Source organism: Microbacterium wangyouchuni (assembly GCF_051546305.1).
Lineage (GTDB): Bacteria > Actinomycetota > Actinomycetes > Actinomycetales > Microbacteriaceae > Microbacterium.
On sequence record NZ_JBPTMA010000001.1, the window covers coordinates 167,039 to 222,964 of the forward strand.

The 55,926-nt window shown below is 66.1% G+C and carries 53 protein-coding genes (2 of these 53 only partly in view); 23 read left to right on the top strand and 30 right to left on the bottom strand.

What is annotated here, in order from left to right:
• The 3 genes in view from ACSS7Z_RS00860 to ACSS7Z_RS00870 are tightly spaced (each overlapping or abutting the next) and all read left to right on the top strand, a layout consistent with a single transcriptional unit that may run on beyond the window.
• Positions 1-776, top strand: the 3' portion of a protein-coding gene (locus ACSS7Z_RS00860; RefSeq protein WP_438252526.1) for a 1-phosphofructokinase family hexose kinase. Its footprint begins 157 nt before the window's first position; the window shows 776 of its 933 coding nt (coding positions 158-933); its start codon lies beyond the left edge, outside the window; its stop codon occupies positions 774-776.
• On the top strand, positions 773-1,615 hold the full coding sequence (locus tag ACSS7Z_RS00865) for a class II fructose-bisphosphate aldolase (protein WP_438252527.1): 843 nt from the start codon (positions 773-775) through the stop codon (positions 1,613-1,615). The genes ACSS7Z_RS00860 and ACSS7Z_RS00865 overlap by 4 nt, the downstream gene beginning before the upstream one ends.
• Complete coding sequence (locus tag ACSS7Z_RS00870; protein WP_438252528.1) at positions 1,612-2,364, top strand: DeoR/GlpR family DNA-binding transcription regulator; 753 nt, start codon at positions 1,612-1,614, stop codon at positions 2,362-2,364. Before ACSS7Z_RS00865 ends, ACSS7Z_RS00870 begins: the two co-directional genes overlap by 4 nt.
• 308 nt (positions 2,365-2,672) lie before the next feature.
• On the opposite strand, the gene ACSS7Z_RS00875 is transcribed toward ACSS7Z_RS00870, so the two are convergent.
• From ACSS7Z_RS00875 to ACSS7Z_RS00890, 4 genes are all read right to left on the bottom strand, one after another.
• Positions 2,673-5,096, bottom strand: a complete 2,424-nt coding sequence (locus tag ACSS7Z_RS00875) for a CHAT domain-containing protein (RefSeq protein WP_438252529.1) — start codon at positions 5,094-5,096, stop codon at positions 2,673-2,675.
• A 100-nt stretch (positions 5,097-5,196) separates the two neighbouring features.
• Complete coding sequence (locus ACSS7Z_RS00880) at positions 5,197-6,783, bottom strand: S8 family peptidase (RefSeq protein WP_438252530.1); 1,587 nt, start codon at positions 6,781-6,783, stop codon at positions 5,197-5,199.
• Positions 6,784-6,834: 51 nt separating this feature from the next.
• The gene (locus ACSS7Z_RS00885) at positions 6,835-7,281 is read right to left on the bottom strand and encodes a hypothetical protein (protein ID WP_438252531.1); all 447 of its coding nucleotides are present in this window, start codon (positions 7,279-7,281) and stop codon (positions 6,835-6,837) included.
• Positions 7,274-7,891: an RNA polymerase sigma factor gene (locus ACSS7Z_RS00890; RefSeq protein WP_438252532.1), complete on the bottom strand. Its 618-nt coding sequence runs from the start codon at positions 7,889-7,891 to the stop codon at positions 7,274-7,276. Before ACSS7Z_RS00890 ends, ACSS7Z_RS00885 begins: the two co-directional genes overlap by 8 nt.
• A gap of 81 nt (positions 7,892-7,972) precedes the next feature.
• On the opposite strand from ACSS7Z_RS00890, the gene ACSS7Z_RS00895 reads away from it, so the two are divergent.
• The gene (locus tag ACSS7Z_RS00895; protein ID WP_438252533.1) at positions 7,973-8,191 is read left to right on the top strand and encodes an SCO4848 family membrane protein; all 219 of its coding nucleotides are present in this window, start codon (positions 7,973-7,975) and stop codon (positions 8,189-8,191) included.
• A gap of 179 nt (positions 8,192-8,370) precedes the next feature.
• Here the strand turns inward: ACSS7Z_RS00895 and ACSS7Z_RS00900 are convergent, their stop codons facing one another.
• On the bottom strand, positions 8,371-9,669 hold the full coding sequence (locus ACSS7Z_RS00900; RefSeq protein WP_438252534.1) for an MFS transporter: 1,299 nt from the start codon (positions 9,667-9,669) through the stop codon (positions 8,371-8,373).
• Between the two features lie 74 nt (positions 9,670-9,743).
• On the opposite strand from ACSS7Z_RS00900, the gene ACSS7Z_RS00905 reads away from it, so the two are divergent.
• A complete protein-coding gene (locus ACSS7Z_RS00905; protein ID WP_438252535.1) occupies positions 9,744-10,334 on the top strand; it encodes a winged helix-turn-helix domain-containing protein in 591 nt (196 codons plus the stop codon).
• 154 nt (positions 10,335-10,488) lie between these two features.
• On the opposite strand, the gene ACSS7Z_RS00910 is transcribed toward ACSS7Z_RS00905, so the two are convergent.
• From ACSS7Z_RS00910 to ACSS7Z_RS00935, 6 genes are all read right to left on the bottom strand, one after another.
• On the bottom strand, positions 10,489-11,175 hold the full coding sequence (locus tag ACSS7Z_RS00910) for a hypothetical protein (protein WP_438252536.1): 687 nt from the start codon (positions 11,173-11,175) through the stop codon (positions 10,489-10,491).
• Positions 11,175-12,068: an ABC transporter ATP-binding protein gene (locus ACSS7Z_RS00915; protein WP_438252537.1), complete on the bottom strand. Its 894-nt coding sequence runs from the start codon at positions 12,066-12,068 to the stop codon at positions 11,175-11,177. Before ACSS7Z_RS00915 ends, ACSS7Z_RS00910 begins: the two co-directional genes overlap by 1 nt.
• A complete protein-coding gene (locus tag ACSS7Z_RS00920; RefSeq protein ID WP_438252538.1) occupies positions 12,065-12,460 on the bottom strand; it encodes a GntR family transcriptional regulator in 396 nt (131 codons plus the stop codon). The genes ACSS7Z_RS00915 and ACSS7Z_RS00920 overlap by 4 nt, the downstream gene beginning before the upstream one ends.
• A 193-nt stretch (positions 12,461-12,653) precedes the next feature.
• Entirely contained in the window at positions 12,654-13,454 is an 801-nt protein-coding gene (locus tag ACSS7Z_RS00925; protein WP_438252539.1) for an ABC transporter permease subunit, read from the bottom strand.
• Positions 13,447-14,409: an ABC transporter ATP-binding protein gene (locus tag ACSS7Z_RS00930; protein ID WP_438252540.1), complete on the bottom strand. Its 963-nt coding sequence runs from the start codon at positions 14,407-14,409 to the stop codon at positions 13,447-13,449. The genes ACSS7Z_RS00925 and ACSS7Z_RS00930 overlap by 8 nt, the downstream gene beginning before the upstream one ends.
• Entirely contained in the window at positions 14,406-15,059 is a 654-nt protein-coding gene (locus ACSS7Z_RS00935) for a TetR/AcrR family transcriptional regulator (RefSeq protein WP_438252541.1), read from the bottom strand. The genes ACSS7Z_RS00930 and ACSS7Z_RS00935 overlap by 4 nt, the downstream gene beginning before the upstream one ends.
• Positions 15,060-15,276: 217 nt before the next feature.
• Here ACSS7Z_RS00935 and ACSS7Z_RS00940 point away from each other — a divergent pair, with 217 nt between their 5' ends.
• The 5 genes from ACSS7Z_RS00940 (at position 15,277) to ACSS7Z_RS00960 (ending at position 21,705) form a co-directional block, all read left to right on the top strand.
• Entirely contained in the window at positions 15,277-16,503 is a 1,227-nt protein-coding gene (locus tag ACSS7Z_RS00940; RefSeq protein ID WP_438252542.1) for a class I SAM-dependent methyltransferase, read from the top strand.
• 335 nt (positions 16,504-16,838) lie between these two features.
• Positions 16,839-18,146, top strand: coding sequence for a quaternary amine ABC transporter ATP-binding protein (locus tag ACSS7Z_RS00945; protein WP_438252543.1), 1,308 nt, complete (start codon positions 16,839-16,841; stop codon positions 18,144-18,146).
• Positions 18,146-19,078 carry an ABC transporter permease gene (locus tag ACSS7Z_RS00950; protein ID WP_438252544.1) on the top strand — a complete coding sequence of 311 codons (933 nt, stop codon included), beginning with the start codon at positions 18,146-18,148 and terminating at the stop codon, positions 19,076-19,078. The genes ACSS7Z_RS00945 and ACSS7Z_RS00950 overlap by 1 nt, the downstream gene beginning before the upstream one ends.
• A gap of 103 nt (positions 19,079-19,181) precedes the next feature.
• Entirely contained in the window at positions 19,182-20,096 is a 915-nt protein-coding gene (locus ACSS7Z_RS00955; RefSeq protein WP_438252545.1) for a glycine betaine ABC transporter substrate-binding protein, read from the top strand.
• Between the two features lie 133 nt (positions 20,097-20,229).
• A complete protein-coding gene (locus ACSS7Z_RS00960; RefSeq protein ID WP_438252546.1) occupies positions 20,230-21,705 on the top strand; it encodes a lipase maturation factor family protein in 1,476 nt (491 codons plus the stop codon).
• Positions 21,706-21,721: 16 nt separating this feature from the next.
• Here the strand turns inward: ACSS7Z_RS00960 and ACSS7Z_RS00965 are convergent, their stop codons facing one another.
• Together ACSS7Z_RS00965 and ACSS7Z_RS00970 are read right to left on the bottom strand one after the other, a co-directional pair.
• The gene (locus ACSS7Z_RS00965) at positions 21,722-22,477 is read right to left on the bottom strand and encodes a hypothetical protein (RefSeq protein ID WP_438252547.1); all 756 of its coding nucleotides are present in this window, start codon (positions 22,475-22,477) and stop codon (positions 21,722-21,724) included.
• Positions 22,478-22,604: 127 nt separating this feature from the next.
• Positions 22,605-23,027, bottom strand: coding sequence for an META domain-containing protein (locus ACSS7Z_RS00970; RefSeq protein WP_438252548.1), 423 nt, complete (start codon positions 23,025-23,027; stop codon positions 22,605-22,607).
• A gap of 275 nt (positions 23,028-23,302) precedes the next feature.
• Here ACSS7Z_RS00970 and ACSS7Z_RS00975 point away from each other — a divergent pair, with 275 nt between their 5' ends.
• Entirely contained in the window at positions 23,303-25,408 is a 2,106-nt protein-coding gene (locus ACSS7Z_RS00975; RefSeq protein ID WP_438252549.1) for a chymotrypsin family serine protease, read from the top strand.
• Between the two features lie 138 nt (positions 25,409-25,546).
• Positions 25,547-26,602, top strand: a complete 1,056-nt coding sequence (gene gnd, locus ACSS7Z_RS00980; protein ID WP_438252550.1) for a phosphogluconate dehydrogenase (NAD(+)-dependent, decarboxylating) — start codon at positions 25,547-25,549, stop codon at positions 26,600-26,602.
• A gap of 18 nt (positions 26,603-26,620) precedes the next feature.
• On the opposite strand, the gene ACSS7Z_RS00985 is transcribed toward gnd, so the two are convergent.
• From ACSS7Z_RS00985 to ACSS7Z_RS01010, 6 genes are all read right to left on the bottom strand, one after another.
• Positions 26,621-26,974, bottom strand: coding sequence for a TraR/DksA family transcriptional regulator (locus ACSS7Z_RS00985; protein ID WP_438252551.1), 354 nt, complete (start codon positions 26,972-26,974; stop codon positions 26,621-26,623).
• A 47-nt stretch (positions 26,975-27,021) separates the two neighbouring features.
• Positions 27,022-27,726 (bottom strand): DUF2786 domain-containing protein, encoded by a 705-nt coding sequence (locus ACSS7Z_RS00990; protein WP_438252552.1) that lies wholly within the window; start codon positions 27,724-27,726, stop codon positions 27,022-27,024.
• Positions 27,727-27,888: 162 nt separating this feature from the next.
• Positions 27,889-28,044 (bottom strand): hypothetical protein, encoded by a 156-nt coding sequence (locus tag ACSS7Z_RS00995; protein ID WP_438252553.1) that lies wholly within the window; start codon positions 28,042-28,044, stop codon positions 27,889-27,891.
• Positions 28,041-30,401, bottom strand: a complete 2,361-nt coding sequence (gene purL, locus ACSS7Z_RS01000; RefSeq protein WP_438252554.1) for a phosphoribosylformylglycinamidine synthase subunit PurL — start codon at positions 30,399-30,401, stop codon at positions 28,041-28,043. Before purL ends, ACSS7Z_RS00995 begins: the two co-directional genes overlap by 4 nt.
• Positions 30,402-30,675: 274 nt before the next feature.
• Entirely contained in the window at positions 30,676-32,061 is a 1,386-nt protein-coding gene (locus ACSS7Z_RS01005; RefSeq protein WP_438252555.1) for a plasmid pRiA4b ORF-3 family protein, read from the bottom strand.
• Between the two features lie 245 nt (positions 32,062-32,306).
• On the bottom strand, positions 32,307-32,888 hold the full coding sequence (locus ACSS7Z_RS01010) for a biotin transporter BioY (RefSeq protein WP_438252556.1): 582 nt from the start codon (positions 32,886-32,888) through the stop codon (positions 32,307-32,309).
• A gap of 62 nt (positions 32,889-32,950) precedes the next feature.
• On the opposite strand from ACSS7Z_RS01010, the gene ACSS7Z_RS01015 reads away from it, so the two are divergent.
• Positions 32,951-33,628 carry a TetR/AcrR family transcriptional regulator gene (locus tag ACSS7Z_RS01015; RefSeq protein WP_438252557.1) on the top strand — a complete coding sequence of 226 codons (678 nt, stop codon included), beginning with the start codon at positions 32,951-32,953 and terminating at the stop codon, positions 33,626-33,628.
• A 61-nt stretch (positions 33,629-33,689) separates the two neighbouring features.
• On the opposite strand, the gene ACSS7Z_RS01020 is transcribed toward ACSS7Z_RS01015, so the two are convergent.
• A complete protein-coding gene (locus ACSS7Z_RS01020) occupies positions 33,690-35,459 on the bottom strand; it encodes an oleate hydratase (protein ID WP_438252558.1) in 1,770 nt (589 codons plus the stop codon).
• 162 nt (positions 35,460-35,621) lie between these two features.
• Positions 35,622-36,197, bottom strand: coding sequence for a large exoprotein (locus ACSS7Z_RS01025; RefSeq protein WP_438252559.1), 576 nt, complete (start codon positions 36,195-36,197; stop codon positions 35,622-35,624).
• A 243-nt stretch (positions 36,198-36,440) separates the two neighbouring features.
• Here ACSS7Z_RS01025 and ACSS7Z_RS01030 point away from each other — a divergent pair, with 243 nt between their 5' ends.
• Positions 36,441-36,932 carry a hypothetical protein gene (locus tag ACSS7Z_RS01030; protein WP_438252560.1) on the top strand — a complete coding sequence of 164 codons (492 nt, stop codon included), beginning with the start codon at positions 36,441-36,443 and terminating at the stop codon, positions 36,930-36,932.
• Here ACSS7Z_RS01030 and ACSS7Z_RS01035 read toward each other — a convergent pair.
• The 3 genes from ACSS7Z_RS01035 to ACSS7Z_RS01045 form a co-directional block, all read right to left on the bottom strand.
• Positions 36,853-40,092 (bottom strand): BTAD domain-containing putative transcriptional regulator, encoded by a 3,240-nt coding sequence (locus ACSS7Z_RS01035; RefSeq protein WP_438252561.1) that lies wholly within the window; start codon positions 40,090-40,092, stop codon positions 36,853-36,855. The genes ACSS7Z_RS01030 and ACSS7Z_RS01035 overlap by 80 nt on opposite strands.
• 124 nt (positions 40,093-40,216) lie before the next feature.
• On the bottom strand, positions 40,217-41,014 hold the full coding sequence (locus tag ACSS7Z_RS01040; RefSeq protein ID WP_438252562.1) for an ABC transporter permease: 798 nt from the start codon (positions 41,012-41,014) through the stop codon (positions 40,217-40,219).
• The gene (locus ACSS7Z_RS01045) at positions 41,007-42,011 is read right to left on the bottom strand and encodes an ABC transporter ATP-binding protein (RefSeq protein WP_438252563.1); all 1,005 of its coding nucleotides are present in this window, start codon (positions 42,009-42,011) and stop codon (positions 41,007-41,009) included. Before ACSS7Z_RS01045 ends, ACSS7Z_RS01040 begins: the two co-directional genes overlap by 8 nt.
• A 92-nt stretch (positions 42,012-42,103) precedes the next feature.
• Here ACSS7Z_RS01045 and ACSS7Z_RS01050 point away from each other — a divergent pair, with 92 nt between their 5' ends.
• Positions 42,104-42,817, top strand: coding sequence for a TetR/AcrR family transcriptional regulator (locus tag ACSS7Z_RS01050; RefSeq protein ID WP_438252564.1), 714 nt, complete (start codon positions 42,104-42,106; stop codon positions 42,815-42,817).
• A gap of 102 nt (positions 42,818-42,919) precedes the next feature.
• Here ACSS7Z_RS01050 and ACSS7Z_RS01055 read toward each other — a convergent pair whose 3' ends face one another.
• The 3 genes from ACSS7Z_RS01055 to ACSS7Z_RS01065 all read right to left on the bottom strand — a co-directional run bounded on the left by ACSS7Z_RS01055 (position 42,920) and on the right by ACSS7Z_RS01065 (position 46,224).
• Positions 42,920-44,002 (bottom strand): LacI family DNA-binding transcriptional regulator, encoded by a 1,083-nt coding sequence (locus ACSS7Z_RS01055; RefSeq protein WP_438252565.1) that lies wholly within the window; start codon positions 44,000-44,002, stop codon positions 42,920-42,922.
• Between the two features lie 89 nt (positions 44,003-44,091).
• The gene (locus tag ACSS7Z_RS01060) at positions 44,092-44,823 is read right to left on the bottom strand and encodes a glycerophosphodiester phosphodiesterase (RefSeq protein WP_438252566.1); all 732 of its coding nucleotides are present in this window, start codon (positions 44,821-44,823) and stop codon (positions 44,092-44,094) included.
• Positions 44,824-46,224 (bottom strand): FAD-dependent oxidoreductase, encoded by a 1,401-nt coding sequence (locus ACSS7Z_RS01065; RefSeq protein WP_438252567.1) that lies wholly within the window; start codon positions 46,222-46,224, stop codon positions 44,824-44,826.
• A 144-nt stretch (positions 46,225-46,368) separates the two neighbouring features.
• Between ACSS7Z_RS01065 and ACSS7Z_RS01070 the strand changes: the two genes are divergently transcribed.
• Entirely contained in the window at positions 46,369-47,316 is a 948-nt protein-coding gene (locus ACSS7Z_RS01070; RefSeq protein ID WP_438252568.1) for a sugar-binding transcriptional regulator, read from the top strand.
• A gap of 15 nt (positions 47,317-47,331) precedes the next feature.
• Here ACSS7Z_RS01070 and ACSS7Z_RS01075 read toward each other — a convergent pair whose 3' ends face one another.
• The 3 genes from ACSS7Z_RS01075 to ACSS7Z_RS01085 are packed head-to-tail and all read right to left on the bottom strand — an operon-like array spanning position 47,332 to position 49,710.
• Positions 47,332-48,387, bottom strand: a complete 1,056-nt coding sequence (locus ACSS7Z_RS01075) for a LacI family DNA-binding transcriptional regulator (protein ID WP_438252569.1) — start codon at positions 48,385-48,387, stop codon at positions 47,332-47,334.
• A 13-nt stretch (positions 48,388-48,400) separates the two neighbouring features.
• The gene (locus tag ACSS7Z_RS01080; RefSeq protein WP_438252570.1) at positions 48,401-48,736 is read right to left on the bottom strand and encodes a hypothetical protein; all 336 of its coding nucleotides are present in this window, start codon (positions 48,734-48,736) and stop codon (positions 48,401-48,403) included.
• Positions 48,737-48,744: 8 nt separating this feature from the next.
• Positions 48,745-49,710 (bottom strand): DUF6772 family protein, encoded by a 966-nt coding sequence (locus ACSS7Z_RS01085; protein WP_438252571.1) that lies wholly within the window; start codon positions 49,708-49,710, stop codon positions 48,745-48,747.
• A gap of 269 nt (positions 49,711-49,979) precedes the next feature.
• Between ACSS7Z_RS01085 and ACSS7Z_RS01090 the strand changes: the two genes are divergently transcribed.
• The 7 genes in view from ACSS7Z_RS01090 to ACSS7Z_RS01120 are tightly spaced (at most 39 nt apart) and all read left to right on the top strand, a layout consistent with a single transcriptional unit that may run on beyond the window.
• The gene (locus tag ACSS7Z_RS01090) at positions 49,980-50,903 is read left to right on the top strand and encodes an ABC transporter permease (protein ID WP_438252572.1); all 924 of its coding nucleotides are present in this window, start codon (positions 49,980-49,982) and stop codon (positions 50,901-50,903) included.
• Positions 50,900-51,790, top strand: coding sequence for an ABC transporter permease (locus tag ACSS7Z_RS01095; protein ID WP_438252573.1), 891 nt, complete (start codon positions 50,900-50,902; stop codon positions 51,788-51,790). Before ACSS7Z_RS01090 ends, ACSS7Z_RS01095 begins: the two co-directional genes overlap by 4 nt.
• Entirely contained in the window at positions 51,790-52,830 is a 1,041-nt protein-coding gene (locus tag ACSS7Z_RS01100) for an ABC transporter ATP-binding protein (protein WP_438252575.1), read from the top strand. Before ACSS7Z_RS01095 ends, ACSS7Z_RS01100 begins: the two co-directional genes overlap by 1 nt.
• Positions 52,823-53,647 (top strand): ABC transporter ATP-binding protein, encoded by an 825-nt coding sequence (locus ACSS7Z_RS01105; RefSeq protein WP_438252576.1) that lies wholly within the window; start codon positions 52,823-52,825, stop codon positions 53,645-53,647. The genes ACSS7Z_RS01100 and ACSS7Z_RS01105 overlap by 8 nt, the downstream gene beginning before the upstream one ends.
• Positions 53,644-54,306 (top strand): histidine phosphatase family protein, encoded by a 663-nt coding sequence (locus ACSS7Z_RS01110; protein WP_438252577.1) that lies wholly within the window; start codon positions 53,644-53,646, stop codon positions 54,304-54,306. Before ACSS7Z_RS01105 ends, ACSS7Z_RS01110 begins: the two co-directional genes overlap by 4 nt.
• Positions 54,303-55,094 (top strand): endonuclease/exonuclease/phosphatase family protein, encoded by a 792-nt coding sequence (locus ACSS7Z_RS01115; protein ID WP_438252578.1) that lies wholly within the window; start codon positions 54,303-54,305, stop codon positions 55,092-55,094. The genes ACSS7Z_RS01110 and ACSS7Z_RS01115 overlap by 4 nt, the downstream gene beginning before the upstream one ends.
• Positions 55,095-55,133: 39 nt before the next feature.
• Positions 55,134-55,926, top strand: the 5' portion of a protein-coding gene (locus ACSS7Z_RS01120; protein ID WP_438252579.1) for an ABC transporter substrate-binding protein. 791 nt of this gene lie beyond the right edge of the window; the window shows 793 of its 1,584 coding nt (coding positions 1-793); it begins with the start codon at positions 55,134-55,136; its stop codon lies beyond the right edge, outside the window.

Sequence of the window (55,926 nt, forward strand, 5' to 3'; positions counted from 1 at the left end):
TGCGCGCCCTCACCACCGCGGGCGGTGCGACCGGCGCCGAGCTGCAGAGCGATCTCGAGGCTAGCGGCGTGCCGCACGTACTCGTGCCGGTTGCCGCCGACACGCGCCGCAGCATCGCCTGGGTCGATCGCGCCCTCGGCGATACGACGATCGTGAACGAGCGCGGCCTGAACCCGACCGCCGAGGAATGGGCGCGCTTCATCGCTGCCGTCCGGGAAGAGGCGGCCGCCGCATCCGTGCTCGTGATCTCGGGCAGTTTTCCTCCCGGGGCGCCGGATTCGCTGCTCGCCGAACTGATCGCTGCGGCCGGTGACCGCGACGTGATCGTCGACACCTCCGGGCCCCTGCTGCTGGCTGCAGCAGATGCTGGCGTCGCCGTGCTCAAGCCGAATCGGGCCGAGCTCGCCGAGGCGACCGGCATCGACGACCCGCTCGACGGTGCGCGCGAGCTGGTGCGCCGCGGAGCAGGACTCGTGCTGCTGTCGCTCGGTGCGGAGGGGATGTTCGCCGTGGGTGCATCCGAGGCGCTCCTCCAGGCCCGCCTCCCCGCCCCCCTCGCCGGCAACCCCACCGGTGCGGGCGATGCTGCTGTCGCCGCGGTGGCCACCCTTCTCGCCGACGGCATCCGCGACACCGAGACCATCCTGCGGCGTGCAACTGCGTGGTCGGCCGCCGCCGTGCTCATGCCGCTCGCGGGCGAGATCTCGCCGCAGCATCCGCAACTCGCCGCTGACCTCGTCGTCGCGACCATCAACACCTCGAAGGATTCCGAATGACCCTCGCTTCTGCCGCCGATCTGATCCGCGCTGCCGCCGACTCCGGACGCGGAATCGGTGCCTTCAACGTGATCCACCTCGAGACGGCCGAGGCGCTGGTGGCGGCATCCGCTCAGGCGCAACTGCCGGTGATCCTGCAGATCTCGCAGAACTGCGCGAAGTATCACGGGGGTCTTGAGCCGATCGCCCTGGCCACCCTGGCCGTCGCCCGTCGGGCCGAGACGCCGGTGGCCGTGCACCTCGATCATGCCGAGAACCCCGAGCTCGTCGACGAGGCGATCGCCCTCGGTTTTGGATCGGTCATGTTCGACGGCGGCGCGCTGCCGTACGACGAGAACGTCGCCCTCACCCGTGAGGTCGCGGCCCGCGCCCACGCTGCCGGGGTGTACATCGAGGGCGAGCTCGGCGAGGTCGGCGGCAAAGACGGAGCGCACGCTCCGGGAGTGCGCACCGACCCCGATGAGGCGCGCGCTTTCGTCGCCGAGACGGGAGTGGATGCCCTGGCTGTCGCCGTCGGATCCTCGCACGCCATGCTCGATCGCAGCGCCTCGCTCGACATCGAGCTGATCGGCCGGCTGCACGCGGCGCTGGACGTTCCGCTCGTGCTGCACGGGTCTTCGGGAGTGGCGGATGCCGTCATCGCCGACGCCGTGCGTGCCGGAATGACCAAGATCAATGTCTCCACGCACCTGAACGGCTTCTTCACCCGCGCAGTGCGCGACACTCTCGCACAGGACGAGCGACTCGTCGACTCCCGCAAGTACGTGGCACCGGGCCGTGCGGCGGTCGCTGATGAGGCCGCGCGGCTGCTGCGACTGTTCGCCCTGGAATCGGTATGAAGCGCGCGGCTCGCCTGACCGAGATCCTCGACCTGCTCGCAGCACAGGGTGAGGTCTCCGTGGATGAACTGGTCGAGCGGCTCGAGGCATCCGCCGCAACTATCCGCCGCGATCTGGACAGCCTCGCCGAACAGCGGCTACTCACCCGCACGCACGGCGGCGCGGTCGCACAGTCAGTCGCCTACGAGCTGCCGGTGAAGTACAAGAGTCACCGTCGCACCCACGAGAAGGATGTCATCGCGCGGGCCGCATCCGCGCTGGTCACGACCGGATCCGTCGTCGGCCTCTCGGGAGGCACGACAACCACGGCGATCGCCGCGGCGCTGGCCGCACGCGATGACCTCGGAGAGTTCACCGTCGTCACGAACGCCGTGAACATCGCCTCGCAGCTGGCGACCCGCCCCGACATCAAAGTCGTCGTTACCGGCGGCGTCATCCACTCCCGTAGCTATGAGCTCGTGGGACCGTTCGTGGAGCAGCTGCTCAGCGGCATCCATCTCGACATCGCCTTCATCGGCGTCAACGCGCTGTCGGCTGAGTCCGGGGCGAGTACGCATGATGAGCGCGAGGCGGCCGTCAACCGAATGATGGCCTCACGCGCGCGCCGCGCGATCGTCGTGGCGGATTCCAGCAAGATCGGGGAGAACGCCTTCGCGCACATCGGTGGCCCCGAACTGTTCCGCACTGTCATCACGGATGCCCCGGCGCCCGAACTGGTCGAAGCAGGCTACGAGGTCGTCGTCGCCTGACGCCCGTCCGCTTGCCCCACCGCAGCACACTTGCAGGGCCGAGGCACACCCGCAGGGCGATCCGGCGGCGTGTCCCCAGACATCCGTACGATCGCCCTGCAAGTGGGCCAGGTGAACCCTGACGGAGGGTGTGCGCGGCGTCCGCACACACCCTCCTGAATAGTCGGTGTCTGTCGCTGCGTCCCCACGCGCATCCCCAGAACGACCGCGGCTCCCTCGTGCTCCGACCCTTCTGGAGCACCGCGCGACACCTTCCGTAGATCAAGAGCACCCACCCGCCGCTCTGATACATCGAATGGAGAAACTCTTCAGAATCCGCTTCCGTGGCACTGGAACGGGGTCCGATGCCCGGTCGTGACGGATGCCGCAGCCAGGGCCACCGCGGGCGCATCCCCGCGGCTGAGTCCCGTGTGCACAGTGCTGAGCAGCTCACTTGCGACGTCATCCGGTACGACGGCTCCGGCGGCGATCACACTGCGGGTTCCGGCATGCAGCCAGACGCGGGTCATCCCCAGTGCCTCCTCGCCCCAGCGGACGGAGGAGCGTCCGAGTTCGCACGCCGAGAGGATGACGGTGTCCGGCGCATGCGGGATCAGATCGACGTCGTAGCCGAACAGCGTCCCGTCGGCCAGATCGAACCCGGCGAACAGGGGGTTGTCGACAGCATGTTTGCCGTGCGCGGCGATGTGCAGCACGTCGACGCGGCCGGCCATGGCGGTGACGGCCTCGACGCGGGCCTCGTCACCGGTCAGCACGTGTGCGTCACGCCAGACGGATGCCGCAGCACGCACCTCCTCGACAGCGCGGGGCACGCGCGGCCCGGCGGCGAATCCCGCTGATACCGGCCGTGACCCGCTGCCGCGCTCCTGCACCCACCGCGACATCGAGGTCGCGAGCGTGAATGGCCGCGCAGCCATGGTGGGCAGCATTCCCCAGGGGATTCCGGACAGGATTCCTGGCACCGTCAACACGGTACGACGCTCACCGAGCACCGCACGCAGCGGGCCGAGCAGAGCGTCATCAAGGCGCAGCATCCGCTCGTCGAGGGCGCGCGCGATGACGGCTCCCATCGGGCCGGTGCGGATGGATGCTGACACGTCGAGGTCGGCGCGGAGCCCATCGGATGCGGCGTGCACGGCGGCGAGATCCAGCTCGACGATGCGCGTCTCCTCCGCCGTCGTGACGACGCAGAGCAACGCGGTGCCGGTGAACACATAGGTGAGGGCGACCGTTTCGGTGCCGAGCTCGGCGCGCAGCTCCTCGAGTGCGGTGCGGGGTCGGGTGTCGCCCGCCCCGGTCGCGGACCACTGCCGGTCGCGCACCCGGTCACTCAGCATCCGCACCTGGGGGTCGGCGGTCCACTCCTTGCCGGTGAGTTCGGAGCGCAGCATCCGCAGCTCAGCGAGGTCGGCGGCCAGCTGCGGATCATGCGGGGGGCGCACCGGCGCCACCTGCTGGCTGAGGTGACGCGCGCGCTCAGACCAGTCGAACAGGGCGGCCGGATCACCGCTGTCGGCCGCGGCGGACAGCCCGGCGAAGATCAGACCCGAACCGTGCATGGTGGACGAGGACTGCAGGTCGAGCGCGCCGAACGAGCGCTGCCACTGGGCCAGCAGGTCGAGGCCCGCGCTGGCGTGGCGGCGTGATTCGGCGTGCCGGCCCCGGGAGCGGGCGCGCACGGCGCGGAACTCGGCCGCGCGCAACCGCAACGGCGTGGGTGCATCCGCCGGAAGTCGCGGTGCGACGGCGTCACCGCGGCGGGCGGCGTCGAGAGCAGCACTGAGCTGCACCGATGCCGCTTCCATCGGGAAGCCGGCCGCGCGCAGCGCCCGGGCAGTCGCCGTGAACTGGGGTGCTGGAGTTCTCCGGCCTGCGGCTACTCGGGCGTCGAGGCGAACGGCGTCGCTGCGCGCCGCCCAGCTGTCGGAACCGAGCGCACGGAAGCGCCGCGCCGCGTCTCGGGCAACGCGCTCGCCGCGCTGGGGGTCATGTCGGACGAGCGAACGGGCGAGGTGATATTCGGCCTCGGCTCGCGCCTGACGCATCCGCGCTGTTCCGAAGGTGACGGCGACGTCTTCGAGAAGACGCTCCGCTTCGTCGGCCAGACCCGCCTCGCGCAGCACCTCGGCACGGTCGAGGTCGCTCATTGCCGCGCTGACGGGAGAGCTGTCGGCGATCACCGGACGCGACTGCGCCATCAACTCGAGCGCCATGATGAGGTCGCCGCGCAGCAGCGCCGCATACCCGAGATTGTGGCGGGCCTCGGCTGCAGCCGAGGCATCCCCTGCGGTCTCATACAGGGCGACGGCGCGCTCGAGGTCGGCGGTGCAGGCGTCGAAGGCGCGGCGCTGCATGTGTACGAGCGAGCGATTGAGTAGGCAGTTGGCCTGAGCGACGCCGTCGAGACCGTCGATTGCTTCGCTGAGCATGGCCTCGGCCTCATCCAGCCGCCCGGCGCGGGTGTACAGCACGCCGAGCTGGCCGGAGAGCACAGCGCGCGTCTGTGCGCTGACCCCTTCCTGGTCGAGTGCCTGCCGGCAGAGCTCCTCGGCGCGGGCGGGCTCGCCGGTCTGAGCGAGGGCATATGCCGTGGTTCCGGCGATTCGTGCGCGCAGATCCGGATCGTCGGTGCTCGAGGCCGCCCGGGCGAGCAGCCGTTTCCCCTCGGCGTACCGCTGCGCGTTGGTGGCGTCGCGTCCGCGTTCGTACAGTGCGCGCGCGGAAGTGGCCATCAGTCCAGGATGCCGTGAACTGCTGCTCACCGAAAGCCCGACGCCCCCGACGGGGCCTGTTACGAATGTCGGAGCCTGTTACGAACGCGGGAGGTTTTGGTCAAATGTCTCCGACAGATGTAACAACTTCCGACATCCGTAACACCGCATCCACGGCCTTCCGCGCCCCAGCCGGCTCCGCCGCCCCCTGCGGCGTCACGACTTCGGCCAGCAGCGCCGCGATCTTGCCCGCAACATACGGTGCCGCGAACGACGTGCCGCTCCACGCGGCGAAGCCGCCGCGGTAGTCATCGGGGTCGACGGTCTGCCGTTCGAGCTTGCCAATGTCCGAGCGGGTGGTCGCCTGCGCCCCGCCGACGAACGCCGGAGTGGTTGAAACGACCATCGCCCCGGGTGCATAGGCGCGCACCCACGGCCCGACGTTCGAGAACAGCGCCAGCGACTTCAGCGACGGGTTCAGTGCTCCGACCGAGATCAGCGGCAGCGCAGCATCCGGAGTCAATCCGTTGTCCGCACCCGGCCACGCCCACAGCGATGCTGGAAACGACGGACGATCGACCGCATCATTTCCTGCCGAGCACACCACGATGGTGCCGAGCTCCCGCGCGGCCCGCAACAGATCGTGCAGCACGAGGGAGAACTGTCCGTCCGACGGGGTCTCGTGGTAGTAACCGAGCGACAGATTCAGCACATCGATCGGATGCCCGCCATCCAGGCCGTGCACGAATCGACGCTGCAACTCCACCGTCGCCGCCAGAGCCTGCAGGAACGTGCTCTCATCGACCACACCCAGTGACCCGGCGACGCGGATCGAGAGGATGTCGGCATCCGGAGCCGTCTGGCGGATCAGCCCCGCGATGAACGTGCCGTGCCCGGCGACCGCGTCGATCTCACCGTCGAGCTGGCCGTACAGATCGGGGTAGCGTTCCGGATCGTCATCGCCGGTCAGCCCGATCGGGCTGCCGTCGAGCTCGATGCGCCGCGTCACGATGTCATCGGGCAGCCACTCGTGCTCGCCGCATCCGGTGTCCAGAACGGCGACCACCGCACGGCGCTGCTTTCTGGATCCCGCGCTGCGCACCGGAGCCGCCCCCACCCAGGCGATCGGTTGCCTGCCACCGCGGCCCGGTGCCAGATAATCGTCACTGCCCACCGCTCCTTCGCCGCGCAGCGGGTTCGTTCGGGTGAAGGGGTTGGTCCGGGTGAACGGGTTGGTCCTGGTGAACGGATTGAGGCCTACCGGATCAATCGCCAGAACATGTTCGAGACCGGCACGTGGCATCGGGTCGCCAACGATTCGGCGCGCCCGCTGCAGCACACGCCAGGCATCCGGCGCCACGGGCGACTCGCCCTCCTCGGGAACATCGGGGGTGGTCAGCAGGGCGCGATGCAACCCGGGGATGCCGGGCAGCATGTCGTCTCGCTGGCCGGCCCGCATCACGTCTCCGGGTTCGATCAGCAGCTGCCAGCCGAAGGCTCCGGCCGCCTGCGTGAGCGCGCGCACATCGCGGTTGTACGCGCCATTCTCATCGTCAGGGAGTTCGGCGATCAGCATCCGATCCGGCAGGTATGCCGTTGGATATGCGCGGATGCCGACCACGGCGTCGACGGTCGGATCGAGCGCCTTTCCGCGCGGGATCGAGCCCTCGGCGCGATCCCGCCAACTCCAACCCTTGGGCTGCTCCATTGATCTCCCTCTCTGTCGGCGTCACCGCCGCTGTGTCCCCCGAACGACCGCTCACACCTCGAACTGCGGGGTGCGCAGGTCTGTGGCTCCTTCGCCGGTGACGAGCAGCACCTGGCTGAGGCCCGCCGGAACATCGGTGAAGACGAAGCGGCCCTGCTCGCCGGGGATGGCGCTCCAGGACTGTGTCCCCTGAGTGAGACGCACCTCGACCGCGCCGGCATCCACCCAGCCGTCCACGCGGCGCTGTCCGCGCTCGCCGCGGCTGACGTGCAGCAGGATGCTGGTCGTCCCGTCGCTGAACTGCAGCGTCGTCGTCTCGCTTTCACCGCGCACGGGCGAATCGGCGTTCTCGATCAGGGTGAGCAGCGCGTACTCGTGCGAGAGGTCGGCCACCGCGACTGCGGTGATCATGCGGTCGACGAGGCCATCGGGCAGCGGATCGATCTCTTCTGCTGCCGTCCGCAGACGCATGAGCAGGACGTCGTCAGAGTCAGTCATCATCGCCCCCTTCCGGGGTCAGGCCCGCGTGCACCACGGCGGTGCGCAGCTTCGCCAGGCACCGTTTGCGGGTGGGTCCGATGCTGCCGATCGGCATCTCGAGATCGGCGGCGATCCGGGCGTAGTCCGGACGATCATCGAAGGCGACCACGCGCAGCAGCCGCTGGCAGCGGGCATCGAGAGTGCCGACGGCGCGCCACAGGCGATGAGACTCATCGGATGCCGCGACCTGAGACTCCGTCGACTCCTGCACAGGCAGCAGCGGTTCGAGGGTCTCGTCGGGGGTGGCATCCGTACGTCGATGGTTCTTCGAAACCCGCCAGGCCTCGCGTCGTGCGGTGATCGTCAGCCAACTCGACACCGCCCGAGAATCAGCGATCTTCTCGTGCCCGCGCACGAGGGAGAGCCAGGTGGATTGCACGACGTCCTCGGCGAGCATGCGCTCCAGTCCATAGGCGCGCACAACGTGCCAGAGCACGGGGGTCATCAGGCGCACCAGGTCGTCCATGGCGCGCGCGTTTCCGGAGCGCCAGTCGGCGAACAGATGCGCGGCGCGTTCCCAGCGCGGCGAATCCTCGCTGACGGCGCCCTCGGGCGAGGCGTCGGTCATGATGATCATTGTGCTCACACTTACTAGGAGCACGGCAAGTCGTCGGTGATACATCGTGACCCGCGCGGCTACTCTGGGAGGGTGATCGCCCTTGCTGTTTTGCTGTTCATCAACGCCGCTTTCAACGTCATCGTGTGGCCCCGGTTCTACAAGCGGGTTGTGGATGATCCGCGGGCTCGGGATGCTGACGGCAAGGCCACGACGTTCCTCAAAGTGCATGCGATCCTCATCGCGTTCGCGCTGGTGATCGCCCTCGTATCGGTGCTCGCCGGGGTGGCCGCTCTCGTCGGGGTGCTTTAGTCGGGGTCTCGGTTGTCGCCGAGGTCACTGCTGTTTTGCCGGGCGTGCATCGGGTGCGCCACAGGTACGCGTCACACTTGTAGGTCGATTGGCACGCCTGTCGGGCGGATTTGAGGATCTCGGCCTGCAGGCGTGATCTGGGCCGACAACTGTGCCGGGCACCGCCTGCCGGGGCCGGGTCAGGTCGTCTCGAACTGACGGGCGTGCGCCCTCCAACCGGACTCGACCGGGAGTGCGCGCAGGCCGCGGTTGGAAAGCGCGAGCAGCACCGATAAGGCGCACAGAGCGGATGCAGTGATGAGCGTGCCCTCGCGCCCGATCGACGCGAGTCCGAATCCGGCGATCAGTGGTGCGAGCGGCATGGCGCCCATTCCGAGCACGGCGCTGGCGCTGTTTGCGCGTCCGAGCAGTGCGGTCGGGGTCGCAACCATGAAGTAGCCCATCAGCGCGGAGTTCACCGCGGGGATAAAGAACACCGTGATGGCGAGGACGCCGGCCAGCGCCAGCGGCTCACGCGCCGGAATCATGCCGAAGACTGCACAAACCGAGACGCTGAGACCGCCGATGATGATGACGCTCGCCCGCACCCGCGACACCAGCGCCGGTGCGACGAGGGCACCGAGCAGCATGGCGACTCCGGCCGCGGTGCCGAGGAATCCGATGGTGATGGTGGAGTGTCCTGCCTGCTGCAGTGCATAGATGATCGTCGTCATCGCGGTGGCGAAGCCGAGGTTCACAATCGTCGCCACGAACAGCACGCCCCGCAGGTCGGGACGCGAGAACAGCCAGCGAAACCCCTCCCTCATCTCCCGTACCGCATTGGGCTTTCCCGCATCCGCTCCGGGCTTTCCGGCATCCGGATCGTCCGGATCTTGCACAGGCGAAGTGGATGCTGTTCGCTGCAGCATCCACGCCGTCACGGCCGCGATCACGTGGCACAGCGCCATGGCCGCGCCGATCAGCCAGGCGCCGGCTGCGAGCAGCACGCCACCGAGCGGCCCGCCGGCCAGTTCCAGCACGGCGCTGCGACCCTGGTTCGCGGCTTGAGCCCGGCCCATCGCGTCATCCGGGACGATCTCCTTCAACGCACTCTCGCCAGCGACGTCGAAGAGGCCGGTCCGCGCGGCGAGGAGCACATCGATGACCAGCAACGTCGTGAACGTGAGGGCGTCGCCGAGGGCGAGCATCACGAATGCGCCAGACAGCACCACTCCGATGAGCGAGCCGAGCACCATCATGACGATGCGGCGGTGGCGGTCGGCCAGCACGCCGCCGTACAGAGTGGTGATGGTTCGGGTTGCCATGCCGACCGCGCCGATGATGCCGGCCTGGGCCGGGTCATTCGTGACGAAGAGCACGATCAGCGGGATCGCGAAGCCGAACAGTGCACTGGCCAGACCCTTGGCTGTGTCGCTGATCAGCCAGGTGATGTAGCGGCCATTACGCGTGAGCCGATGCGGTGGGGTCGTGGTGGTCATGGGTCGATACTAGATGCGCACGCTCTATTGCGCAATTGTTCTTGCGCAATTTCTGGTGCGGATAGGATCGAGGCATGGCGGATGAATCTCCGAAGCCCGTGCATCCCGACGCGAGAAATGCGACGTCGGCGATGCTCAAGGCGTACGCGCATCCGCTCCGACGCCGGATCGCGAAGGCCGTCGGTGCACGGGGACACGCTCGTGCTGCCGACATCGCCGCTGATCTCGGCGTTCCAGCGAACAGCGTGAGCTTTCACCTGCGCGTCCTCGCGGATGCCGACCTCATCGAAGAGGCGCCCGAGCATGCCCGCGACAAGCGTGATCGGGTGTGGAAGGCCGTGGAGGCGGCGTGGAATGTCGGGTCCCCCGAACATCCGGTCGAGGACGAGGTGCTGGGAAATGCACTCATGGCGTCACTTGTCGATGAGCATTTCGACATGGTGCGGCGGGTGATGAGGTGGGCGCCCGATTATGTTGCGGGTCGAAACCCGGCCGTGCACGGTACCTTCTCGCAGCGCAATCTGCGGCTGACAGAGGCAGAGTTTCGTGAGATCGAGCACCGCATCAACGACGTAATCCACGAGATCGCAGACGCCCACGACCCTGATGATCCCGACGGCCGCGTCTGGACTCTCGACATCATCGGGGCCGACGACACGATTTGACGGGCGTCTCCGCGCCGCTGCCGCTGCCGCGCCTGCCGCGCGTGCACAACTCCTGAAAAACAGAAGAATCGGCCCGATCAGGGGCTGTACGCACCCGATCGAGCCGATTCTTCAGGAGTTATGAACGGCTGAGCCGTCGCCAAGCCCCTGACCCCTACGGCGTCGCCCGCCGGAATGCCAGGAACGAGACCGCGGACAGCACCACAATGGCAACGAGTCCCCACAGCGCGAGCCCGACGGCTCCGAGGTCGAGGATTCCGATCCAGACCCGCTCCCACAGTTCGAGCCGCGTCACGAGGAAGGCGATGCCGACCAGGACGAGTGCCAGTGCGACGCTCGCGATCGTCAGCACCATGGGTCCCCAGCTCTTGTAGATCGTCGCGCCGGTGAATCCGACGACGAAGAAGAACAGCGCGAGGGTGAAGTAGACGATGAGGGCCCCGAGCGGTCCGGCCTCCCACACCCACGGCAGGTGGAACACATAGCCGTTGACGCCGTAGCCGTTCGTGAGCAGCTCGATACCGCCGCCGATGAGGAAGATCAGCCCCATCAGGCCACTCGCGAGGATCGCCGTCAGCATCGTTCCGAGGAAGAATTCCCGCCGGGTAATGCTCATCGCCTGGGAGAACGGGAAGGTCAGTGTCATCGCCGACATGCCGACGGCGAAGAACACCCAGAGCGGAGCCTGCCCGCCGCCACCGTACTTCGGGGTGTCGATGGGGATCATCGCGTAGATGAGAACGGAGATGAGCACGGCGCCGCCCAGAACAATCAGCGGCACCCAGATGAAGGTCTGCTTGTTGATGAACTGCAGACGGATGACATTCAGTGTGCGGGACATCAGCGAACCTCCTGAGTTTCTGCGCCGGCCTTCTGGGTCAAGCGGACGATGAGCTGTTGCAGTGAGACGGGTGCGAGGTCGAGCCCGGATGCCGAGACCTCTGCCCTTTCGGCGTCGGACAGATGCCCGAGCACGGTGACGGATGCCACGCGTCCGAGCGCTTCGCGATGCAGAATGTCTCGGCCGGTGGCCCAGGCATCGACCTTCGCCGCATCGCCGACGACGGTGACGGCGCGATCACGCAGCGTGTCAGTGTCTTCATCGAGCAGGATCGTGCCGCTGTCGATCACGATGACCTTCTCGATGAGATTCGAGACCTCATCGATGAGGTGCGACGAAAGGATGATCGTTCGAGGATGCTCGGCGTAGTCCTCGAGTAGGTGGTCGTAGAAGATCTGCCGGGCTACGGCGTCGAGGCCGAGGTAGGGCTCGTCGAAGAAGGTGATCTCGGCACGCGAGGCGAGGCCGATGATGACGCCGACAGCCGAGAGTTGCCCGCGCGAGAGTTTCTTGATCGTCTGCTTCATCGGCAGCTGGAAGTCGCGGATCAGCTGATCGGCCAGACCCTGATCCCAGTTCGTGAAGAAGAGGCGAGCGGCGCGGAACGCGTGGCCCGGAGTCGCATCATCCGGATATTTCTGACTCTCGCGGACGAAGCAGACCCGACTGAGCACGCGGGCGTTCTCGTACGGGTGCTCGCCGAACACCTTCACGTCGCCGGACGTGGCGAAGTTCTGAGCGGTGAGGATCGACATGAGTGTCGTCTTGCCGGCGCCGTTGCGGCCGAGCAGCCCGTAGATGGAGCCACCCTCGATCGAGAGCGACACGTTGTCGAGCGCGTTCGTCTGCTTGTAGTGCTTGGTGAGGTTCTTCACCTCGATGACGGCGGTCATGCGGGCGTCCCTTCGGTAGTGGTTTCGGATGCACCTGCTGCAGCGCGTTCGCGCAACAGGGCTGCCAGATCTTCGGCGCCGAGCCCGAGCGTGCGGGCTTCGGCGAGCAGTGGGTCGATGTAACGGTCGGCGAAGGCCGCACGGCGCTCGCCGAGCAGCAGTTCGCGGGCGCCGGAGGCGACGAACATGCCGATGCCTCGTTGCTTGTACAGCACTCCCTTGTCGGTGAGCATTGCGACTCCCTTCGCGGCGGTGGCGGGGTTGATGCGGTAGAAGGAGGCGAGCTCGTTCGTCGAGGGCGCCTGGGATTCCTCTTCCAGTGAGCCGTCGAGGATCGAGTCCTCGATCTGCTCGGCGATCTGGAGGAAGAGGGGCTTTCCTTCTTCAATCACGCATTCCTCCTGCAGTTGGTCGGTTACTTACTCGACTAACTAACCATCTAACCCGAGTGTGTGTCAAGTCCTCGAGCAAACCGCGCCCTGCACAACTCCTGAGACCTGCCGACTGTTGACGTAGCCACGGTCTGATCGGGCCCGCCCGGCTCAATTTCTCAGGAGTTATGCACCGGCGACCGGGCCGCGGTCGTCAGCCGCGGAGGTCGCGAGCGCGCAGCGCCAGGGCGGATGCCGCGGCAAGAGCCAGCGCGCCCCCCCAGGTGAGCGCGAGCCCAGCGGCATCCACACCCTCAGCAAGAGGGGACTGGCGGAACACCCACGCGTACGGCGACAGCGCGTTCAGCCATTCCAGGTCACTCGACTGCTTCGCCAGTGCCTGCAGAATGTAACCGAGCACGGCGATGCCGGCACCGACGCCGGTCGCCCAGATCTTGCGCCCGGTCGCCGCTCCCGCGAAGAGAGCTGCGGCAGCGGTGAGGAAGGCGAGCCCGGTCAGCGCGGCGCTGGCGCCGACAAGGCGCACGGGGTCGAGCTCGAGTTCGCTCGGTCCGTTCAGCGCCCACACGACGAGGCCCGAGAACGCGCCGAGCCACAGCAGCCGCACCAGCACGGCGAGCCCGGATTCCCAGGCGTACTGCATGCGTCCGATGCCGTGGGCGAGGTCGAGTTCGGCGCGTCCGGACTCCTCGGCGCCGGCGAGCGCGGCCGATCCCCAGATGACGCTTGCGATAGTCAGCAGTAGGAAGCCCATCAGCCCGTAGAACGTGGCCTCGGTGTAGCCGGCTCCGGTGGCGATTTGGCTGTACCCGAGCGTGTCGACCAACTGTTTCGGGAGCGAGTCGATCAGCTCCGTCATCTGATCGCTGGCCCCGAACGTGGGGTAGATCGGCAAGTAGAGGAAAAGGACGGCGGCGATGCCGATCGACCAGCCGAGAAGGCTGCGCCATGATTCGTGGATGCTGCGCCGAAATACCGGCAGGATGCTACGCATGGTCAGCCTCTTCGCCGCCGGGGGTCGAGGAAGAAGCATCCCCGTACAGTCGCAGCACGGACTCCTCGAGATCAGGCTCCTCGACGGTCAGCTCGCGCACGTCGTATTGCGCCAGTAGCTTCACGAGGGGGTCGATCGCCCCTTCGATGGTCGCTGACACCTGCACGTCTGCGGCGGTGGCGGTGGCCTCCAGCGCGTCGATTCCCGGCACTCTTTCGAGCGCGGCGCGGGCCGCCGCAGCATCCGTGCCCTCGACGATGACGCGCACCCGGCGTACCGATCCGAGGCGAAGCGCGGCGACCGGGCCGTCGGCGACGATGCGTCCCGCGCTGAGGACGGCGACCTCGTCGGCGGTCTGTTGGATCTCGCTGAGCACGTGCGAGCTGAGCAGCACGCTCTGGCCGGCAGCACGCGCTTCGCGCACGAGCTGCAGGAACTCGCGCTGCATGAGTGGGTCGAGTCCGCTGGTCGGCTCGTCGAGGATGAGGAGCTCGGGGCGGTGCATGAACGCCTGGATGAGTCCGATCTTCTGCTTGTTGCCCTTCGAAAGCGTGCGCACAGGACGGTTCAGATCGACGCCGAGCCGGTCGGCGAGATCGTGCGCTGTTCGCAGAGTGGATGCTGCATCGCCCGGCCGTCCGGACACCTCGGCGTAGAACGACAGCAGTCGGTGGCCGCTCGCGCGCCCCTCGAGGTGCAGTTCGCCGGGGACGTAGCCGATGCGCCGTCGAAGGGCCGCGCCTCCCTGTCGCGGGTCCTCGCCGAGCACCCGTACGGTGCCGGAAGACGGCCGAATCGTGTCGATAAGCGTTCGCATCGTGGTCGTTTTACCAGCGCCATTCGGCCCGATCAGGCCGAACACGCTCCCCTCCTGCACGCGCAGGTCGAGTTCGTGCAGGGCGACGCGCTGGCCATACGTTTTATGTAGAGCTCGGGTTTCTACGGCGGCGGTCATGGTCGTTCCTCCTCGGGAACGGGAGAGGCGCCCAACGCTGTGCGCGTTGCATCCAGGAACGCGGCGGAGGCGTAAAGGCCGTGGGTGAGCAGTTCCATGGTCGGAAGCGTCGAGCGCAGGAGACCTGTGGGGCTGAGGTAGTCGGCGCCTAATGCGCGGGAGATCTGTGTGCGCATCACGACGGGTGCGAGCCCCATGAGTGCCAGGATGAGGGTGGTCATCTCTGGGTCGCTCATCGGTTCGAGCAGGCCAGCGGCGTTCTGCTCGTCGAGCACCTTCCGGGTGCCGGAGAGGATGCTGTCGAACAGCCGATCTGCGGCGGGTGAACCGTCGACGAGCATGCGTCCGAGGTAGTCGATGTAGGGGCCGTAGCGGTCGAGGTCGTTCAGGGCGGCGCGGATGCGGTCGCTCGTCGGGGCATTAATCAGCTCATGCGACTCGTCAGTGAAGATGCCGGCGACGTACTCGTCGCAGATGCGACGCAGCGCCTGCTTGTCGCTGAAGTGATGCACGATCAGGGCTGGACTGACTTCGGCCTCGCGAGCGATGGATCGTAGGCTCGTCCCATCGAAACCGTCGCGAGCGAAGGCGACGATGGCTGTGTCGCGGATGCGAGCGCGAGCGGTGAGGTCATCAGGTACTGAACGCATGTACAGCAGACTAAACACCTGTTCAGCCTCTGTCAAGGGTATGCACTCTCTGCGCGGTGGGGTCATAACTCCTGAGAACTGTGCGGGATTCGGGCGAAAATGGAGTTTCAGCCCTCGCCGGCGCGAAAACCTCAGGAGTTGTGCACGCGTCGATGGCGGGGTTCGAGCCGGAGCACGAAGGCGCGTAGCGGCGGTCGCGGGCGCGTAGGTTGGGGAGGTGCCCGACTTTGCCTATGACCGCCTGCGCCGATTTCCCGATGTCGAGGCGAACAATCTGCAGGCCCACGACGCCACCGATCTGCTGTTGGTCGAGCGCGCTTTCGCGCTGGTCGAAGAAACTGGGCTGAGTGGTTCCGAGATCGCCGTAATCGGCGACGAGTACGGTGCAATCACGCTGGCGTTTACGGATGCTGGGTTCACGGGCATCCGCGTGCATCAGGATCTCGCCACCGGGCGTCGGGCGCTGGCCAACAACGCGCAAGCGCTCGAGCTGACGGGCTTCGCATCCCATGAACTCGACGCGTCGCTGCTCGATGGGGCGAAGCTCGTGCTGCTGCAGCTGCCCAAGTCCCTCGCCGAGTTGGAGGAGATCACGGATGCCGTCGCCCGCTGGGCTGCAGCCGATGTGACCCTGGTGGCCGGAGGGCGGGTCAAGCACATGACGCTCGCGCAGAATGAGGTGCTCGGCCGCAGTTTCGCCGAGGTGCAGCCCCAGCGTGCTGAGCGCAAGTCACGGCTCATCATTGCGCGGGGGCCGCGGCCCGTGCCGGATCAGCCGCCATATCCACAGCGCGCGGAGCATCCGGACCCGTCGACAGGTTCGGGGGCCGGGCTCACGCTCGTCGCCCACGGCGGCGCGTTCGCCGCCAACCGCATCGACATCGGAACCCGGGTGCTGCTGGAGGTGCTCTCCGACTCTGCCGGTTCACAACTCCTGAGAACTGCACCCATTCCGGCCGGAAATGCTGATGCACCCGCTTCCGAGGCGCAAAGTTCAGGAGTTATGCGCGGCGAGCACGTCGTCGACCTCGGCTGCGGCACCGGCGCCCTTGCCACGTACTACGCGCTGCGCCACCCCGAAGCTCGGATCACCGCGACTGATCGCTCGGCCGCGGCCGTGGCATCGGCTCGCGCCACCATGGTGGCCAACGGCATCCAGGGCCGCGTCACGGTCACGCATGATGACGCCGGTTCAGAGCTTGCCGACGCATCCGCCGATCTCATCCTGCTGAACCCGCCGTTCCACCTCGGTGCCAGCATCCACGCGGGGGCTGCCACGCGGCTGTTCGAGGCATCCGCTCGCCTGCTCCGCCCTGGTGGAGAACTGCTCACGGTCTACAACTCCGCACTCGGCTATCGGGCCGAACTCGGACGCATAATCGGACCCACGGAGCAGCTCCGGCGCACGCCGAAGTTCACCGTCACGCGAAGCATTCGGCGCTAATTTCGCATACGCGCAGATTGTCGACATTAGACAGAACTCCCGTTCACGCGACAAAAACAAGCGTCGTGACCGGATCGAGATTTGCCCCTGACCGGCCATTTTGTTACGTTGAAACGTAGGCCTTTTGGCCTGATGACCAGTCCGCGGTCACGTCCTTCATTCGATGAGCTGTGCTGCGAAGAGGCGTGGACGTACGGTCGATGTTCTTGCGGCGGAGCCGAATTCCGCCGTCAGTGCCGCGATGCAGCAATTTCGAACGGCCTTGTGAACTCGTCCCGGACGTAACCGAAGTGGGCTCCCGAAACCCGAAAAGTCGGTGAGCCGCCGGGGGAAACGTGACCGAAACCGCACTAGTTGCGCGCAATCTGTTCAAAGTGTTCGGGAAGAATCCGAACCAGGCCGTCCGTCGGCTGAAGGGCGGCGAAAGCCGCACCGATGTGATGGATGCCGGAACCGCCGCCGTCATCGACGCCAGCTTCGAAGTGAAGCGTGGCGAGATTTTCGTCATCATGGGCCTGTCCGGATCGGGCAAGTCCACCATCATCCGCATGCTCAACGGACTGCTCAACCCGACAGCCGGCGAGGTCACGATCCAGGGACGCAACGTCACGAAGGCCGGCCCGGCCGAACTGCGCGACATCCGCCGCTCTTCGGTCTCGATGGTCTTCCAGCACTTCGCCCTGCTGCCACACCGCACCGTCATCGACAACGCCGCTTACGCGCTGGAGATCCAGGGCGTCGGCAAGACAGAACGTCTTGCGCGCGCCAGCGAGATCATCGGAAAGGTCGGACTGGCCGAATGGGCCGACTCCTTCCCCGATGAGCTCTCCGGCGGAATGCGCCAGCGCGTCGGTCTTGCCCGCGCACTCACCGCAGGCAGTGACATCCTGCTCATGGATGAGGCGTTCAGTGCCCTTGACCCGCTGATCCGGCGCGAGATGCAGGAACAGCTCGTCGAGTTGCAGGAAGAGCTCGGCCGCACCATCATCTTCATCACGCACGACCTGAACGAGGCGATGTTCCTCGGCGACCGGATCGCGGTCATGCGCGACGGGCGCATCGTGCAGAACGGTACTCCGGAGGAGATCCTCACCGACCCGGCGAACGACTACGTCGCCCAGTTCGTGCAGGACGTCGACCGCACGCGCGTGCTCACCGCCAGCGCCGTCATGGAGCCGCCGCACCTCACAACTCCGATCAGTGCGGGAGTGCGCGGCGCGCTGCGGACGCTGCGTGAATACCAGGCGAGCGCGGTCTTCGCGGTCGAGAACAACCGTCTGGTCGGTGTGGTCACCGACCGCGCCGTCATCCGCGCGGTCAAGGCCGGTCAGACTGATGTGCGTCAGATCGTGGACGAGTCCGTGCTCACCGTGGGCCCTGACGACCTGCTCACCGACATCGTCGAGCGTGCGGTCGAGACGCCTGTCCCGCTCGCGGTCATCGATGACAAGCGCCGACTCATCGGAGTCATCCCGCGGGTGACCCTGCTCGCGGCGCTCGGCAACGTCGCACCCACCACCCGGGAGATGCCCATCATTCAGACTCCGATCGAGATGGTTGCTCAGTTCACCCCGCTGGTGGATGCCGCAGCTGAGGCTTCCGCCACCCCGGCCGGTGCCGGTATCGAAGGGGGCAACCGCTGATGAACATCATTGAATGGATCACTGACGGCGCTCGCATCCCGCTGGGTAAGTGGGTGAAGGAGCTCATCAACTTCCTGCAGGACTATCTCGGTTGGCTCTTCGACTTCATCGCGACGGTCTTCACCGGCGTGTACGAGGGTGCGACCTGGCTGTTCACTGCCCCTCCGGGCTGGCTGGTGATCATCCTGCTCGCCCTCATCGCCTACACGGCGAAGGGATGGAAGCTCGCGCTCGGCACGGTGATCGGACTCGTGCTGATCATGACGGTCGCGCAGTGGGAGAATGCCATGCTGACGCTGGCACTCACCGTTGTCGCCGTGCTCATCGCGACGATCATCGCGATTCCGTTGGGCATCTGGGCTGCGCGTTCGCAGACCGTTTCCAACATCGTGCGTCCGATTCTGGACTTCCTCCAGACGATGCCCGCGTTCGTCTATCTGCTTCCGGCGATCTTCCTGTTCAGCGTCGGGCCCGTTCCTGGCATCGTCGCGACGATCATGTTCTCCGTTGCTCCCGGCGTTCGGCTCACTGAGCTCGGCATCCGCGGGGTCGACCAGGAGGTCGTCGAGGCCGGTCACGCATTCGGCGCGACGCCCGGTCGCATCCTTCGACAGATCCAGCTCCCGCTGGCGATGCCGTCGATCATGGCCGGTGTCAACCAGGTGATCATGCTCTCGCTGTCGATGTCGGTCATCGCCAGCATGGTCGGTGCCCCCGGCCTCGGCCGCCCGATCGTGCAGGCGCTGAGTTCGGTGAACATTCCGCTCGGCTTCGAAGCGGGTATCGCTGTGGTGGTCATTGCGATGATCCTCGACCGCATCACCGGTGGCTTCGGTGGGCGTGGCCGCACGCGCAAGTCCAGCCGGGTTTCGACGAAACCGATGGCGGATGCTGCGGACGAAAAGGCAACGACGACCGCAGGCACCCCCTGAATTCCTCAAGACTGACGCACGCTCTGCGTGCTGACGACCCACGGCACCCCGTGGGCATATCCCCAACATCCGCGACACAGCACGCGGAAGGAAAGGAACGATCATGAAGAAGCGACACCTTCTCAGCGCCCTTGCACTGGGCTCGGCGGTAGCTCTCGCACTGACCGGCTGCGCCAGCGGTTCGGATGCCGGAGACAACAACGACGACGCGGGCGAGGCTCCTGCGTCGAAGGACATCACCATTGGCGTGTTCAACGGCTGGCCCGAGGGCGAGGCGGCTTCGTACGTCTGGAAGCTCGTGCTCGAGGAGCAGGGGTACAACGTCGAGCTCGCATACGCCGACGCAGGCCCGGTCTTCGCCGGCGTCGCGGACGGTACCTATGACCTCGCGCTGGATGGCTGGCTGCCGTTCACCCACGCGGACTACTTCGAGCAGTTCGGCGACGACATCGTTGACCTCGGCTCGTGGAACAACGACGCACTGCTCACCATCGCAGTCAACGCCGATGCTCCGATCGATTCGCTCGAAGAGCTCGCGGAGAACGCCGATGCGTTCGACAACCGCCTGATCGGCATCGAGCCGGGCGCCGGCCTCACCGCCGCCACGCAGGACAACACCATCCCGACCTATGGTCTTGAGGGCATGGACTTCATCACCTCGTCGACCCCGGCGATGCTGGCCGAGCTTCAGACGAAGCTCGACGCCGGTGAGAACGTGGCCGTGACGCTGTGGCGTCCGCACTGGGCCTACGACGCCTTCGACATCAAGGACCTCGAGGACCCGGAGGAGACCCTGGGCGCCGCCGAGGAGATCCACACGATCGCCAAGAAGGACTTCGAGTCGGAGTTCCCCGAGGTCTTCGAGTGGATGAGCAACTTCACGATGGACTCGGACGTGCTGTTCTCGCTGGAGAACGCCATGTACAACTCCGGTGAAGAAGACGTCACTGACTACACCGAGATTGTCCAGACCTGGATGGACGAGAACCAGGAGTGGGTCGACGGCCTGACCTCCTGATTTTCTGATTTCCCCCGGGCGCAGCCTCGGGCGGAGTTCGCAGTGATGGGCGGAGCTTTCCGAGTGGAGGCTCCGCCCATCGCTGCTTTCTCCTCCCATGCGAGCGGCACCTGAGCGGCGTAGCCTGGCCGATATGGACGGTTTCGCCGCTGTCGACTTCGGATTTGCTCGCGAAGTGCTCCAACGGGGCATCGCGGCGCTCTACCTGGTCGCGTTCGTGTCGACGCTGAACCAGTTCCGACCGCTGCTGGGCGAGCGGGGACTACTGCCCGCCCCGGAACTGCTCGAGTGGGCATCGTCTTCGAACCCGAGAAGACGGATGCTGCGCCCGACCCTGTTCGGTCGCATCCGCTATACCGATCGGCGTCTCGCCGTCCTCTGCTGGGCGGGCATCGTCCTGGCAGTGGTCCTCGTCGTCGGCATCCCGCAGCTCGGCCCGCCCTGGGTGCCGATGGTGTGCTTCCTGGCGCTCTGGCTCGGATACATGTCGATCACCAGCATCGGCCAGAGCTTCTACGGCTTCGGGTGGGAGATGCTGCTGCTGGAGGCCGGGTTCCTCGTGGCGTTCCTCGGCTCTGGTGATCAGCCGCCGCCGACCGTGGTGATCGTGCTGCTGTGGTGGCTGCTGTTCCGCCTGGAGTTCGGTGCGGGAATGATCAAGATTCGTGGTGGGCGCGAGTGGCGCGATCTCACCGCCCTGACCTACCACCATGAGACGCAGCCGATGCCGGGGCCGCTGAGCCGGCAGGCGCATCTGCTGCCGCGCTGGTTTCACAAGGGTGAGGTGCTGGGCAATCACTTCGCGCAGCTGGTGGTGCCGTTCTTCCTGTTCGCACCGCTGCTCGGGCTGCTCCCGGGAGCTCCTCCGCAGCTGGTCGAAGGCTCCGCGATCGTCGGCGCGGTCGCCGGTGGCATTGTGCTTCTGACACAGCTCTGGCTCGTGGTGACGGGAAACTTCGCCTGGCTGAACTGGGCGACGGTGGTGCTCGCGTTCTCGGCGATCGGGCTGCCGGGATTCGGCGGGGGTGGCCCTTCTGAAGGCTCTCTCCCGCTCTACTGGGTCGTGATCACCTCGGCCGTCGGCATCCTCTATCTTGCGCTCAGCTGGCCCGCGCTTCGAAACCTGTTCGCCCGTCGTCAGCTGATGAATGCGAGCTTCAACCGCTGGCAGCTCGCGAACGCCTACGGCGCGTTCGGCACGGTGACGAAGGAGCGGATCGAGATCGTCGTCGAGGGGACGCTCGATGAGGATCCGGATGCCGCCCACTGGCGCGAGTACGAATTCACAGGCAAGCCGGGAGACGTGCGGCGCGTGCCGCGCCAGTTCGCTCCGTACCATCTGCGGCTCGACTGGCTGATGTGGTTCCTGCCGCTCGGGCACTCACTCGACGACTGGTTCACCCGGTTCCTGGCTCGTCTGCTCGAAGCGGATGCCCCGACGCTCGCGTTGCTGCGCCACGATCCGTTCGCGGGGGAGCGGCCGCAGTGGGTGCGCGCGGTGGCATACCGGTACCGCTTCGCCACGCGTGCGGAGCGGCGAGCCGACGGCGTCGTCTGGGTGCGCGATCGGCGGCGCATGGTGGTGCATCCGGCGCAGCTGCCGGGGTGAGGGGCAGTTGCCGGTCTCAACCCTCGGTAGGTGGCCGAGGCGCGGCGATCTCCCGCGCGACCTGCTTCTCGAGCACCTGCACGGCTTCATCGGACAGCACAATCAGGCCTTCGAGCTCGTCCCGCACCCGCTTATAGGCGAGGTTGCGTTCAGCCTGGGTGGCTGATTCGTCCACAGCGACTTTCAACAGCTTCTGTGCACGGTCGAGCTTCTTGCGCTCAGGCTCCGTGAAGGTCGAATCGCGCAGGCGCCGGGCATCCTTCTCAGCGATCTCGAATGCGACGGCGTAGTTGCCGACAGCATCCAGATATTCGGTGATCTGCTGCTCGCTCACCTTGGCATCAGCGGATGCCGGACGCAGAGCATCTGCGGTCTTCTTCGCCCGCAGGAACGCCGCGGTCAGTGGCTGGCGCCCATCGCTCATAGCGGGGAAGGCGATGAGCTTGGCGACGTCGAGTTCGTAGTCGAGCCAGCGTGCGGTGATCTCGTCGTGCTCGGCGAAGAGTCGCTCCAGGAGCTGATTCGACGGCAGCCGAGCGTCGGAGTCGATCTCTTTCGGTGCGTTCCTGACGGGGCCGCTGGAACCACGGGCAGCGATCTGAGCGGCCTTGAGCTCGCCCTTCATCCGCAGCGTTTCCATCCGGCGCTGATGCCGCCGCTTTGCGCTCTGCTCCCAGGCTTTTGCGGCACCGCCGCCCATCGCCATGATCGGGAAGATCAGCCACCAGTTATCGGTGGCGAAGCTCCACAGGCCTCGGAAGAACTCATCCATGATGCGCCCAGCCTACTGCGCCGCCCGTTTCCCCTCCGTCCCCGGCACCAGGTGCGAGTGGGTAGTTGTGGCTCAAGTTTCCGGAGAAATCGAGCCACGCGCGCCCACTCGCAAGCAGTGCGGAGCGTTACTCGGCGCGGGTGAGTTCGCCGAGCTTCTCGCCGGAGTCGTTGAAGGCCACGAGAACGTCGCCGTCGACCTCGACCGCACGAACGCCGCGCAGCCAGTCATCGACACCTTCACAAGCCTTCAGCGTGGAAGCGAACTGCGCGAGGTCGATCTGGTCGCCCTCGACAGTGAAGTTGGTGAAGATTCCGTTGCAGCCGTCGCTGCCCTTTACTTCGCCGTCGACGGTGAATTCCAGGTGCGGTTGCCCTGCGGCATCCTCACCCCAGGACCCGAGCAGTTCGGCGACGACGGGGTCATTCGGGTCTGCTGAGGATGTGGGTGCGGATCCCGGTGTCTGACCGGCAGCACAGCCGGTGATGAGCAGAGTGGCGGCACCGACCATCGCGGCCAGCGTGAGGATTCTGGGGGTTCGTGTGCGCATGGACGTCATCGTAGTCGGCCCCACCTGGAGACGAGCGGGAAGGTTGAGTGAACCGTTGTAACCGAGCCAAGAAGTGGGGAGAAGTCCCCATACATGTGACAGAACGGAGATCTACTGTTGGCTTCTGTGAGTTTGCTGGGTAGTCTTGCGGAGGTTTCTGTGTTCGCGCTGCGGGCATGGAGTCCGCGATTTTCTGAGGAACGACGAGCAGTTTGTCGCTTCGGGACCATTATTCGCTACAGATGAAGGACATCGACTTTATGAAGAACAGAGGGATGGTACGTCGCCCGCTGGCTTTGACAGCGGCTACGACGATTGCCCTAGGGGGGCTCTTCTTCGCGGCTCCTGCTTACGCTGCGGACGAGCCGAAGGCCGACGCAACTCTTAAGGCGCCGGGCGCGTCGGAAGACGCGCCGTCTGAAGCCGTCGACGATGCAGCCGCAGCAGCGGAGGTCGTTGCCTTCGGCGTGAACGCCGCTGGTGAAGATGTTGTCGTTGTCGCAGGCGACGAGGCTGCGACCGACGATGCAGCCGTCAAGGCCTTTACCGATGCAGCCGACATCACCGGTGCAAAGGTCGTCACGATCGTGGCAACCCCGAAGCTTTTCGCAGGCGATGACATCGTCGGTGGTCAGGGCTACCTGATCGACACTGGTGCCGGCCTCGGTGCCTGCTCGGTCGGTTTCTCGGCCTTCTCGCCGGAGGGTGTCCCTGCGCTTCTGAGCGCCGGCCACTGCTCGCTCGATTTCAACTCTGGTGACCTTTACGACCTGACCGCGCTTTCGGTTCCCTCGGAGGAGCCTGCCGTCGGCGGCCCCGGGTTCGAGGTTCCTAATGCAGTTACCGCGCTCGCTGCGTTCACCTTCGGTCAGTTCGGTGGACCGAACAACACGACCGGTGCACAGGGCGACGTCAACGCGACCGATATCGCTGTTATGACGCTCAACGAAGCCGGTGACTTTAACCCGCTTCCCGCTGTGACCAACTGGACCACGGCTGGCGAAGACCTCAGCTCGCTCGCTGAAGGCACTGTTGCAGTCAAGAGCGTCGGCGCACCGGTTCACGGTGATGTCAGCAAGAGTGGCCGTACCACCGGGTTCACCACTGGAACGATCGATGAAAACGACCTCCTCGACGGCTGGGCCAAGATCGAGGACCGCTGGGTTCGCGGCTTCTCCAGCGACACCGTCGCAGGCCCCGGCGACTCGGGTGGCGCTGTCATCCAGGGCACGACGGCTGTCGGTCTCATCAGCGGTGGCGTCGAAGCTTCGGCTGACCAGGAGCAGTGGACCTGGGCAACGTCCCTCGTCCACGGCCTTGAGCACACCAACGGCTACACCGTTGCTCTCGACGTGGATGCTCCCACGGTGACCGACCCGGCTAGCGGCTCGACCGCCATCGTCGGCTCGACCATCACGGGCAAGGCGCCCGGTGCCAAGACGGTTCGCGTCTCCGGTGTCGGCGATGCATTCAACGTCTCCGTTTCCAACGGCGAGTTCTCGTTCAAGGCTCCCGGCACACCCGGTGACTACGACTACAAGCTCGTCGCATCCAGCGGCTACAGCAAGTCGGAGACCACTTCCTACTCGCTGACCACGAAGTTCGCACCTACCGCGACTCCGGTCATCACCTCGCCTGCTGACGGTGCAAGCATCGACAGCACCGTTACGGCAGTCAGCGGAACCGGTCTTCCCGGTGCCGAGGTTGTTGCAACGGTCAACGGCACGGACTACACCACCACGGTCGACGGCTCGGGCAACTGGACCATCAAGGGCCTCGAGCTCAAGTACGGCAAGCACAGCGTCAGCGTTGTGCAGACCGCCAACGACGACACCTCGGATGCCGCAACTTCGGCCTTCTCGGTTGTCCCGGTGGCGCCTGCCGTGACCTCGATCACGAACGGCACCACGTTCGCGCACGACAACGGACCCTCCGCCCTCTCAGGCACGGGCATCGACGGTGCAACTGTTACCGTGAAGCTCAACGGCGCCGAGCCTGCAGCCCTGGCTGCTGAGAGCGGCTCCTACCCGGCTGAGGTCGTTGATGGCAAGTGGACCGTCAAGTTCGACGCTGCACTGCAGCCCGGCTCCTACACGGTCTCTGCAACGCAGAGCATCGAGGGCGTCGCATCCGCACCCGTGAGCCTCGCGTTCTTGGTTCTCGTCGAGCCGGCTCCGGCTCCCACCACGCCTCCGGCACCTGAGCCCACCACGCCTCCGGCACCCGGTGGCGAAGGCGGCAACGGCGGCGAGGACGACAACCTGGCCACGACCGGTACGGACATGATCGTGCCCCTGAGCGCCTCGGCTGGTGCCCTGGTTCTGCTCGCCGGTGGCATCACGCTTCTGACGATTCGTCGTCGCAAGCTGATCGAAGGCTGATAAGCACTGAGTAAAAGGCGGGCATCTCTTCGGAGATGCCCGCCTTTTGCGTTGGTGCTGGCATCCTCCTGGCGACGCGTGCCAAGATGACCACGACGCGGCTCACTCCGGGCTGGTCCCGAACGGGAGGAACTTCAGATGCAACTCGCCATGGTCGGACTCGGCAGGATGGGCGCCAACATCGTGCGGCGGTTGATGCTCGATGGGCACGATTGCGTCGTCTACGACGTGAATCCGGATGCTATCGCCGCACTCGTCGCGGAGGGAGCCACGGGCGCAGACAATGTGGCCGACCTCGCCGCCAAGCTCGAACCGACCCGCGTCGTGTGGATGATGGTTCCCGCCTCGCTCACCGGAGCCATCGCTGAAGAGGTCGCGGCGGTTCTCGATGCCGGCGACATCCTCATCGACGGCGGCAACTCAAACTATCGTGACGACGTGCGCCGTGCGGCCACACTGCGTGAACGCGGCATCGAGTATGTCGACATCGGCACCAGTGGCGGCGTTTTCGGGCTGGAGCGAGGCTACTGCCTGATGGTCGGTGGCACGGAAACGGCCGTCGATCACATCGAGCCGATCCTGCGCACGATCGCGCCCGGCCCGGGCGACATCGAGCGCACGCCCGGCCGCACCGGCGACCTCGCGCCCGAGGAGCAGGGATTCCTGCACTGCGGCCCCGCGGGCTCTGGCCACTTCGTGAAGATGGTGCACAACGGGATCGAGTACGGCATCATGGCCGCGATCGCCGAGGGCCTCAACCTGCTCAAGAACGCGGATGCTGGTGTGCGCGAGGCCGAGCACTCCGCAGAGATCGCCCCGCTGGAGGAGCCGGAGTTCTACCAGTTCCCGATTGAAACCGACAAGGTCACCGAGCTGTGGCGTCGCGGATCGGTCATTTCGTCCTGGCTGCTTGATCTCACGGCGGCCGCGCTGCAGGAGGATCCCACGCTGGATGGTCTGGCGGGTCGGGTCTCAGACTCGGGTGAGGGACGCTGGACAGTCAAGGCTGCGGTCGACGTGGGAGTGCCCGTGCCGGTGCTTGCCTCAGCGCTGTTCGGACGGTTCGCGTCGCGTGACGAGGACCAGTTCGCGAACCAGGTGCTGTCAGCGATGCGCCTGCAGTTCGGTGGGCACAAGGAGCTGCCAGCAGGCGATGTGCTCGAGGCTGGCGCGCGCAAGGCCGACGCCGGCTGAGGTTGTGGCAGCGTTCGGTCAGCGCCCGAGCTTCTCCGCGCACGGCACGCAGTACTCGGCGAACGGACGCACCCGCAGACGCGCGAGCGGGATGCGTTCGCCGCAGTTCGCACAGACGCCGTAGGCGCCGGCATCCATTCGCGCGAGCGCGTCATCGACCTGCTGCAGTTCTTCGCGAGCACCCTCGAGCACGCCGCTGAGGCGGGACCACTCAGCTGACAGCGGCACGCCCTCTGGATCATGTTCGTCATCGTCGCTCTGACTGCTGCGATCGTGGGTCAAAGCGGTGAGCGTGCTCGCAATCGCATCGGTGCGATCGCTTGCCTCACGGCGCAGCATCTCAAGCAGGGTGCGCAGCTCACTGTCGGTCATGCTCATACCCTAAGGCGCGTCATGCGTCCTCCGGTCATTCAACCCGCTCACACGGTGACCGATCGCCCTCCGGTGTTCGCCTGCCGACCAGAGTGACGACCCTGCACGTAGGCCGAAGCGTTTACGCCCTGGCGCGTGCGCGCCCTCTTCGAGGGGATGGCGTCGACGAAGGCATCCACCTGGTCTTTGCGGGAAGCGAGCACGAGCGCCGTGCCGGTGCCGGAGTCATCGATGATCACCGCGCGGCTCTCGGTGATGCGCTCGGCCGCGCCGATACCGAAGCCGCGGATGAACCCGCTGCGCGCTCGGCGCTTCGCACTCTCGGGATGCCGTAGGTAACGGTCACGCTCACGCTTCCACCAGGCCCGCATCGCGACCATCGCCTGCACCTCAAGGCTCGCGGTGAGGCGTTTGGCCTGCTCGACGTCGGAGGCGAAGCCGATGAGGTACAGAATCATCCCGGTCGCCGCCTCCGAGTACATCGGACGGATCGTACCGAGCGCGATTCCGATGCCAGCGCCGAGCTCACGGATGTCGCGCGCATACGACCCGGTGAACAGCATCCGCTCCTGAATGATCTCTTCCCGCGCCTGCCCATTCTTCGCGCGCTGCGCATCGAGCCGGGCCTGCTCGATTCCGTACTTCACCATCAGCCGCTCGGCATGCTCGGTGAGGGCTTCAGCCTCTTCCGGCGTCGTGCTTTCGGCCTTCGCCAACAGTTTGCTGATCAGGTCGATCTTGGCTTCGCTCATTTTCGTCTCCTCCGTCTACGATGCCGACCAGTATCCAGCGGGGGTCAGACGTTGCGAGCTCACCACTTGCGAGTGGGCGGTTGTGGCTCAATTTCCGCGCAAAACAGCGCAAAACAGCGCCACAACTGGACACTCGCAAGCTGTAGGGGAGGGACGCGGGAGTTAGCCGAAGAGGAGAGTTAGAACCGTCGAGCCGCCGCCGATGAGGATGAGCGAAGCGATCGTCACCCAGGCAATGATGCGCATACGCCTGTTGCGGGGCTCGCCGAGCGATCCGTAGTCCTCTTCGTTGTCCTTCACCTCGGCCAGCTCGCTCACGCGAGGCCCTCGACGCCGCTGGCAGCAACAGGCTCCGTGACGGTCGGGCCGAAGGCCGCCGGCAGCGTCGCCTGCGAAGTCGCACGCAGCTCATCCGCCGAAACAGTGAACAGCCCGGTCACCTCGAGGTCGGCAACGCTGTCGGTCACGCCGATGCGCAGCACCGGGTATCCGCGGCCCTCGCACAGGCCCTGGAACTTCACATCATCCTCACGCGGCACCGTCACGATGACGCGGCCGGTCGATTCCGAGAAGAGGGCGGATGCCGCATCCACCCCGTCGCGCTCCATCAGCTCGGTCAGCCACACGCGAGCACCGAGGCCGAAACGCATGACGCCCTCGGCAAGAGCCTGGCCGAGGCCGCCCTCCGAGAGGTCGTGCGCCGAGGAGATCAGCCACTCGTCGCGGGCTGCAGCAAGCAACCCCGCGAGGTTCTTCTCGCCGGTGAGATCCACCTTCGGAGGCAGGCCGCCGAGGTGCTGGTGCACGGTATCCGCCCACGCCGAACCGGAAAGCTCGGTCGAGGTCGTGCCGAGCAGGTAGATGTTCTGGCCCACGTCCTGCCAGCCCGAGGGGATGCGGCGCGAGACGTCGTCGATGATGCCGAGCACGCCGACCAACGGGGTCGGGTGGATCGGAGTGTCACCGGTCTGGTTGTAGAACGAGACGTTGCCGCCGGTGACCGGGGTGCCCAGTTCAAAGCATCCATCCGCCAGACCGTCGACGGTCTGTCCGAACTGCCACATGACCTCGGGGTTCTCGGGAGATCCGAAGTTCAGGCAATCGGTGATTGCGGTCGGGGTCGCACCCGTGACGGCGACGTTGCGGTACGCCTCAGCGAGAGCCAGCTGCGCACCCGCGTATGGGTCGAGCTGGCAGTAGCGGCCGTTGGCGTCGGTGGAGACCGCGAAGCCGAGGCCGGATTCCTCATCGACGCGGATCATGCCTGCGTCGTCGGGGAAGGCCAGAGCGGTGTTGCCCATCACGTAGTAGTCGTACTGGTTGGTGATCCAGCGGGTATCGGCGAGGTTGGGCGAGCCCACCAGCGCCAGGAACTGCTCACGCAGCACGTCTGCGTCGTCCGAGCGGGGCAGCAGCTCAGCAGCATCCGCCTGCAGTGCGTCGATCCACGTCGGGTAGGCAACCGGACGGTCGTAGACGGGGCCGTCGACGGCGACCGTCGACGGGTCAACATCGACGATGCGCTCGCCCTGCCAGTCGATGATGAGGCGGCCGTCGCCGGTGACCTCACCGAGCACGCTGGTCTCGACCTCCCACTTGGCGACGACCTCGAGGAAAGCATCCAGCTTCTCGGGCGCGACGATCGCCATCATGCGCTCCTGCGACTCCGACATGAGAATCTCTTCGGCAGTCAGCGAGGGGTCGCGCAGCAGCACGTTGTCGAGCGAGACGTGCATGCCGGAGTTTCCGTTGGCTGCCAGCTCGCTGGTCGCGCACGAGATGCCGGCAGCGCCGAGGTCCTGGATGGCCTCGACGAGCTCGGCCTTGTAGAGCTCGAGGCAGCACTCGATGAGCACCTTTTCGGCGAAGGGGTCGCCGACCTGCACCGCGGGGCGCTTGGTCGGGCCGCCGTCGTCGAAGGAATCGGATGCCAGGATGCTGGCGCCGCCGATTCCGTCGCCGCCGGTGCGGGCACCGAACAGGACGACCTTGTTGCCGACGCCGGTGGCGTTGGCGAGCTTGAGGTCTTCGTGGCGGAGCACGCCGACCGCGAGCGCGTTGACCAGCGGGTTCGCCTGGTAGACGGAGTCGAAGACCGTCTCGCCGCCGATGTTCGGCAGCCCCAGGCAGTTGCCGTAGAAGGAGATGCCACTGGTGACACCGTGCACGACGCGCGCGGTGTCAGGGTGGTCGATCGCGCCGAAGCGGAGAGCATCCATGACGGCGACCGGGCGTGCGCCCATCGAGATGATGTCGCGGACGATGCCGCCGACGCCGGTAGCCGCGCCCTGGAACGGTTCGATGAAGGAGGGGTGGTTGTGCGACTCGGCCTTGAAGGTGACAGCCCAGCCCTCGCCGACGTCGACGACGCCGGCGTTCTGGCCCATGCCGACCATGAGGCGTTCCTTCATCTCTTCGGAGACCTTCTCTCCGAAGCGGCGCAGGTAGTTCTTCGACGACTTGTAGGAGCAGTGCTCCGACCACATCACCGAGTACATCGCGAGCTCGCCTGAGGTGGGGCGGCGGCCGAGGATCTCTTTGATCTTCGCGTACTCGTCGGGCTTGAGTCCGAGCGCCGCGTACGGCTGCTCCTTCTCCGGTGTCGCGACCGCGTTCGAGACGGAGTCGGGGACGTGCTTCACAGTCGCGGGGGCAGCAGCAGCTTCGGGGGTCACGCGCACTCCAAGATCAGGGCCGGCGGGGCATCTCCAGTCTACTTGCGTGGCGGCGGGTGGTGAGCTGGGGGAGGAGGCCGGTCGCTGGGTGGCTGCCCGGGCTGCTCGGGCTGCTCGGTCTGCCCGGTCGATGCGGTCTGCCCGGTCACTGCCCGCGCATAACTCCTGAGAAACGGGCGGATTTGGGCGGATTTGCTGGGAATAGCCGCCGGACCTGCCCGAACTTCAGGAGTTATGAACGGAAATGAACGCGCAGCGCGCAGTGCCGCAGCGCTCAGTACCGCAAGGCCTCGCGGGCGAACATCGCGATGAGCGGATCTTCCTCGCCCCGGCGACGGCGGCGAGCAGACAGTTCACCGAGCTGATCGAGCACCTGTTGCGCCCGGAAGGTCGCGTGACCGATGTCCTGCCGTGTGAACCGCCATCCCGTAGCCGAACGCCAGCCGCACACCTCAAGCCCGAATGCGACGGTGCGCCAGCGCTCATCGTGGGGTGTGCCGTCTGCGATCGCCAGCAGATGCAAGACTGCCGCATCCGTCTCGGCGTCACTGAGCTTCCGCAACAGTCCGCCTGCGACGAGACGCAACTGACTTTGCGGGTCACCCAGCGCCTTCTTGGCCGCAGCGCTCAGCAGCAATCGTCCCTTCTGCACGCGCACGAGCCCGATGCGCTGGGCGGTCTCGCGCAGATTGGCCATCGGCGGTGTGAGGTCTTCACGGTTGCCCTTGCCGATCCAATCGTCGAGCCACCCGAGTTCGGTCATGCCGTCAAGGACAGTGGCCGGCGGCATCCACCCCGCCGTTGTCAGGGCGAGGCCATTCGCGCCGACGGTCTGCATCAGCCATCCGAATGGCCGGATAATGCGCGCCGCAGTCTCAGCGTCGATCTCATTCGGCTCGAGCACGCCGGTGCGATGAAGGTGTTGACGCAGCTCAGAGCGGATGGGTGGCGGCAGTACCGATGCGAACTCGGCGATCGGCGACGCCTCATGCACATCTCCGGGGCGCCGGTGCGCTTCGATCTTGACGATTCCCGACATGTCGTACGGTGCGATGCCGGACTCGCCGGGGTTGAACAGGAGATTCAGCTCGGTCTGCACGCCGATGAGGTCGAACATCCCGGGGTTATGAGGTGCCCATGGTCCGACTGTCGTGTGGATCCAGTCGGTGATGGATGCATGTTCCGGATGCTGCGGATCAGCAGCAATCGCGAGCTTCTCGGCGTAGCCGTGCGGGCCTCCGGAATCTTCGAACGGTCCGCGATTCGCGCCGTCAACGAGCACGACCGCCGTAAGCGCGGAGTCGGAAGGGAATTGGTCGATGACGTCGAGCCGATGTATCCAGCCGTCGCCGAAGTCGTACTCATACCAAAGCGGACCGCCGCCCTGCAGAACGTCGCCGGCCGTGAAGTCCTCCTCGGAGAGGGCACCTTCCGCGGTGTCTTCGAAGTCCGGGGATTCCCAGCGCCTCGCCTGGCCCGGCAGCGCAGGCGCAAACGGGTCGGCGTCAGTGAAGGCGTGTAGGTGCGATTCGCGCCACCCCATGATCGTCTGCAGCGCGAGGTGCAGCATCCGCAGCCGGGCGGTTCCTTCGATGTCGAATGTGCGCCAGATCTCGGGCTCGCTGCCGATGAGTGTCACGCGCAGGCGGTATCGGGTCATGTGTCGAGCGTAGAGGGGAGCTCCGACGTTGAGCGCCTTCGCCGGGTGGCTGCCCCGGTGGCTGCCCGATCGACCCGGGCTGCCCGGCCGATGCCCGCGCATAACTCCTGAGAAACAGGCGGGTATGGGCGGAAACGGGCGGATTTGCCGGGAATAGCCGCCGCACCCGCGCGAACTTCAGGAGTTATGAACGGGAATCAACGGGAATCAACGGGGACTACCGCCCCCGCCACCCCGCCCACCCCTCAACGCGACCGCCCAACGACCCGCCAGGTGAGCGGAACGATGCCGCCGAGCGCTGCGATCTTGATGGCGTCGCCGATCAGGAACGGCACCACGCCGAGTCCGATCGCCGTGATGATGTCGACACCGAGGAATGCTGCAAGCCACGGAACGCCGAACGCATAGATCGTCAGCGATCCGAGTGCCGCGAGCCCGAGCGTCGACAACACGGTGCGAGCGGAGCGGCGGCGTGCGAGGGCTCCGACGAGCAGCGCCGCGGCGACGTAGCCGGCGATGTACCCGAACGATGAGAATGCCCAGCCGGATGCTCCGTGCGCGAACAGCGGGACGCCGAAGAGTCCGAGCGCAAGGTAGATGCCCGCGCTCGCGGCGCCTCTGGAGGGCCCGAGCGCCACGCCGGTGAGCAGTACGGCGAAGGTGGCCAGCGAGATCGGAACGGGAGTGAACGGCAGCGGGATCACGATGTAGCCGGAGGCCGTGATGAACGCGGTGCCCAGCAGCGTCAGGGCGGCGCTGCGCGCGCGGGTGCCAGCGACGAGATCGGCCAGCACGAGGCCGCGGGTGCGGGTGGCGGATACGGACATGGTTCCTCCTGATTGACATCCTGAACACTGTTCACCTGAACGATGTTCAGTACACTAGCAGGATGAACGCCCCCCTCCGCTATGCGAAGCCCGATGTCGTCGCGGCAGCGATGCGCGTGCTCGCCGAGAACGGCCTGCCCGGTCTGTCGATGCGTCGCATCGCCGAAGAGCTCGAGGTGCAGGTCAGTGCGCTGTACTGGCACTTTCCGAACAAGCAGGCACTGCTCGCGGCCGTGAGCGCGCAGATCGTCGATACCCCGGAAAGAGCCCCAGAATCGGATGCCGCGGCAGGACTCGCCGCGATCGCGACAGCGCTGCGCGACCGGCTGCTCGCTCATCGCGACGGCGCGGAGATCGTGTCGAGCTCGCTCGCTCTCGGCCTTCTCGATCTGCCCAGCAGAACGGCCCTCATCCAAGCTGCGGGCGGCCTGGGACTCGACGACGCATCCGCGCCCATCGCCGCCGACACGCTCGTGCACTTCGTGATCGGCTACACGTTCCACGAGCAGCAGCGCCTCTACGCCGCCGTGGTCGGTGCGGTGGATGCTTCGGTTGACCTCGCCCCCGCGGGTGTGAACGAGCAGACGGATGCCTTCGGTGCCGGCCTCACGATGGTGGTCGCCGGCGTTCAGGCAAGCGCCGGCGTTCAGGCAAGCGCCGCCGTACAGGAAAACGCCGCCGCGCAGGCAAGCGCCGCCTTGCAGGTAAAAACCACCGCGTCCTCGCGTCCGCTCGAGTGAGCGGACGCGAGGACGATTTCGGGGCGGGGCTAGCTGCGGTCGTCGCGGGGATCGCGGCCGGTCAGTCCGTCAGCCCGTATTGCTGAAGAAGCTGCCCGACCACAGTGTTCTCGACGTGCTTGTGCACAACATGCTTCCCGATCTTGCCGCCGGGAATCTCGAGCTCCTTGCCGTCGCGCAAGCGTTCGACGGCCTTGAACAGCGCACGGACGTCGTACGTCGAGTTGAACACCTCGGGGACGCCGCGTTCGACGTCGAGCAGTGTGTACACGGCCTCCATCGAGGTGCGCACCGAGTACTCGGTGGTGAAGATGCAGTCGCGCTCCTGCGACTGGGCGAACTGACCGATGAAAGCGAAGTTGGTTGAACCGCCGGGGATGACGGCCGGACGGTCACTGTGTTTGCGAGGCATGAAGAATGCGGTCACATACGGCATCATCACCGGGACGGTCTTCGCTCCCGTTGCGGCGAGCTCGTCGATCTGATCCACGGGAACGCCCATGTGGTAGAGCCATTCCTGCGTGATCTCCTCGCCGGTGCAGTCTTGCATCGGCTTCTTCACGTAGTCGCCCTCGTTCTCGGGGAACAGGCCGTAGACCCATACGACGATCTGGTCCGCCGGCTGCTTCTTGAAGTGCGGCTGCCGGTTGACGGTCCACGACATGAGCCAGTTCGAATCCATGGCCGTGACGATTCCGCCGGTGACGACCTTGCCGCTAAAGGGATCGCGCTTCGAGATCTTCTGGATGTACTCGGGGATGCGCGCATCGAGGGTGGTCACGGTGGCGGATTCCCATTTGGTCTCCGGGATATGCGCGCCGAACACGTCGGGGTTGCCGAAGGACTCGTCCTTGGCAGCGATCCGGCGCCAGAGGTCCCAGGCGGGGGCAGGTCCCGTGTTCAGCGCCGCGGGGGTTTTGTGGTCTCCGTCGTTCGAGTTCTCGGTGAGCGAGCCGATCGTCATGAACAGCAGGTCGTCGGTTGTGAGATCAATCTGCTTTTTCTCACCATGCTCGACGAGGTGGATGCGCGTCGCCTGCTTGCGCACTTCGTCCTGCTCGATCGCGAAATCGACGTCGGTGATGACCGTGCTGTAACGGAAGACCACGCCCTGCTCTCGCAGCCAGGTGACGATGGGCATCACGAGGGATTCGAACTGGTTGTACTTGGTGAACTTCAGGGTGGAGAAGTCCGGCAGGCCCTTGATCTGGTGGATGAAGCGGTGAAGGTACAGCTTCAGCTCCAGCGCGGAGTGCCATTCCTCGAAGGCGAACATGGTGCGCCAGTACAGCCAGAAGTTGCTGTCGAGGAACTCCGAGGTGAAGATCTCGTTGATGCGTTTGTCCTCCATCTCTTCCGGCAGTGCCATGAAGAGGCTGGAGATCTCCTTCTGCGCCTTGTCGCTCAGGTTGAATTTGAAGTCTGTTCCGCCGTCTTCGCCCTGGTTCTTCGTGGTGCGTCGGAGCGTGGAGTTCGGGTCGTCTCTGTTAAGCCAGAAGAACTCGTCGAGAACGCTGGCACCCTCGATCTCGAGCGAGGGGATAGAACGGTACAGGTCCCAGAGGCATTCGAAGTTGCTCTCCATCTCGCGTCCGCCGCGGATAACAAAGCCCTTATCGGGAATGTCGAGGCCATCGAGGGCGCCGCCGGGAAGGGCCTGCTGCTCGAAGATGGTGATCTTCGAGCCGTCCATCTGAGCGTCACGGATGAGGAATGCTGCGCCGGCGAGCGCGGCGAGGCCGGACCCGACGAACCATGCACGCTTCTCATCCACGCCCGCGGGTTTGCGCGGTTTCGCGAAAGCTTCGTAGTTACCGCTTGTATAACGCATCAAATCTCCCCCTGAGGTCAACGGTGTGCTTACGCTCGTAAGCTATCGCGATGGGGGTGCAAGCGGTCGGCTCTGCCGTGATTTCATCCTTCTCATCACCCGGTCCTCAACCCGGGCGGCTGCCGCTTCACCCGGCCGGGATCGGAGGGCGGAGGCGGCCTATTATGCGTCGGCTCCTGCGGGGTTCTCGGGCGCAACCGGACGGCCGACGACTGGCCCACCTGCATGCGGCGGAACATCACCCGTTGCCGCCGCCTGCATAGGCACGCCATCCCACACCGTGCGATCAGCGAGGAACGCATTGCCTGCCCACTGCGCCGGGGCCACTGCGGAGTTCCACGGCTCCTTACCGAACGCGACGATGCCCAGCCACACCGGCGGAATCAGCCAGAAGGCGACGAAGCCGGTCTCCTTGCCGAGCTTCATGCCGATGCGGTACGCGGCCACGCCGCCGCCGACGAAGAGCGCCAGCGAGAAGATGAAGCCGATGCCGATCCAGCTGAGCAGGATCGCTCCTCCGAAGCAGTAGAGCACGAGCCACGGGCTGAGGTCGCCGAGCTTGAAGAACACCATGAAGTTGTAGACCGGGACCCAGGCCTTCCATGTGCCCTGCACGCCCGCTTTCGCGAAGACTTTCGACATGAAGAATGCCGTGACGACATAAACGAGTGCGCCGACGATGACCATGCCGACGAGTGCTGCCATGTATGCAGCGAGCATGCCAGAGTAGATGTCCATCTTTTCCCCTAACGAGACACGTGGAACAAGCTGTGTCCAGTCATGCAATCAGGAGGCGCTCACAGATCGCTCACGCGCACGCACAGCTCCTCACGCGCACGCACAGCTCCTCACGCGCACGCACAGCTCCTCACGCGCACGCATCGCGCCGGGCATCGCAGTGGTGTGAGCGTTCTGTGAGCGCACGGTGCTGAAGTGTGTTCAGAGGCTGGAATTTACGGGGGGAACATCATGGGGAGCACAATGACCCGCAGATCTGTACCGACGCGTATCGCTGGGGGCGCGCTCGCCGTCGTCACCGCTGCGATGCTGACAGGATGCTTCGCCAACCCGCTCGACGCGATCGTGGAGAATGCGACGCAACAATCGGCGCAGAATGCGGCGGAAGACATCATCAAGCAGGTGACCGGCGGTGAGGCTGGGATCGACATCGGCGAGTTGCCGGCCGACTTCCCCGAGGAGATCCCGCTGGTCTCCGACAACATCCTTCAGAGCATGACGTTGCCCGAGGGCACGATGGTGATTTTGGATGATTCGCGCGGCATAGACGAGGTCGCCGCACAGGTGAAGGCGGACTTCGCCGACTGGGAGGAGGTCGCCTTTGTCGACATGGACCAGATGGTCAGCGCCGCTTATAAGAAGGGGGAGATAAACGTCAACGTGGCCCTCCTGCAGGGTGCGGACGACGAGCCGACGAGGGTGAGCTATATCCTCCCGAATCCAGAGGCGGAGTAGCCACGGCCGACCACAGCGCCATCGACTGACCCGCCGGTGCAGAGTGGTCGGGCTGCCCCAGCGTCAGCCAAATATCGGATGCCGTAGACCGCATTCCGAGCGTCTCGGCCTCGTGCGCGATGGCGTCGAGTGCGATGAGATCGCCGGATGCTGTCGCCACAGCGTGGCGCATGATGAAGCCGAGCAGGCCGCCGTGGCCGATCGCACTGGCCTCGTCCAGCAGCGCGATCGCATCGCTGAGCACGTCACTGAGCGCGTGGGCATCGCCGGCGCCGCCCGGCGCCCGCACCGATCCCACCACTTTCGCTGCACAGTGCGCCAGCAGTCCGGCGAAGTAGGTGTGCTGGGCTGCCAGCAGCCAGCGCGCCGAATCCACGAGCATCCGTGCTGCGGCATCGCTACGCCCTGCCGCGTTCTCGCGCCATGCATCCGCCCATGCCCGCAGCATGACGACCTTCGGGTCGGTGTCGGCGGCGGAAGGGACGGCATGGAATCGGGCATCCGCTTCCTCGGCGTGACCGGCAGCAAGCGCTGTGGCGCCGGCGAGGGCAAGTGCCGCGGGCAGTAGCCCGGAGGTATCGCGCCACTTCACATGCACGGCAGCCGAGGCTGCCCCTTCGTACGCATCGTGCACATTGCCGCAGAGCAGGTCGATGAGAGCCAGCCCATACTCCCAACTGCCGAGGGCTTCGGGGGCGTGCACGTCGGTGTCGGCGATGGCCCTGTCGAAGCGGCGCCGGGCCGCTGTGATATCGCCGGTATTCGACAGTGCCATGATCGCGATGAGTTCGATGAGCGATGCGCCGCCGGGAACCAGCGCGATGACCTCGGCCGGGGCCTGGTGCAGCCGTTGCAGGGTCAGGGTGGCCTCTTCGAGGGGGCCGGTGACGACCGCGGCGTTCGCCGCGGTGATGAGACCGCGCACGGCCACGGCGTTGGTGGTGTCTCCCGGGGCGTCTGCGATTTCACGCGTCTGCCCGGCGATCACTGACCAGCGCAGCGCATCGCGTTGCAGGTGGGCGATCTGACCCGGGTCGTCGATCTCGCTGAGTGCCTGCTCGATGATGGCCAGTGCTGCGGGCGCGTCGTGGTGACGCAGTCCGACGTGCTGCGCGTGTGCGAGCGCCGCTGCGGTCTGGTCCTCCGGCGTCGTCGCCGTGCGAGCAGCAGTCGCGAAGTGTGCGGCCGCCGCATCAGAATCGCCCAGCATGGATGCGGCGATCCCGGCGATCCGGTGCGCGGCGGTGTTGTCGGGTTCGAGGTCGATGACCGCTGCCGCCGCGCGCAGGGCGAGGCGCTCGTCGAACGCCCCGAGTGCGTACTGCGCGAGCTCCAGGGTGGGGGCGACGTCGACAGGTTCACCGAGGTCGAGCGTGAGAATGTGCGCGTGGCGGCGGACTGCGGGGAATGCGGCGGCTTCGTCGCCGCGGAGCACAGCGAGCACCTCAAGTGAGAGTTCGTGCCAGAGAGCATCGCTGCAGCGGCCGCGGAGGAACTCGCCGTCGAGCGGATGCGAGAGTCGAAGCCACCCCGGGGCGGAATAGGCCACGACACCTGCCCGTGCCAGCATCCGTCGCTCGGTGTCTTCCAGTGCGGAGACCGGGTACTCTCCGGAGATCGCGATCTTCGCGGCCGTCTCGATGCTGGCCTGATCGAGGCCTTCGAAGCGCTCGCCAACCAACTGGGTGAGGCGCTTCGTCGAGGCGGGCTCGCCCTGCAGTTCCCACCCGTGGTCGGTGCGGACGAGGCGGTTCTCGTTCACCGATGCGGTGAGGATCTCGCGCAGGTGCAGCGGATTGCCCTGCGCGAGCGAGAAGATGCGGGGGCGACAGGCGGGGGTGAGCGCGCCGCCGATGGTGTGGAGGACGAGCTCATCGGCGTCGGCGGAGGTGAGCGGGGTGACGGTGATCTCGCCGATGTCGCCGCTGTCGTACAGGGCGCGGATGCCGTCGGGGGCGCCTTCGAGATCGGTGGCGGTGAGGAGCATCGGCATGCGCGAGTTGCGAATGAGCTGGCTGATGACGAAGAGGGATGCCTCGTCGAGCTGTTCCACGTTGTCAACCAGGAGCACGGTGGTCGAACGGTTGCGGGTGAAATGGTCAACGAGGGCGGCGGGAGTCATCCATTTCTCGGGGAGGATGCCGGCGAAGATGCCGAGCGGCACGGCATAGCTGAGCGGCGTCGCGATCAGCAGTGAGACCGTGCAGCGCTGCGCTTCGAACTGCGCACGGATGGCGCGCAGCAGGTGCGTCTTGCCGATGCCGTCCGGCCCGGTCAACAGCGACGTACGCCCACCCCGAACGATGCCCGCGAGAATATCGGGCTGATTCGAAGTGATGGAGTGCACCGGGGTATCGGCGATCTCGACGTCAACCGCGCCCGCGTGCGAGTGGGCGACCGTCGCGCTAGAAAGGCGCAGCAGCGACTCGGGAGGTTGATCTTGCAGCACCCCCAGGTGTAGTCGGCTGAGTTCGCTGCTCGGCTCGACTCCCAGCTGCTCGGCGAAGATCGTGCGTGCGCGGGAGAAGGCGTCGAGTGCCTCCTGGATGCGCCCGTCGCAGTACAGTGCCGCGATCAACTGGCTCCAGTGGCGCTCAGCCAGTGGGTTCGCCTCGAGCAGCGCATGGAGCTCGGAGATGACCGGAGCGCTGCGTCCGAGGGCGAGTTCGAGGTCGATGCGGTCTGCCATCGCGGCGGCCCAGAGCTTTTCGAGGCGCACGGATTCGGCGCGCAGGGCGGTGAGGTCGTGCAGGCCCGAAAATGCCGTTCCGTGCCAGAGGTCGAGTCCGTCGCCGATCAGGGTGGCGGCCTGTGAGAAGTTGCCCGCGGTCAGCGACATGCTCCCCTGCTGCACGAGCTGCTCGAAGCGCGCAGCATCCGTCTGGATGTCTGCCGGATCGATCCGGTATCCGCCATCCGCCCATTCGATCTCGATCGGCACCGCCGAGCGCAGCCGGGAGACCCGGGCCTGCAGTGCATGGATCGGGTCGCGGGGCGGAACGTCATCCCACAGCTCATCGATCAGCCGCTCTGCCGAGAGGGCGCGACCGCGAGAGACGACCAGGCGCGCGAGGAGTCCGCGTTGCTTTGCGCCGCCGAGCGGGTGCTCGCGGCCGCGAGTGCTGGCCTTCACGGCGCCGAGAACGGACACGTCAAGCACTGCTTCACTCCTCCCCCTTGAGCTTGGGGTCACCATAGCAGTGGGGTGGGTGGCGTGGAGGAGTGTGACGGGCGCGCGGATCAGGCGATGTCGAGCCAGACCAGTCCGACGATGACCGCGGGGGTCACCCCCGCCGAACCATCGCACGGACGCTGACGGCGAGTGCGAGCGCGCACCAGAGGAGGAGCACGATGAGGTCGCGCCCGTTCATCGGATAGGTGTCTGATAGCAGCCCCGCGCGGATGAGATCGGCGGCCGGTCGGAACGGGAGCATGTCGTGCACGGTCTGGAACCAGCCGGGGAGCCTGCTTGCCGGGAAGGTGACGGGTGAGAACAGCATCACGAAGAACACCAACACCTGCGTGACCAGTTGCGTGAGCAGCGGCGGCAGGACCACGGCGATCGCATAACCGATCGCAGAGGCGGTCAGTGCTGTCAAGACGGATGCCGTCAGAAGCAACGGCCAGTCGAAGGAGTAGCTGAATCCGTACCGCAGCTGCGCCACGATCACGGCGACCGCGACGCTCGGGAGCATCACGGCAAGCCAGACGGTCAGATCGGCCGCCAGGACCAGTGGTCGAGGCACCGGCAACGCGCGAAGGTAGGTGAACGTGCCGCTTGTGCGCGCCTGGGCCACGCCGGTGGCGACCATGACGAGCCCGACGATCATGAGGATCACGGTGGGGGCACCGGTGGACAGGAACCGGGCGGATGCCGTATCGATGTCGGGGATGAGCAGACCGAAGCCGATGATGATTCCGGCGGCGAGAACCGCCTGGACGACGATGACGAACGGGAGCATGGCACCGGTCTGCGCCATCGTCCAGCGCAGCAGGGCCACGTAGCCGACCCAGAGGCCGGTGCGCTGAGGTGCTGGTGCGGAGGAGGTCGTCGGCGTGGAGAGCGTCGTCTGTTCAATCATCAGCAGCATCCTTCGTAGATGTATCGGCGCTCGCCGTCGCCGCGAGGTAGGCGTCTTCGAGCGTGGCCGGTGCGAGTGCGTACCCCTCGATGCGCTCGGATGTGCGGAGAGTCGTTGCCCACGCGACGGCTGCGGCGGCATCCGTCGCGGCGAGAGTCAGCAGCACCCGGCGTCCGGCTCGGACTCGTCGAATGATCGGGATCGGAATCTCGGAAGGCGATTCGGACGGGTCGGTACCGCCTGAATGCGTGCGATCCGGGTGTGTGGCTTCCGGATGCAGGGACAGCTCGAGTTGCAGATCCTGATCACTGGAGCCTCGGAGCTGACTGGGTGAACCTGCGGCGACAACCTTGCCGCGATCGAGCACGACGAGCGAATCGACCACCCGCTCGGCTTCCACGACGTTGTGGGTCACGAGCAAAACACCGGCGCCTTCGTTGCCCAGGCGTCTGACGGTCTTCCAGAGGCGTCGTCGTCGTGCCGCGTCGACGTCGTTGGTCGGCTCATCGAGCACGACCAGGGGCACCGGGGCGACGACGGCCATGGCGAACGCGGTGAGTCGGCGCACGCCTCCGGATAATCCGCCACCGTCTGGCGTCGCCCGCTGGGTGAACCAGGGGCCGATATCAAGTTCCTCAGCGAGGGCGCGTGCGGCTCGTCGGGCATCGCCGCGGGACAGGCCCCGCAACCGGCCGGCGATCTCGATCGCTGTCTTCGGGGTGAGGCCGTCCAGCGGTGCTTGCGCCTGGGGCTGGAGTGCGACGCGCCGACGCGCGTGGGCGGGGGCCGCGATCGCATCGACGCCCGCGACGCGGATCGAGCCAGCATCCGGGCGCAGCAATCCGACGGTCTGAGAGACCAGCGTCGTCTTGCCGGCGCCGTTGTGGCCGAGCAGCCCGACCACCTCTCCTGCCTGCACGCGCAAGCCGATCCCGTCGTTGGCTACGACGGCGCCGAATCGTCGGGTGAGGCCGTCCACTTCCAGTGCTGCGCTCATCTCTGCACGTCCTTCAATTTCGGATACCATCGGTATTTCACATACCGACAGTATCCAGATTCGCACGGTAGGTCAATCGTTAGGATGGCGAGATGGATGCTTCTCGCTCAGTGACGCGCACACCGCGGACCCGCGCCGAACGGCAGCGTGAGACTCGTGAGGCACTCATCCTCGCCGCGCTGGACGCGTTCTCCCGCGACGGTTATCACGCGACGAGCCTGGAGGGCATCGCGCATGACGCCGGGTTCTCCAAGGGTGCTGTCTACTCGAACTTCGCCAGCAAATCAGACCTGTTCCTCGCCCTGATGGACTTCAACCAGGAGATGCTGCAGGACGCCGACTGGGACCCGTTCTCGACCGCTGATGCGGCCAGCGACGACAAGACGGAACCGTCGACGGCTGGTGGTTTGGATGTCACGCAGATGGTTCGGGGGTTCGGTCTCGCGACGCTCGAGTTCATCGCAACCGCGGCCAGAGACGAGAGTCTCGTCCTCGCGCTGCGGGAGCGCATGCAGGTGATGATCGGCGCCTACGAGCGCATCGCGACGGAGGACCGACCGGCCGGTGAGGCTCTTCCCGCGGGTGACGTCGCGCGCCTCATGACCGCGCTCGATCAGGGGGTCACCGTTCTCGCACTGAGCGGCATCACCTCGATGGATTCCGCGCTCATTCGTTCGGGGCTGCGCCGGCTGATCGACCCAGCATCCGCTGCCGGTGACCCCGCACCGGAACGAGACGGCAGCACCGCTTCGTTCCCCGGAGTCGATCAGGTGCAGCGGCTGCTGCGGGATATGCCTGAAACCTGACGCCCTGCCGCGGGTATATGTCGCGGCGGATGCCCCAATATCAGCGCAGCGCCGCCCAGGCGAACATCGTCACGAGTGGATTCTGCTTGCCTCGGCCCCTGCTCATCGGTCCTGTCGGGAGGAAGCTGGCTCGGCGACGGTTGAGCCGCGCATGATGAGCGCGGGAACTAGGTAGTCGGCGGCGACTCCGTTCTCCGCGGTGCAGTCCAGGAGAGAGAGCAACCTTCGGATGGCCCGATGAGCGATCTCGATCACGGGCAGGCGCACGGTTGACAAAGGCGGATTCATATACCGAGAGAACGGATAGTCGCCCCAGCCGATGATCATGACGTCATCCGGGATCCGGACGCCGTGCTCGCGCAGCGCTGCGTATATACCGAGAGCGAAGTAGTCATTGCCCACCAGGAACGCGTCCGGCATGCGTCCGCTTTCCGCCAGATCCGTGACCATACGGTAGGCATCCTCGCCGCGCCAGGGAGCGGCGCCCCTGCTCGTGCGCCGGGAGGGGATCAGCACGGTATTGCGAGAGTCGAACGCGATGTCGTGATCCTCGAGGGCGCTGCGGAACCCGGCGACGCGGTGCGCGACCGTGGAGATCTGCAGGTCTGCCTCGACGAGGACGATGTCGCGCGCGCCTCGCTCGATCAGCGCGGACGTGGCTAGACGACACCCCTCAGCGTTGTCGGTCGAGTACAGATCGACTTCCGCATCCGGCAACTCGCGGGCGATGATGACGAGGGGCACGCCGGCCCTCGTCACTGCGGTCCAGGGGTTCGACCGTCCCTGCACGGGCACCGCGATGATGCCGTCGACGCCGGAGCGCAGCGCCGCGTCCACCGCGGACTGTTCGCGCTCGGGGTCCTCGTTCGACAGCAGGAGGAGCAAGGTGTATCCAGCCTGGATGGCTTGCTCCTCGATCTCGGTGACGAGATCGTTGAAGAACGGGTTCGCGAGATCAGTGATGATCACGGCGATTGTCTTTCGCGAACCGAGCACGAGCGAGCGAGCGTCGGCATTGGGTACATAACCGATCCGCTCGGCCTCCGTCTTGATCCGCGCCCTCGTGCTCTCGCCGACGCCCGATAGATCGCGCAGCGCGCGCGAGACTGTGTTGACCGACAATCCGGTCGCGTCGGCGACATCCTGCAGGGTGCGCCGCCGGGGCGCTCCTGGGGTTCTGAGCATGGTGAGACTCCTATCGAAGCCCCCATTCTTACCGATGGGCGACAGGAGTGGGCAAGAGTCCGGTGTTTTCGGTGTTCAGTACTCCGCGACTACGACCTCGATCCGACCGATGAGGCACGGCGCCGTGATGGTGAAGGAGAATGATGCCGGCCGCGCATCCAGCAGCACTTGATGTCGGATGCGCCGCGGCTGAGCACTGGCAATGCGGAACGCTTGTGGGCCGAGCCGCACCTCGGCAGCGCCGGTGAACTCGAGATCGAGGAAGACGCCGCCGAAGCATGGCCGGGGCGGGGCCGCGAACGCGATATTCTCGCCCGGATACAGGTGCACAGCGCCGTCGATCCGGCGCCGTTAGAGGTGATGACGTAGTCTCCACGGCCGATGACGGCATCCGCGATCTCGAGCACCTGTGTGCAGAACTCCGATGCGTGTTCGACGGGCTTGGCTTCGATGAACGGGAGGAGCCGTGCCGATGCGCATTCCGCGAGGTACTCCTCCAGGGTCGGGATACGCATGCGGTCTTCGTGCTTGCGCGCTCGGAGTCGGTAGTCCGATCGCAGCCGCGCGAACGGCACCTCGCTGATAAGGACAAGCGCGTCGAGGTCGTGCCCGGATTTCGTCGTCATCGTGCGGTTGAGGGACTCGTCGTGCAGAACGACCGCCACGCCGTCGGAGGTCAGTCGTACGTCGGTCTCGATGCAGGCGAAGCCAGCCCGCCGTGCGAGGCGCACAGCCTCGAGCGAGTTCTCTCCGGCGATCGTGCTGCCCAGGTGCACGCCGCGATGCGCGATGAAGCGTCGCGACGTGCACCTGGCCAGCATTTATCGTGCCGGGTTCGACAGATCCTCCGGCGACAGCAGTGCACCCTGCGCGCGCAGCGTGCGCTGCAGTTCGGCGGTGTCGACATCGCGCGGACGGATGTTGTCGCGTGCCGCTAGTGCGGCCGCGACCCCGGCCGCGTGCCCCGTCGCCGTGCACGTCGCTCCGACGCGCGCGCTGCCGAGTGCCTCGCGGTCGACCGAGATGCAGCGGCCGGCGGCGAGCAGCCCGTCGGTCGTCGCCGGCACGAGCGCCCGATAAGGGATGCCGTAGGGATCGGGCACGTACATGACGTGCGAACCGGCGAAGCCATCGACCGGGTGCACGTCGATCGGCCAGCCGCCGAGAGCGATTGAATCGTCTGGCTGTTGGGCGGCGCGGATGTCGTCACCCGTGAGGGTGGTAGCTCCCACCAGGCGCCGCGTCTCGCGGATGCCGATGGTCGGGGCTGTCTGCTGCAGCCTCGACTCCTCGAATCCGGCGACATTGTCACGCAGGTACTCGAAGAGCTGGAAGGCCTCGCGTCGGCCCTGTACCTCGGCGCGCGTGAGGTCGCGGTTGTCGGTTGCGTCGCCGACCACGCGCACCGAGTTGACCCACACGACATCCTTCTCGAGTCCGCCGAACCAGGGACCGCCGAACACGGGCAGCTCACCCCGGGCCTTAGCTTCACGCATGAGTTGCCGGTCAATCGTGACATCCTGACGCGCGGCCTCTGCATCATCCATGCCGTACTCATCGAGGTCGCCCGCTGCGGGACCCGTGCGGATGCGCGCCGGCTCGCCGGCCTCGATGCCCGGCGTCGTGCGCACGTTGGAGATGTACATCGGCAGCGTCATCGGCTGCAGCGTGTTGCCTTTGAGCCAGTCGTCGCCAGCGCGTGCGACGACATCGCCGTTGCCTGTCGCGTCGATCGTGACCGCTGCGCGGATCACTTGGCGCCCCTCGCGAGTCTCGATGATGCAACCGGTCACGGCGCCGTTCTCGACGATGGGGTAGGTCGCGAGCACGTGGAGCAGGAAGTCGACGCCAGCGTCGGCCAGCATTTCGTCGGCAACGAGCTTCATCTTCTCCGGGTCGGTCGACATCACCCAGCCGTCGTGGTCGACGGCGCCGCCGATCGCGGTGGCACGGCGCAGCCAATCTCCGCCCACGCCGTCCACGACGCGGACGCGGTCGGGTTGCAGCCAGGAGTTGTAACCGGCGAGGGTGATCACGAGGCCTTGGGTCCACATGCCGCCCAGGGCGCCCATCTCCTCCACGAGGAAGACCGAGGCGCCGGTCTGTGCCGCGCCGATCGCCGCGCCGACGCCTGCCGGCCCTCCGCCGACGACGAGCACATCGACATCGGCGATCACTGGCACGTCGCGTGCGGGTTCGGAGTAGGTGGGCGTGTGCGTCATTGGATTCGTCCTTAGTCATGCTCATGTGAGCGGAGGGGAAGAGGGTCTGACCTCAGTTAACTACCAGATGTTGACACATCTCAAGATGTGCGGAAAGATCAGAACGCTCATCTGAGCAACACGAAGACACGCGGAGGGTTGACGATGAACGCGAACGTACCTGACGACGGCGTGACCGAGGCGATCCTGCGTCGCTACTACCTCGACGACGCCACCAAACTCGACATCGCCGCCGAGTTCGGCATCTCGAGGTTCAAGGTTGCGCGACTGCTCGACGACGCCAAGCGGAAAGGACTCGTTCGGATCGAGATCACGCCGAGCGCCGCCGACGCCGATCGGTCGGAGCGGCTGCGCCGTGCGCTCGGGCTACGCCGCGCCGTAGTGGTCGGCGACTCCACCGATGCGGATGCCGAGTCTGTCCGGCGCGCGGTCGGCCGGGCGAGCGCGCGCTTGTTCACCGCCCTGGCTGGCCGCGAGTCCGTCGTGGGCATCTCGGCGAGCCTCGCCCTGATCGCGATGGGGGAGGAGATCGAGACGCTCGGTGAGAGCACGGTCGTGCAACTCTGCGGCGTGCATTCGGATGAGCTCGACGGTGTCGGACCCGTGGAGCTCGTGCGTCAGATCGCCGAGAAGACGTCCGGTCGCTCACGCGTCTTCTACGCGCCCTTCGTGACGCCCACCGCATCCTCGGCGCGCGACCTGAGGCGCGATCCTCGTGTGCGGTTGACGATGTCCGCGTACGCACGGCTCGATGTCGCAGCCGTCTCCGTCGGCGCATGGGCGCCCGGGGCCTCCGGGCTATACGACTCGCTCGCGCACGATGAGCGCGACGAACTCCGACGTGCGGGGGCGGTCACCGAAGTGTGCGGCATCCCGATCGACCGCGATGGACAGCCGGTGGCCTCCGCGGCGACCGAGCGCGTGCTCGGCATATCTTTCGACGAACTGCGTCGAGTGCCCGAGGTGATGGCGGTGGTACCGACCGCGGGCAGGGCCGAGGCGCTGAGAGCGCTCGCCGCCGGGGCACTGGTGACGAGCCTGGTCACGAGCGCGGCGGCCGCTGATGAGATCCTGGCCAACGCTGCGGCGTAAGTGCCGGCATAACTTTCACTGGTTCATGGACCCCCGGAGTACGAGCTCCGGGGCGAAGTACTCGGTGATGGGCCCAGGCTCGGCGGAGCCGTCGATGAGCGCCAGCAGGCGCTTCGTCGCCCGTCGCGCGATCTCGATCGCGGGCAATCGCACGGTCGATAGCGGTGGGTCGAGGAAGCGTGAGAAGGGGTAGTCTCCCCATCCGACGACGAGCGTGTCGTCGGGCACCCGCAGTCCTCGTTCGCGCAGGGCGGCGTAGAGACCGAGGGCGAAGTAATCGTTGCCGACGAGGAAAGCGTCGGGCGCCGGCCGGGTGTCGAGCAAGTCGCTGATCATGCGGAAGGCATCTTCCCCGCGCCAGAGGGAAGCACCGCGCGAAGAGCGGCGGGAGGGGACGAGTACCACCCGGTTCGGATCGAACGGGATGCCGTGCGCGTCGAGCACCTGGTGGAAGGCATCGAGTCGATGCGCGACCGTCGATACGTGGAGGTCCTCCTCGACGAGCACGATGTCGCGCGCCCCTCGCTCGATCGCCGCCTCGACGCTCATCCGGCGGCCGGCCTCGTTATCGTTGGAGTAGAGGTCGACATCGAGGTCGAGCAATTCGCGGGCCATGATCACCAGTGGGATGCCAGCCTTTGTCACCGCTGACCACGGGTTGGCGCGTCCCTGCACTGGGACGCCGAGGATGCCGTCGACGCCGGAGCGCAGCGCGGTCTCGATCGCGATCTGCTCGCGCTCCGGGTCTTCGGCCGACAGCAGCAGGAGGAGCGTGTAGTCGGCCTTGACTGCGAGCTCTTCGACCTCACTCATGAGGTCACTGAAGAACGGGTTGGCGAGGTCGGTGAGGATCACGCCGATCGTCCGCCGAGAGCCGAGGACGAGGGATCGGGCATGCACGTTGGGCACATACCCGATCCGCTCGGCCTCAACCTTGATGCGGGACCGTGTCAAGGCGCTCACGCCCGGCTTGTCATTGAGCGCGCGCGAGACGGTGTTGGCGGTGAGGCCGAGGGCGTCGGCTACGTCCTGCAGGGTTCGCCGCCGCGGCCCGTCTGTTGTGCGCATCATGATTCGGTTCCGGCTACTCCTTGAGCTCGAGGTAGATGCGCAGCATCGGCGCGTCGTCCCCCGAGGTCTGCTCGCTGCGCAGCCGTAGCCAGTGCCCGAAGGTCGATACGGGGATCGAAAGCAGACCGACCGCCTCGGATGTCACGGGCACGATGAGATCGTGATCGATCCACTGAAGGCCGTTGGGAGAGATCTGCACGCGGAACTCGACCTCGGTCCCCGGTGCGGGTCGGAGGAACTGGACGTACCAACGGGCCTCGCCCGCCCAGCCCACCTCGAAGGGCTCGGTGGCGTGGGAGCCGACGAGATCGACGCCGCGTTCGAGGACGGCGCTCTGTGATTGACGCATGTTGCTTTTTACCAATCTGCCGAGATGACGACGGAGTCGAGGTAGAGGAAGTTGCGGTGAGGGCCAAGGGTGCGCACCGAGAAATAGAAGTTGAGCAGGCTCTCCAGCGACTCGTACTTCTCCTTGTAGGGCGGTACCGGCACATCACGCAGGTCGTAGACGTCGTTGTTGAACTGCAGTTCGACGTTCGACCGGGTTGTGGTGTCGATGAGGAAGCGCAGGTAGTGCCAGTTGACCTTGGTCGGCACTTCGTTGTAGCAGGCCTCCTGCCGCTGATCGTTGAGGTACGTCCAGTCGTCGGGGTTCGGCGCCGTGAAGTCGGTGTACTGGCTGTAGTCGTGCTTGCCCTCGAACCGCTCGTGCGGCGTGGGCTCGGCGACCGTCGGGTACATCCACTTCTGGATGATCCGTCCGTCCTCATCGGCATTCTGGAATCGCATGACGTTGTGGTAGCGGATGCCGTCGTGGTCGAGGTCGGTGGCGACGGTGAATGCGCCGAACTGAGCCTCGGTCGGGTGGGAGTTTGCATCCCAGCTGATGTCGCCGTAGGTGTTCTGTTCCTCGCCGCCGCCGAGATTCGCCTCGCCCTTCCAAGCGAGATACGCCTCGATCTGCAGGTAGCCGCGGCCGCTCATAGTGAGCCGGCGGATCGCCGTGGCCGTGTGGCCAGGCGCCTCGCGGGTGGCGAGCTTGAGCGAGTACGTGCCGGTCATGCCGCCATGCGTGCCCACATCGAAGAAGTTCTGATTGGACAGCATCGGCGGGCGCATGTCGCGGAAGTGCTCGTCCATCGAATCGAGGTCGCCGCGGCCGTTGTAGTTGCCGCCGAGCTCGACCCAGCCGTTGGTGCCTTCGTTGAAGTCATCGAACGTGAGGATCCGTGGGAGCGGATTGAATTTCGATAGACGCAGATCGCTGCTGCGGATCGCTTCCCGCAGGCTTGCTGCGGTGTTCGCGACATCGGGGGTGGTCACCAGTGACTCCTTGACTTCGGGCCCCGACAGCATTGCCGGGGCGATGTGAGCGCAACATTAGCGTTATCGTGAACCGCTGTCAAAGGTCATTCTCCCGAGCCTCGCGCAAACGCGCGCTCATATGAGAACCCTTGAAATTGCGCTGATCTTGACTAGCGGTTGACAATTTGGCTGAGATGCGCGAGGTTCATTAGCGATAACGTTCCGGTGGATCGAAGACGAGCCGGAACCCGAACCAGGGGTCGCAGAGGACCCCCACGGAGGTGAACATGCTGGGATACACGATTCGACGGGCGCTACTCGCCGTCTTCGTGCTTTGGGGTGTCGTGACCGTGGTGTTCATCATCGTGCGGCTCGTGCCGTCCGACCCAGCGGTTCTCGTCGCTGGAATCGATGCCACGCCGGAACAGATCGCCGCGATCCGCGTCAGGATGGGGCTGGATCAACCGCTGTTCGTGCAGTACGCCGGCTATCTCGGCGGAGCGCTCCGCGGAGACTTCGGCAACTCATATACGCACGGCGGATCGGCGATGGCACTCGTTCTGCAAGTGCTGCCGAATACGGCGCTACTCGCGTTCCTCGGCTGCCTGCTGGCGGTCATCGTGAGCTTCCCTCTCGGCCTGCTCGCGGCGATCCGCGTCAACCGGCCGACTGACCGCATCATCACCACCGGGAGCCTGCTCGCACAGGCCCTTCCCGGGTTCTGGGTCGGTGTGGTGCTCATGCTCGTGTTCTCGCAGACGCTGCGACTCTTGCCCAGCTCTGGATTGGGCAGCCCCGCCGCGCTCGTACTCCCCGTCGTGACGGTATCGCTGCCCTTCATCGCGATTCTCACACGCATGACCCGCAGTGGTCTGCTGGAGGTGGTCGGTGAGGGTTACGTCACCACGGCGAGAGCGAAGGGCCTGTCGGAGCGCACGGTGATCTTCACCCACGCGACGCGCAACGCGCTCATCCCTGTCGTCACGCTGGTGGGTCTGGAATTCGGCACCCTCCTCGGTGGCGCGGTCGTCACCGAGACGGTGTTCAGCTTCCCCGGCGTCGGCAGGCTCCTGGTCTCTTCGATCCTCGCCCGCGACTACAACCTCGTGCAGGCATGCGTCGTGGTCATCGCCGCCGGATTCGTGATCGTGAACCTGCTCGTCGATCTCCTCTACGGATTCCTCGACCCGAGAGTGAGGCTCGCGAAATGACCGGTGTCCCTCCCACCATCGCCATGCAGACGATGCAGCGCGCCCGCAAGGCCCGCCGTGGCGTCACCGCACGCATCGCGATACCGATCGTCGTGATCGCCCTGTTCATCATCGGCGCGATCGTGGTCCCGATTCTCTATAATTTCAACCCGCTGCACGCGGATGTGCTGCTACGACTGAAGCCCCCCGGGACGACTCTGCCGGACGGATCGGTCGCGATCTTCGGCACGGACCAGGTCGGCCAGGACCTCTTTGCCCAGATGATGATGGGTGCCAGGGTCTCACTCACCGTCGGCATCTCCTCGCTGCTCTTCGCGGGGGTGGCCGGTGTTCTCACGGGGCTGATCGCGGGCCACTTCGGCGGCTGGGTCGATAACGTGCTCATGCGCATCGCCGACGTGCAGCTTGCCTTCCCCGCGATCCTCCTCGCGATCCTCCTCGCCTCAGTGCTGGGATCGAGCCTGTGGAACGTGATCGTGGTCATCTCGATCACCAACTGGGTCGTGTTCGCCCGCGTCACCCGCAGTCAGGTGCTGACGCTGCGCAGCCGAGAGTACGTCGAGGCTGCCCGCACCCTGGGCGCGAGCGACTGGCACATCATCTTCCGTACGCTTTTGCCCGGATGCCTCGCCCCAATCCTCGTCGTCGCCACTGTCGAGTTCGGCCACGTTGTGCTGCTGGAGGCTGCGTTGTCATTCCTGGGTGTCGGCGTACCGCTCGGCATCCCGAGCCTGGGCTCGACGATCAGCAATGGCACGGCCTACCTCAGCACGGCCTGGTGGATCTCGACCCTTCCCGGTATCGCGCTCGCCGTCCTCGTGCTCGCCACGGGAGTCCTGGGCGACGCCCTGCGCGATCGTTTCGACCCGAAGTTGCGGAGCGCCTGATGACGATCTCACATGCACCGGAGGCGACGCCGTCGCCCTCGCGGCCCGATGAACTGCTCTTGAGTGTGCAGGACCTCCAGGTCGAATTCTCTACCTCGGCCGGGGTCGTGCGGGCGCTGGATGGCGTCAGCTTTGACGTCCGCGCCGGGCAGACCGTCGCCATCCTCGGCGAGTCAGGGTCGGGCAAATCGGTCACTGCGCAGGCCATAATGGCGCTGCTGCCGAAGCCCGCTGGGTCGATCGTCGGCGGCCGGATCCTCTACGGCGGCGTCGACCTTGCTGCGGAGCCCGTCGGCCGGGTGCGCGAGCTGTGCGCGACGGAGATCGCCATGATCTTCCAGGACCCGCTGAGCTCGCTCAACCCGGTCTACCGGGTCGGGTGGCAGATCGCTGAGCTGTTCCGCCGCCGCCGAGGCACTCCCAAACAGGAGGCGTGGGCGAAGTCCCTCGCACTGCTCAAGCGGGTCGGCATCCCGGATGCGGAGACGCGCATCCGCGACTACCCCCATCAGTTTTCCGGCGGTCAGCGCCAGCGCATCATGATCGCGATGGCGATCGCGCTGGAGCCGAAGCTCCTCATCGGCGATGAGCCGACCACCGCGCTCGACGTCACCGTGCAGAAGCAGGTCATGGACCTGCTCGCCGATCTGCAGGCGGAGACAGGGATGGGTATGGTGCTCATCAGCCACGACCTCGGCGTCGTCGCGGAGGTCGCCGACCGGGCCGCCATCATGTATGCCGGCCGGATCGTCGAGTTCGGCGGCATCCGCGAGGTCTACGACCACCCGGCGCATCCGTACACGCAGGGGCTGTTGAACTCCATTCCCAGCAACACGGCGCGCGGCGAACGGTTGACGCCGATCGCCGGCTCTCCGCCGAACCTGCTCGCCCTGCCGACTGGATGCTCGTTCCATCCCCGCTGCCCGTTCGCTACCGATCTCTGCCGCAACCAGGTGCCCGCGCTACGTGCGCCGGAGGGATGGGCGCTGGAGCACCTGGCGGCCTGCCACCGTTCCGAGGAGGTGCTCGCGCATGACTGAGCAGACCGTTCCCCTGCTGAGCGTGGAACACCTCAAGGTGTCGTACCCGTTGCGCTCCTCAATCCTGCTGCGCAAGACCGGCGAGAACGTCGCAGTCTCGGACGTGAACTTCGAGATCCGACCGGGCGAGACGGTCGGCCTGGTGGGCGAATCCGGTTCGGGCAAGTCCACCATCGCCCGCACCGTGATCGGACTGGTACCCGCGGCCGCCGGCGTCATCCGGTTCGAGGGGAATGACATCGCCCAGCTGTCGCTACGCCAGATGAAGGACATGCGGCGCGACATGCAGATGGTCTTCCAGGACCCGTACGCATCGCTGAACCCGCGGCTGACGGTCCGCGATCTCATCGCCGAGGGGTGGCGCGTGCACGCCGGCATCGTGTCACGTGATCAGTGGACGGTCGAGGCGAAGGCGCTCATGGAGCGCGTCGGTCTCAATCCGGACTACTCCGACCGGTATCCGCACCAGTTCTCTGGTGGTCAGCGCCAGCGCATCGGCATCGCGCGCGCGCTAGCCCTGCGTCCCAAGATCATCATCTGCGATGAGGCAGTCAGCGCGCTGGACGTATCGGTGCAGGCGCAGGTGCTCAACCTGCTCGAGGATCTGCAGGCCGATCTCGGACTCTCCTACCTCTTCATCTCGCACGACCTCTCGGTCATCGAGCACATCTGCGACCGCGTGCTCGTCCTCAACAAGGGCGTCGTCGTGGAAGAGGGCACCGCAAAACGGCTGTTCGATGATCCGCAGCATCCTTACACGCGGGCGCTCCTCGCGGCGGTGCCTGTCGCGCGCCCGTGGCTGAAGGAGACCCCTTGAGTGGGCAGATGATCGTGCACCTCGTGCGCCACGGGGAGTCCCTGTGGAACGTCGAGGGTCGCTATCAGGGTCAGCAGGACTCGGGCCTTACTGAGGACGGGCGCGCGCAGGCCGCGCAGTTCGCCGCGGCTTTCTCCCGCGAGGTGCCGCACCCCGACGTCGTATTCTCCAGCGACCTGCCCCGAGTGCGCGACACGGCCGCGAAGTACGTTGAGCGCGTCGGTGTTCCGGTGCGTGAGGACGAGGCGCTGCGGGAGATGAACGTCGGCGACTGGGCAGGAATGACGCTTGAGGACGCCGAAGAGAAGTACCCCGAGATCGTGACGGCCGTGGCTGCTGGCGCGGACATTGCCCGCGGTGTGGGCGGCGAGACGTTCGCCCAGACGCGCGAACGCGTTGTCTCCGCGATCGGTCGTGTCGTCGACGTGCTGGAGAGCCGGGAGGGGGACGGGATCGCGGTCATCTTCACGAGCGGTAACCCCATCCGGCTCGCGGCCGCCCACATGCTTGGTATCCCCTCACCAGGGCACATGGTGCTCGGCGCCCCAGACAACTGTTCCGTCACGACGTTCCGCTTGCGTGACGGGCGCAGCGAGGTCGTGCGCTACAACCATGACATCGCGCAGGCTCGTCCTGCCGATCAGAGGGAGATCTCGTGACCGCGCCGCTCACCTTCATCGCACAGACGCACAACCTGTGGGGCGATCACCACGCTGCGGAGCGGGTGGATGCGATGCGCGCGCTGTATGAACGGCGCGCACCCGACCTGCTCGCCACGCAGGAGACGCGCGCGTGGTCCCGAGACCTGCTCGATGCGGTGATGCCCGGTCATCGGCGCGTGCAGGACGACTTCCCCGGGTGGGAATCGCAGAGCAACCTGTGGTGGAACGCCGAGCTGTTCGTCGAGGTCGAGCACGGCGCGGAGGACGTCGGCATTCACGACGCGCACGCCCGCCTGTTCTGGGCGCGGCTGCGGGTCGTGGGGGAAGACAGGACGATCCTGTGGACGACCGCGCACCTGTCGTATTCGGGCAACGCGATCGAAGTGGAGACGGGAGTCAACCAGCGCACTCCCCAGGCTCATCGTGTCGTGGAGGAACTGGCCCGTCTCGCCCGGCGGGACGAGCCGGTATTCTTCGCCTCCGACACGAACGCGATCGCGACGGCGATCTGGGTAATTGGCAATGCCGGATACCTTGATTCGTTCAGCGCCCTCAACCGGCAGGCTCCGCCGACGCACCCCGTCGTTCCGAACCCGTTCCGCGAGAGCGTCGGCACGCCGAAGTCGCCGATCGCGAGCCCGCACAAGACCATCGACTACATCTTCTTCCGAGGCCCCGTGCGCCCCCGCAGCGCCGAGGTCGTGGAGTTCTTCGACCGGGGAATCTCGCCCAGCGATCACTACCCCGTCGCCTCGACGTTCACGTTGCCCCGCCGGGGCGAGTGAGCCGCACCAAGTTACGTTCATCGATCAAAGGAGATAGAAATGACATCGCTAAACGCGAGGTTGCGATCGGTCGCCGCAGTCGCGGTTGCCGCCGCACTTCTGCTCACCGGATGCTCGGGTGGAGGCGGCGACGCTGCTGGCTCCACGGAACCACTGCCCGACGACCAGCAGAACCTCACCTTCATCCCCGCCTACGGATGGGCGGGCTCCGATATTTCGCAGCAGCCGCTCGAGATCGGCGTGCAAATGGCCATCTCGCAGACCATGGAGAGCCTGATCTCGCTCGACGAGGAGAGCAAGCCGCAGCCGAAGCTTGCCGAATCGTGGGAATGGGTCGATGACACGACGCTCGTGTTCCATCTGCGCGATGGTGTCGAGTTCAGCGACGGCACTCCGCTCACTGCTGCCGATGTGAAGGGCTCGATCGAGCGCTACATCGCGTGGGAAGGGCCGCTCAAGACCGTGCTCGACCCGATCGTCGAGGTGGCTGCCACGGATGATGCCACCGTGACGATCACGACCTCGGGCCCTTCGGGAACCCTGCTCGGTGTGATGTCACTCGTCTACGTCGGCAAGGCGGAGTTCTCGCACCCCGACACGACGATCCAGGCGGATACCGACTACTGGTCCAAGCCCATCGGCACGGGGCCCTTCGTCATCACTGACTACGTCGCCAACGATCACTTCAGCTTCGAACGCAACGAGAACTACTGGGGCGAGAAAGCCAAGCTCCAGACGCTCACGATGAAGCAGGTCACCGACGTCAACGGGAAGATCACGGCCCTATCGAACGGCGAGGCACAGGTCGTCGGCGATTTGCCGTACGACCAGA

What these genes read in the sequence shown, in the direction of transcription:
- ACSS7Z_RS00865 (WP_438252527.1), top strand. Translation starts at nt 773, where the DNA reads ATGACCCTCGCTTCTGCCGCCGATCTGATCCGCGCTGCCGCCGACTCC.
- ACSS7Z_RS00870 (WP_438252528.1), top strand. Translation starts at nt 1,612, where the DNA reads ATGAAGCGCGCGGCTCGCCTGACCGAGATCCTCGACCTGCTCGCAGCA.
- ACSS7Z_RS00875 (WP_438252529.1), bottom strand. Translation starts at nt 5,096, where the DNA reads ATGGCCACTTCCGCGCGCGCACTGTACGAACGCGGACGCGACGCCACC.
- ACSS7Z_RS00880 (WP_438252530.1), bottom strand. Translation starts at nt 6,783, where the DNA reads ATGGAGCAGCCCAAGGGTTGGAGTTGGCGGGATCGCGCCGAGGGCTCG.
- ACSS7Z_RS00885 (WP_438252531.1), bottom strand. Translation starts at nt 7,281, where the DNA reads ATGACTGACTCTGACGACGTCCTGCTCATGCGTCTGCGGACGGCAGCA.
- ACSS7Z_RS00890 (WP_438252532.1), bottom strand. Translation starts at nt 7,891, where the DNA reads ATGACCGACGCCTCGCCCGAGGGCGCCGTCAGCGAGGATTCGCCGCGC.
- ACSS7Z_RS00900 (WP_438252534.1), bottom strand. Translation starts at nt 9,669, where the DNA reads ATGACCACCACGACCCCACCGCATCGGCTCACGCGTAATGGCCGCTAC.
- ACSS7Z_RS00905 (WP_438252535.1), top strand. Translation starts at nt 9,744, where the DNA reads ATGGCGGATGAATCTCCGAAGCCCGTGCATCCCGACGCGAGAAATGCG.
- ACSS7Z_RS00910 (WP_438252536.1), bottom strand. Translation starts at nt 11,175, where the DNA reads ATGTCCCGCACACTGAATGTCATCCGTCTGCAGTTCATCAACAAGCAG.
- ACSS7Z_RS00915 (WP_438252537.1), bottom strand. Translation starts at nt 12,068, where the DNA reads ATGACCGCCGTCATCGAGGTGAAGAACCTCACCAAGCACTACAAGCAG.
- ACSS7Z_RS00925 (WP_438252539.1), bottom strand. Translation starts at nt 13,454, where the DNA reads ATGCGTAGCATCCTGCCGGTATTTCGGCGCAGCATCCACGAATCATGG.
- ACSS7Z_RS00930 (WP_438252540.1), bottom strand. Translation starts at nt 14,409, where the DNA reads ATGACCGCCGCCGTAGAAACCCGAGCTCTACATAAAACGTATGGCCAG.
- ACSS7Z_RS00935 (WP_438252541.1), bottom strand. Translation starts at nt 15,059, where the DNA reads ATGCGTTCAGTACCTGATGACCTCACCGCTCGCGCTCGCATCCGCGAC.
- ACSS7Z_RS00950 (WP_438252544.1), top strand. Translation starts at nt 18,146, where the DNA reads ATGAACATCATTGAATGGATCACTGACGGCGCTCGCATCCCGCTGGGT.
- ACSS7Z_RS00955 (WP_438252545.1), top strand. Translation starts at nt 19,182, where the DNA reads ATGAAGAAGCGACACCTTCTCAGCGCCCTTGCACTGGGCTCGGCGGTA.
- ACSS7Z_RS00960 (WP_438252546.1), top strand. Translation starts at nt 20,230, where the DNA reads ATGGACGGTTTCGCCGCTGTCGACTTCGGATTTGCTCGCGAAGTGCTC.
- ACSS7Z_RS00965 (WP_438252547.1), bottom strand. Translation starts at nt 22,477, where the DNA reads ATGGATGAGTTCTTCCGAGGCCTGTGGAGCTTCGCCACCGATAACTGG.
- ACSS7Z_RS00970 (WP_438252548.1), bottom strand. Translation starts at nt 23,027, where the DNA reads ATGCGCACACGAACCCCCAGAATCCTCACGCTGGCCGCGATGGTCGGT.
- ACSS7Z_RS00975 (WP_438252549.1), top strand. Translation starts at nt 23,303, where the DNA reads ATGGTACGTCGCCCGCTGGCTTTGACAGCGGCTACGACGATTGCCCTA.
- gnd (WP_438252550.1), top strand. Translation starts at nt 25,547, where the DNA reads ATGCAACTCGCCATGGTCGGACTCGGCAGGATGGGCGCCAACATCGTG.
- ACSS7Z_RS00985 (WP_438252551.1), bottom strand. Translation starts at nt 26,974, where the DNA reads ATGACCGACAGTGAGCTGCGCACCCTGCTTGAGATGCTGCGCCGTGAG.
- ACSS7Z_RS00990 (WP_438252552.1), bottom strand. Translation starts at nt 27,726, where the DNA reads ATGAGCGAAGCCAAGATCGACCTGATCAGCAAACTGTTGGCGAAGGCC.
- ACSS7Z_RS01005 (WP_438252555.1), bottom strand. Translation starts at nt 32,061, where the DNA reads ATGACCCGATACCGCCTGCGCGTGACACTCATCGGCAGCGAGCCCGAG.
- ACSS7Z_RS01010 (WP_438252556.1), bottom strand. Translation starts at nt 32,888, where the DNA reads ATGTCCGTATCCGCCACCCGCACCCGCGGCCTCGTGCTGGCCGATCTC.
- ACSS7Z_RS01015 (WP_438252557.1), top strand. Translation starts at nt 32,951, where the DNA reads ATGAACGCCCCCCTCCGCTATGCGAAGCCCGATGTCGTCGCGGCAGCG.
- ACSS7Z_RS01020 (WP_438252558.1), bottom strand. Translation starts at nt 35,459, where the DNA reads ATGCGTTATACAAGCGGTAACTACGAAGCTTTCGCGAAACCGCGCAAA.
- ACSS7Z_RS01025 (WP_438252559.1), bottom strand. Translation starts at nt 36,197, where the DNA reads ATGGACATCTACTCTGGCATGCTCGCTGCATACATGGCAGCACTCGTC.
- ACSS7Z_RS01030 (WP_438252560.1), top strand. Translation starts at nt 36,441, where the DNA reads ATGACCCGCAGATCTGTACCGACGCGTATCGCTGGGGGCGCGCTCGCC.
- ACSS7Z_RS01040 (WP_438252562.1), bottom strand. Translation starts at nt 41,014, where the DNA reads ATGATTGAACAGACGACGCTCTCCACGCCGACGACCTCCTCCGCACCA.
- ACSS7Z_RS01045 (WP_438252563.1), bottom strand. Translation starts at nt 42,011, where the DNA reads ATGAGCGCAGCACTGGAAGTGGACGGCCTCACCCGACGATTCGGCGCC.
- ACSS7Z_RS01050 (WP_438252564.1), top strand. Translation starts at nt 42,104, where the DNA reads ATGGATGCTTCTCGCTCAGTGACGCGCACACCGCGGACCCGCGCCGAA.
- ACSS7Z_RS01055 (WP_438252565.1), bottom strand. Translation starts at nt 44,002, where the DNA reads ATGCTCAGAACCCCAGGAGCGCCCCGGCGGCGCACCCTGCAGGATGTC.
- ACSS7Z_RS01060 (WP_438252566.1), bottom strand. Translation starts at nt 44,823, where the DNA reads ATGCTGGCCAGGTGCACGTCGCGACGCTTCATCGCGCATCGCGGCGTG.
- ACSS7Z_RS01065 (WP_438252567.1), bottom strand. Translation starts at nt 46,224, where the DNA reads ATGACGCACACGCCCACCTACTCCGAACCCGCACGCGACGTGCCAGTG.
- ACSS7Z_RS01070 (WP_438252568.1), top strand. Translation starts at nt 46,369, where the DNA reads ATGAACGCGAACGTACCTGACGACGGCGTGACCGAGGCGATCCTGCGT.
- ACSS7Z_RS01075 (WP_438252569.1), bottom strand. Translation starts at nt 48,387, where the DNA reads ATGATGCGCACAACAGACGGGCCGCGGCGGCGAACCCTGCAGGACGTA.
- ACSS7Z_RS01080 (WP_438252570.1), bottom strand. Translation starts at nt 48,736, where the DNA reads ATGCGTCAATCACAGAGCGCCGTCCTCGAACGCGGCGTCGATCTCGTC.
- ACSS7Z_RS01090 (WP_438252572.1), top strand. Translation starts at nt 49,980, where the DNA reads ATGCTGGGATACACGATTCGACGGGCGCTACTCGCCGTCTTCGTGCTT.
- ACSS7Z_RS01095 (WP_438252573.1), top strand. Translation starts at nt 50,900, where the DNA reads ATGACCGGTGTCCCTCCCACCATCGCCATGCAGACGATGCAGCGCGCC.
- ACSS7Z_RS01100 (WP_438252575.1), top strand. Translation starts at nt 51,790, where the DNA reads ATGACGATCTCACATGCACCGGAGGCGACGCCGTCGCCCTCGCGGCCC.
- ACSS7Z_RS01105 (WP_438252576.1), top strand. Translation starts at nt 52,823, where the DNA reads ATGACTGAGCAGACCGTTCCCCTGCTGAGCGTGGAACACCTCAAGGTG.